We start from the raw sequence: 57,252 nt of genomic DNA, 5'->3' as shown, positions 1-57,252 counted from the left end.
CCGTGAGCCGCTCGGCGGGCACCTCGACGCCGAGGTCCTCTTCGAGCCGTTCCAGGATCGTGACCGCTGCGAAGGAGGAGAAGGCGCGCAGCCCGCGCAGGTCGGTGTCCGGGTCGAGGGTTTCGGCGTCCAGATGCAGGTGCCCGCACACCGTGGCGGTGACGAGGCGCTGCAGGTCGGCGCGGGTGGGTGGATGCATCATCGTGTCCAATCGGTGGGGGGCGCGGTCAGGGCGGCGAGGGCGGAGTCCAGCCACCGCAGCCGGCGGCGCACGTGGGGGAGCCCGGCGGCGTCGGCCGCGTCCAGGGCGGCCGACTGCTCCTCGGGCGTCTCGCCGACGAACCCGGTGGTGGCCACCTTGAACGCCAGCCGCCGCGGGTCGTCGCCCAGGTGGTGACCGCCCAGCACGGCGATGCCGAACCGGTCGAGCAACTGCTGGGCCAGCGACGCCGAGTCCACGACCCCGTGCCGGGCCAGGTCGCGGCGCCGCGCCTCGAAGTCGGCGTAGACGTAGAAGCCCGCCGTGGGCCGCCGCGCCGCCGCGCCGTGCGAGCGGCAGATCGTGTGGCAGGCGCGCGAGACGCTGCCGTGCATGCGCGCGCTGCGGCGCAGCCGCTCGGTGATCGCCGGCGGCTCGGCGAAGGCGTAGGCGGCCACCGCCTGCATCGGCGCGGCCAGCGCCGACCAGACCTCGCTGGCGACCGCGAGCGTCCGGTCGCGCAGGCCCGCGCCGGACGCCCCGGCCGGGAACCGCGCGCCGCCGATCCGCCAGCCGCCGATGGCCAGGCTCTTCGACAGGCCCGTGCACACGACCGTGCGCTCGGGGGCCAGCTCGGCCGGGCTGGCGAACCGGTCGCCGCCCTCGTGGTGCAGGTCCCGGTAGATCTCGTCGGAGACCAGCGTGAGACCGGCGTCCCGGGCCACCCGGCACAACTCCCGCATCGCCTCGCGCGGCACGCTGGTGCCGGTCGGGTTGTCGGGGGAGTTGACGACGACCGCGGCGGGCCGGACCCCGCGCCGCAGGTCCTCCCCGATGCGCCGCTCCAGCAGCGCGGGGTCGGGCAGCCCGCCGTAGGTCCCGCCGATCGGCACCGGCACCGGGGCGCGGCCGCTCAGCGCGACCTGCGGCGCGTAGCTGTTCCAGCAGGGCGCGGGAAGGTAGACGTCACCGCCGAGCGCCGTGAAGACCGCGAACAGCAGCGGCTTGCTGCCGGGCGCCAGCACGACCTGCGCGGGGTGGGTGGGCAGCCGCCGGCGACGGAAGTAGCCCGCCACCGCCTCGCGGGCGGCGGGCGTGCCCGCCACGGGGGCGTAGGCGGTGTCGGCGGCGGCGCCGGCCAGCACCTCCTCCAGCTCGGGGACCAGCGGGAGGCGGGCCTCCCCGAACCCCAGGTGGAGGGTGTCCAGGCCGTGCCGCCTGCGGTCGGTCACGATCTCGTTCAGCCGCAGGTTGGGCGACATGCCCGTGCCGGGGCACGGCGGGGACCACAGCAGATCCGTCGTCATAGGGCGGCCCCGCCGACAGGGCACGCACCTGGACGTCCGGGACGCCCGGCGCGTGCGGGCGGCCCTTCCAGCGCGCCGTCTGCCATCAGGATTCCTCCTCGGGGATCGCACTTCACGACTGCCTTCCACCACGAGGCAAACACGCGTCCCCAGCGCAATTCAATGGACCGTGGCGGTCCGTCCGATAAGGAAACCTCATTTCCCCATAGAGGATCCTTATCGTCGCTGAACAGCGGGGAACCCCAGTTTTGGATCTTGTTGCGGAGCGGGTCGGACCACTGGACAGAAACGGTCATGCCGCAGGCCAGAGCACAATTTGCACGGCAGTGTGTACGCGTGGACGATGGGGGTACTGGCACGTGGTCCGTTCTCCGGCAACCGCCCCAGCGCTCCCTCGGAATTGCTGAATTCCGCCCGCGTGACAGCCATCCGTAGCGACCCGAGCCTACAAAGCACCCCCGAAAAGGAGCAGCGCATGGACGTGGCCCGGCTGGAAGCTTTCGTGACAGTCGTGGAAATCGAGAGCTTCACCCGCGCCGCCGCACGGCTCAACCTCTCCCAGCCCACCGTCACCGCCCGGATCAAGTCGCTGGAGACCCAGCTCGGCACCCCCCTGCTGGAACGCCTGCCCAAGGGGATCAGGCCGACCAGCGCCGGCGCCGAACTGCTCCCGCTGGCGCGCAACATCATCCGCCTGACCAGGCAGGCCAAGGGCGTGGCGCGCGCCGGCCGGCACCAGCCCAGCGGACGGCTGTCGGTCGGCTCGACCGAATGCCTGACCGCCTCCCGCCTGCTCCCGCTCATCGAGTACGTCTACCTGCGCTACCCGGCCCTGGAGATCGACCTGTACCGCACCGGCGCCGACGACTCGATCGCCGGCGTCCAGCAGGGCGACCTCGACTGCGCCCTGTTCATCGACGTCCTGCGCGACGTCGGCGATCTCCAGCGCCGCGTATTGTGCCCCGAACCGCTCAGCGTCCTGGCCTCTCCCCGGCACGCCCTTCTGGCGGAGAACACCGTCACCCCCGACGAACTCCGCCGCTCGACCTGGGTACGCTGCGACAACGGCGCCCATTACCACCAGCGGCTCATGGAAAGCCTCGGCGGGGAATGGCCCCGGACCTTCGTCCTCGATTCCATCGACGCCACGAAAAGCACGGTCGCCAACGGCGTCGGCCTGTCGATTATCCCGTCGGCGGCCGTCGAGACGGAACTCGCCGAAGGAACGCTGGCCGAAGTCCCCTGGCGACCCAGGACCAAGACCTACACCCAGATGGTGTGGCGCCGCGACAGCGCCGAAACCGGAGCGGTCGCCGCCCTCATCGACGACATCACGCGCATCGTCGAAGAGGACGCCCGGCCCGGCCGCTGACCCCACTCACAGGAGCACAACATGGCGAGCACGCTGAGAACACGCCGGCAACACTGGTACGAGCACTGGGCGGACCAGCGGAACCCGCAACACGCCAAGGAGACCGAGGACGCCTACCAGGACCTCGCCGGCGAACTCCGCAACCTGTTCGCCGCCCACCGCGCCGACCGCGTCCTTGAGATCGGCTGCGGGGACGGAGCCCTGTTCGACCTGCTGGGATTCAACCAGGCGTCCCGCTACCTGGGCGTCGACTTCTCCCAAGCCATGCTGGACCAGTTCCGCGCCCGCTTCCCCCGCACCGACCTGCGCACCGCGGACGCCTCCCGGTTCCGCACCGACGAACGCTTCGACCTGATCTTCTCCAGCCACGTCGCCCAGTACTGGGACCGCGGCCAGATGGCCCGCCACCTCGACCACGCCGCCGCCATGCTCGCCCCCGACGGCCTGATCGTCATCGCCGGCATCCCCTGGTCGCGCATGCGCCTGGCCTACGGCCGAGGCGACCTGACCGGAGGCGACCTCACCGGCGGCCGACGCCGCAGCCTGCCGGGCGCGCTGGCGTCCGCCGTCCGGGAACTGGTCGCCCCCGACATCGGCCACTGGTACGACCTGCCCGAAGTCACCAGACTCGCGGCGGCCCGGGGGATGCGGGCGAACTTCCGCGGCAGCGGCCACTACCCGTACCGCTTCCACGCCCTCTTCCAGCGGACCCGCTGACCCCAGGCCGGATCAGTCCGTGCCGAACTCCATCGCGGCGTGGTCGAGCAGCTCGTCGTCGGCGACCTCACCACGAGAGGCGATCACCTCGGCCCCACCCTCGGGCATCGCGCCGATCAACCCCGTCAGAGCGGTCTGCGCGACACCGTCCGCCGCCGGACGCGGACCACCGACCAGGCCGAGCCCGGCGTACTGCTCAAGCCTGGCACGGGAGTCGGCGATGTCGAGATTGCGCATGGTCAGCTGACCGATACGGTCGACCGGCCCGAAAGCGGAGTCCTCGGTGCGCTCCATGGACAACTTGTCCGGGTGGTAGCTGAACGCGGGCCCGTTGGTCTCCAGGATCGAGTAGTCCTCACCGCGCCGCAGCCGCAACGTCACCTCACCGGTGACCGCCGACCCGACCCAGCGCTGCAACGACTCGCGCAACATCAACGCCTGCGGGTCCAGCCAGCGCCCCTCGTACATGAGCCGGCCGAGCCGCCGCCCGTCGTTGTGGTAACCGGCGAGCGTGTCCTCGTTGTGGATCGCGTTGACCAGCCGCTCGTACGCCACGTGCAGCAACGCCATCCCCGGCGCCTCGTAGACGCCGCGGCTCTTCGCCTCGATGATCCGGTTCTCGATCTGGTCGGACATGCCCATGCCGTGCCGCCCGCCGACGGCGTTGGCCTCCAGCACCAGGTCCACGGCGGAGGGGAACTCCTTACCGTTGATCGTCACCGGCCGGCCCCGGACGAACCCGATCGTGACGTCCTCGGCGGGAATCTCGACACCGGCGTCCCAGAACCGCACCCCCATGATCGGGTCCACGGTCTCGACACCCGCGTCCAGGTGCTCCAGCGCCTTGGCCTCGTGGGTGGCCCCCCAGATGTTGGCGTCGGTGGAGTACGCCTTCTCCGCGCTGTCCCGATAGGGCAGGCCGCGCTCCAGCAACCACTCCGACATCTCCTTGCGGCCGCCGAGCTCGGAGACGAAGTCGGCGTCCAGCCACGGCTTGTAGATCCGCAGAGACGGGTTGGCGAGCAGGCCGTAGCGGTAGAACCGCTCGATGTCGTTGCCCTTGAAGGTCGAGCCGTCGCCCCAGATCTGCACGTCGTCCTCAAGCATCGCGCGCACCAGCAGGGTGCCGGTGACGGCGCGGCCGAGCGGCGTGGTGTTGAAGTAGACGCGCCCGCCGGACCGGATGTGGAACGCCCCGCAGGCCAGGGCCGCCAGCCCTTCCTCCACCAGGGCCGCCCGGCAGTCGACCAGCCGGGCGACCTCCGCGCCGTACGCGGCGGCACGCCCAGGCACCGAGCCGATGTCGGGCTCGTCGTACTGGCCGAGGTCGGCGGTGTAGGTGCAGGGCACCGCGCCCTTCTCGCGCATCCATGCGACGGCCACGGAGGTGTCGAGACCACCGGAGAAAGCGATGCCGACACGTTCGCCGGCGGGCAGGGAGGAGAGGACTTTCGACATGGGCAAGAGCATGCACTGCACTGCATGAATATGCAACACGATTGCGGGATGCGATGCCACATTCCTGGCTTCCGCGACCGAGAAGCACCGCAGAACCAGGGCAAACAGGTATGTATCGGGCAGCATGCCGAATCCCTCACCGGCGCAGTGCGGACCCTGGACCCGGTCCAAGAAGGCGCCGGGGCCGGAGACGCGGGCATGCGACTTGCACAGGGCGTTGACATCCAGCGGCGGCGTGCTCGGCGCGCGTCGCCGGACCGAGGAGGACACGCATCCCCCCAGGCGCTGACGCGGGCCCGGCAGGACGGTGATCCGCTCGGGACCGCCGACACAGCCGCGCCCGCGTCACCGGCGGGGGAGCGGCTTACTTCAAGGTCGCACTGGAGATGACGTGGCGCGCCATCGGGTAGGAGCACCGGTCGATGACCAGCAGCACGTTGGCGCCGACGGTGGCGCGGGTGCCGCGCCGCCAGGTTCCCTCGAAGGGCTTGCCGGGCTTGGCGGTGACGGTGGTGGTGTGGGGAGCGCCGTCGCAGACCGGCTTGGCCGAGCCCGCGCCGATCCGCGTGGCCTTGGCGCCGCTGCCGGGAGGCTGGGCGGCGACCACCGCCAGGCTGGTGCCCTTGCGGCACACGTAGGTGACCTTCACCGCCAGGTCACGGCCGCCCGGCCGAACGGTCGCGCTGTGGACCTTGACCGAGGCGCGGGGGTCCTTGGCGATGGGCTTGCAGGGCTGGGGCGCGGTGGCGGGTCCGGCGGTCACCAGCGTCATCAGTGCGGTGGCGATCCCGCCCATGACAGTGACGATCATGCTTGTCTCCCTCGCTGTTGCTCGATGCGAACACCGGCGGGCGCGCGTCGCCGACCCTGCCGGGGCCGGTGCGCCGGTCCGGGCGATCCCGCCATCCGGCCACCCTTCTTCGGAGAAGCGGCGGGACGGTCAGGAGATCACCCGTTTCGACACCCCGGCGCAGGACGAGCGAACACACCCGCGGATGCGGAGCGGCCGGATCTCGTGCCACTCCGCTCACTCAAAGTAGTTGATCCGCTTCTCCAGGTCAGCGGAACGGACCGCGCGACACACGATCTGTTCGGCGACTCCGCCGACACCGCCGGTTCCCGGGCGCCGTCCATGGGGCGGGTTCGACCGGTAAGCGGGGGCGGCTCTGGCGACGGCCGGTGGTTCTGGTTTCGACGCATGGATGCCTCGCAGGACGAAAACCCTCTTGATCGCGGCCTGGCTCGGAAGCTGAGAACATCGGCGATATACCGGACAGAATTCAGCTTCTGTACGGTTTGTGGTGTTGTCGGCCGCATCAACGCGCTGCGCCTCGGTGCGTTCGGAGTGGTCTCCTGACACCGCGTCCGTCCATGCCACGCGATCTTGCCGGTCGCGACGCCGGGGCACGCGCCCACTCCCCCCGGCCCGGGACGTCGGCCTGGCCGGCACCGACGAGTGGCACGCACCGTTCTGCGGGCTCGGGCAAGGGGCTACGTCCTCGGCCGGTGCGCGTGGAGCAGGTCGGCCATGGCTTCGGCCACGTGGTCGGCGCCCGCGAAGAAGGTGAAGGCGGGGGCCGGGTTGGCCTCGAAGCAGAACCAGTCGCCTTCCGGGGTCATCCGCAGGTCGATGCCCGCGACCACCAGTCCCAGGGCGCGGGCGAGGGCCACGCAGCGTTCGGGGAGGTCGCCGGGCAGTTCGGTGGTGCTCTGCTCCAGGGCGGCGTCGCGGACGCGGTAGTCGATGGCGTCGGAGGTGAGCCGGACCGCGAAGGTCCGGTCGCCGACGACGTGGACGCGCACGTCCTCGCCCGGGATGTGGCGCTGGAACAACGTGGGGCAGGTGGCCAGGCGGGCCATCCGCTCGGGGTCGTCGAGGTCGGCGAGCGCGACGCGGGCCCGGACGCCGCTGCCGGGCTTCGCGACGACCGCCCCGTGCTCGGCGGCGAACTCGGCCAGCGCCTGCGCGTCGTCGGTGACCAGGCTGGGCGGCACCGCGAACCCGGCCGCCTCGATCGACAGGCCCTGGGATGCCTTGGCGGCGTTGGTCGCCGTCGCCGATGGGCGGTTGACCACCAGGGCGGGCGCGTGGTCCGCCCAGGCGCACAGGGCGGGTGCGGCGCTGCGGGCGTGCCGGGTCAGGGCCGTGCGCGCCGGGGACGCGGTGACGGCGCGCAGCCGGGTCGCGTCGTACGGGCGCAGGTAGGCCGCCGTCACGTCCGCGAGGTCCCAGCGGCCGCCCGCGGTGTGCACGGCGGTGCCGCCGGCCGCCACCGCCAGCGGGCGGCGCTGGTCCAGGATCAGGGGCTCGGCGCCGCGTGCGCGCAGGGCTTGGAGCACCCGGGCGAAGGGGCGTTCGTCCGGGTGTCCCCACAGCAGGATCATCGTGCTCCTTCCGCGATCAGTGCGCCGAGGGCGGTGGTGGCCTCGTGGTCGGCGGCCTGCCACCAGGGCTCCACCCCCTGGACGCACCATCCGCGTTCGGGTTCTCGTGCCAGGCGTGCGCACAGGACCGTGGCGTCCAGGGTTTTGGCGAGGGTGCGGACCAGTTCGGCCGCGGTCGGGTCGGCGGTGGCGGGCAGGATCCGGTCGCCGACCAGGGTGAGCCGGGCCCCGGTCCTGGTGGGGGCCGCGACGGGGAGGCCCGCTTGCATCGCGGCGCACCGGGCGTCGTCGCCGTCCAGGCCCCGGCCGCACAACGCGCCGGGCACCGGGCGGTTGACGACCAGTGCCGGGGCCTGGAGCCAGAGTGCCAGCAGCGCTGTCAGTTCGGCCGCGACGAAGCCGCGTTCGGGTCCGGCGATGTGCGGCAGGTCCCGCGGGGTGACGGCGGGCAGGCACGCCAGCACGGCGGTGACGTCGCCGGCCGCCAGCGGTCCCCGGCGGGTGCCGAGGGTGGCGGCGGTCAGGTCGGCGGGGTCGCAGCGGGTGCCGGGGCCGGTGAGGGCGCGGGGGGTGACGAGCCGTGCCCCGCCCAGCCCCCGCAGCAGGGGCCGGGCCGGGCGGTGGCCGTTTCCGGAGACGATGACGATCATTCGCTCGCGGGTTCGTCGTCGTAGAGGTGGCCGCCGACGTCGGGGCGGTCGGCCGCGCGGATCCACGGGACGGCGCCGGTCCCGTCGTCGGGGGCCGCGTCGCCGGGGTCGCTCAGCGGCGGCTGGTCGTGGTCCTTCTCCTTGAAGGCGATCTTGTCCGAGTCGGGCTTCTCCAGGTCCTTGGGCTCGGTGACGTGGACCTGCCTGGTGATCACCTGGGTCGCGCAGAGCACGGTGATGGTGTGCCGGCCCGCCGGGAGGTCCAGCGCGACCGCCGGGGAGGCGGTGGAGCCCTGGGGCACGGTGACCGTTTCCAGCGGGGTGTCGCCCAGCCGGACGGTCACCTGCACCGGGCGCGGCGCCGGGGCGTTCAGCACGGTCCGGATGGAGGCCGCGTGCCCCTCGGTCCAGCCGGTCGGGAAGGCCGTGCCGTTCCCCTGCGTCACGTTGGTCATGCCGACGACGACCACCGGGTAGGCGGGCGAGAGGGCGCCGAAGGGCGCCGACTGCGCCATCTGCGTCCGGAGCTGGTGGGTCCCCGGGACGTCGGGGTGGAGCTGGGCTCCGGCGCGCACGGTCTGTCCCGGACGCACCGGGCTGGTGCTGAGGGCCATGTCGGTCGGGCCCAGGGGGTCGCCCGACGGCCCGTGCAGGTTGATCATCCGGTGGTTCATCTCCCGGTACCAGGTGGCGGTGCCGGTGTTCTGGACGGTGAACCACACGTACGGGGTGTCCCCCGCGACGATCGCGCCGGGCGGCGTGGCCGCCGAGAGGGTGGCCGACAGCTGGGCGCCGGTGACCTGCGCGACCGTGATCGTCCGGTCCGGGGTCGGCTGGCCCCAGGTCTCGATGACACCGCCGGCCCCGTTCACCCTGCCCATCCGGAACGAACCGGTGAGCGTGGCCGGGGTGGTCCCGCCCGCGGCCGGGAAGGTCATCGTCACCTCCTGGCCGGGCTGCACCGTCGACGGGACGGGGACGGCCGACAGGCGCTGGGTGTTGCTGCCCGCCTTGACGTAGACGAGCTGGGTGAATCCGCCGGCGGGCAGCAGCGCGTGCCCGGACTCGGGCCGCCACGCGCTGTTGCCGGTGTTGCGGACCCGCACCGTCAGGGTCTCCACCTGCGAGGTGTACAGGGTCTGCGGCACGCTGAGCGACAGGGCGGTGGCGTCGGGGGTCGGGGCGTCGATGTCGACCGGGCGGATCTTCCACTGCTGGTTGGGCAGTCCCTGGTACTCGCTGACCACCGCGCGCAGGCCGCTGTGCGTCCATTCGGGTCCGCCCTCGACGCCCAGGCACCGGGTGGTGCCCTTGAGGTAGATGACCAGGTGGCCGTCGCCGGTGGAGACCGGCTGCCAGAGTTGCGTGGCGGCGGGCGCGCCGGGTTGTGGCGGCGGGGCCTGGAACACCGCGGCCAGGTCGGGTTTCTCCAGCGCGCCGACGGTCATCAGCAGCCCGCTGCTCCAGGCGGCGATGGTGAAGTGGGCGCGGTCGTGCCACCGGAACGCCCACTGCTGGTTGGTGCCGCCGTGCAGCGGCCAGGTGATGATCTCGACGTAGGGGTCGACGACGTGCGCGCCGCCGGTGACGTCGAGGTGGTTGCCGTTGTGCCGGGCGGCCAGGGTGTGGCGGCGGTACCCGTCCTTGGGGTCGTGGGCGGCCGGGTTGGCCGGGTCGAAGATCTTGATCTCCGGGACGCCCGTCTCGGGGAGGGTGAGCAGCGGGTCGTCGGGGTCGCCCGCGGTGGTGGTGGTGAGGGCGGGACGGCCCTGGGCGTCGGTCACCACGCGGATCCGCCGGGCGTCGCCCTGCGGGAGCCCGCCCGGGTGGCCGTTGACCCGCGGCTGCATCCAGAAGTCGAACCGGCCGCTGCGGATCAGCTCCATGGCGTGCTGCGCGCTCAGCGACCAGGACCGGCCGCCGCCGGAGCCGCCGATCCGCCTGATCGGGCTGCCGGGCACGGCCCGGGGCACCTGGCTGACCGCCTCGACGTCCACCCGGACGGCGTACTGCTCCCAGCTCGCGTCCACCAGGCCCAGCCGCAGCCAGCCCTCCTCGACGCGGGGCGCGCGGACCGGCGGGCTGCCCTCGGCGGCGCCCGCGCCGCCGGGCGGCAGCACCGTCACCTCGTCGGCGGCCCAGGTGTGGGGGTCGGCGCGGTGCAGCCACGTCCAGGTGCCGTGCACGTCGGCGGGCAGTGGCAGCCGGCGGTGCTCGGCGTCGGCCAGGACCGGGCCGTGCCGGAAGGTGGGCGTCATCTTGGCCAGCGGCTCGGCCATCCAGGAGCGGCGCATGCCGACGGCCTTGGCCGGCAGCAGCCCGGTCCGCACGTGGACCTGGCAGTTGGGCGCCACCAGCAGCGTCAGCGGCACCGGGACGCCGGGCCGCACGATCAGCGGGTCGCCGGTGACGTACCGGTCGGCCAGCGGGTCGCCGGAGTCGCGGGCGGCCGCCAGCACGGCGGGGTCGACGACGCGCAGGACGCCGGGGTCGGCGTCGGCCAGGTAGCCGACCAGGCCGTCCTCGAAGCGGTCCAGGGCGCCCAGCGCCACCTCGACCGGGACCCCGCCCAGGGCGGGGTCGGCGGCCGGGTCGTCGACCTCGACCAGCAGCTCGGCGCGCAGGACCGCGACGGGGTGGCCCAGCAGCATGGCCAGGTGCTCCTCGCCCGCCTCGCCGGTGAAGTCGATCGTCCACCAGGTCGTGTCGACGACCTTGAGCAGCGATGACAGCGCCGTCGGGTCGTGGGGGCCGCCGCGGCGGTCGGCCGCGACGACGCCGGTGGCCAGGCCCGCCAGGGCCGGGTGCGGGATGGCGTCGGCCGGGTCGGCGCCCAGCCTGCCGGGGCGGCCGGGCCGGGCGGGGTCGTCCTCCCAGACGGTCGTGCCGGTGCCGCCGGCGCGCAGCCGGCCGAGGCCGCCGCCCGCCGGGTCGAAGAACTCCGCCGAGCCGTCCACGAAGTCGGGCACCAGGAACCCGGCGACGGGGCTGGTGGTGTCGTCGGCCTCGACGGTGGCGCCGGTGGCGTCGGCGCGGCCGTCGGCGGCGACGTAGCGCAGGGTCACCCGGGCCGGGGCGGTGAAGCGGGGGGCCAGGGTGAGGGCGCCCGGGTCGTCGCCCGCGACGGCGGACGGCGGGACCAGTGTCGGCGGACCGGCGGAGCGGGCGCCGGAGGCCATCTCGACGACCTGGCCGTAGGTGTCCACCAGGCGCAGCCGGGTCAGCCTGGCGCGGCCCGCGCGCAGCGGCGGGGGCGGGGTCAGCAGCGGCGGCCTGGCGCCGTCGCCGACCAGGTCGCCCTGCCGCTCGCCGCGCAGCATGCTCATCAGCCCGTCCAGACGGCCGCCGAGCAGGTCGAGCAGCTCGACCCGCTCGGCGGGCAGCGCGGGCAGCGCGGGTGCGGCGGCCGGGCCGGTGGCGGCGGCTCTGCGCTGGGCGCGCAGGGTCGCGCCGGCCAGCACGGACGCGGGGCCCGCGGCCAGCGGCGCGCGGCCCCGGAACGTCCTGGCGGGCTCGGCCACCGGGGGCCGGGGCGCCCCTTCCAGGTCGGTGTCGCCGAGCCGCCAGCCGGTCGCGGCGAGCGGCTCGTAGCGCAGCTCCCAGTCGGCGTGCAGCGGGTTCCAGGGGCGCGCGGGCGGGGTCACCGCGACCGGCGAGGGCAGCGCGCCGCCGTTGGCGGCCGGGGGCGTCGAGGGGTCCCAGGTCGCCCACCAGTCGGTGCGGGCCAGCGCCGGGGCCCGCCCGTTCCCCACGGGCGGCGGGGCGGAGCCGGGGTCCAGCGCGGCCAGCTCGACCAGCAGGTCCTGGCACAGCGCCGGGACGCCGGTGCGCAGCAGGCTCCCGTCCAGCCGCCCGGCGGGCGGGCCGCCGGTGCCGTCGGCGGCGGCGCCGAGGCTGGCGACCGTCATGCCGCCGAGCCGGACGGTGAGCCGGGCGTCGCCCTCGAATCGGCCGTCGCCGCCGTGCTTGAAGCTGCGGCCGCCGCCCTGGACGACCAGCACCGGGTCGGCGGCCTCGAACAGCCGGGGCCGGGCCCGCTCGACGCCGACGAACTGCCCGGCCACCGCGCCGCCGGGGGCGGCCGGGGCGGCCGGGTCGGTGGAGGGCCGCGGGTCGGCGGCCTGCCAGATGGTCTCCTGGTGCGGCACGTCCGGAGCCGCGCCGAACCGCATCGCGTGCAGCGCGGCGGTCAGGCGGGCCCGCCCGTCGGGGCCGGTCCCGCCACCGGCGTCGGCCTCGCCGTCGGCCTGGGCGAGGAACGCGCGGACGGCGGTCAGCCGGCCGGCCGCGTCGCCGTCCTCGGCCGCCAGCGCGGCCAGGGCGTCCACCAGGGACTCGGCCAGCGCCAGCCGGACCGCCGCCGGGTCGGGCCGGTGGTCGGTCTCGGCGGACAGCACACCGCCGAGGTCGCCGTTCCAGCCGGTCCCGGGCCAGCCGATCGACACCGCGCCGCCGTGCAGGAGGAGGCCGCCGGGCGTGGGGGCCAGCCCGTTGTACTGGTCGCCGGGCAGCCGCCAGCGCTGGTCGGCGAGGTGGTCGGTGAGCGCCTTCCAGCCCACGGGGCCGGCGCGGCGCAGCGGGTCCAGCTCCGGGTGGGCGTACCAGCCGCACACCAGGTAGGCGACGGGTCCTTCGGCGTCGGTGAGGGGGTCGTGGAAACCGAGCCGGCCCTCGACGTTGTCGTAGTAGGCCGCCCAGCCGAGGTCGCCGTGGCCGAGCGCGGTGAGGGGCTTGGCGGGCACCGCGCCGGGCGCGGGCGCGGTCCACTGCTCCAGCGGGGTGACCGTGGGAGGGGCGCCGGGCGCGGCCCCGGCGGCGTCCAGGAGCCAGGCGCGGACGGCGCGGGGCTTGGGGCCCGCCTTCGCCGACAGCCTGGCCACCAGCCACCGCTCGGGCAGGGCGGGGAAGGCCACCGGCCCCGGCTCGCCGCCGGCGGGCGGCGCCTGCTCGGCGTGGGTGAGCGCGTCGGGGACCGCCCAGTGCAGGTACGCGCCGGTGGCCCGGGGCGCCGCCCGGTCGCCGAACGGGTCGGCCTGGAGCGTCTGCACCGGGCCGCCGCCCGGGTCGGGCGCGCGCATGGCGGTGTCGGCCCACGGCGCGGGGTCGTCACCGGCGCGCAGGGTCAGCACGTCGAGGGCGACCGGCACGAGCAGCCATGAGGCGGCGTCGGGCGCGGCGGCCGTGGTCTGTCGCGGTTCCGGCGTTGCCTGTGATCCGTGCACGTTCTCCCCCGAGGTGGGTCGTCCTCCGTTGCCGCTCATTCGAAGACCTGCCGGTACTGGCGGCTCAGCAGCGCGGCGGCGAGCGGCCCGGAACCCGCCCTGCCGCCCCGGCCCGGCTGCGCGGCCACCCGCGCGGCCAGCTCGACGACGTCGACGGTCCGGGGCGCGCGCGTGGGAACGGGGATGCTCGCCGGGCTGTTCGGCGCGGGCGGGACGACCAGGCCACCGGTCCGGGGATCGACGTGGAAGCCGTGGCCCAGTTCGCGGTGCGGTTCCTCGATCCAGACCGCGGCCGGCACCCGCGGCCACAACACCAGCAGCAGCGTGGGCGCCAGGGCCTCGAACCGCAGCGGCGGGATCGGAGACAGCCCCGCGGGCTTGGCGTCGCGCGGCGGCACCGGATCGGCGAACGCCAGGACCTGCGTCGTCGGCCACCGCGCCACCAGGGCGGAGCGCAGCAGCATGCCCGCCACCGGCCCCGAGGCGGCTGCGGCGCGCATCCTGCTCCGGTACAGCTCGGTGTGCCGGGCGGCGAGGGCGCTCGCCCGGCTGCCGGTGCCGCCGACGCTCAGCACGCCCTCGGTCAGCGCATCCAGCCACGCGCCGTCCACGAGGAAGAAGCGGACCGACTCCTCGGGCAGCAGCGCCGGGTCGGGGACGATGTGGTCGAAGGGGATGCCCATCAGCCGGTGGTAGCGGTCGATGGCCTCGGTGACGGCCTGCGGCGGCTCGCCGGCGGCCGGCCCCTGGGCCGCCGCCATGCGCCGCCGGAGTGCCGCGCGCCCTGTCTCGCTCATGACCGTCCCTTCGTGCCGGATTCGGTGTCCTGCGGGGTCGTGCCGGGCGGCCCGCCGTTCGGGGGCCCGCCGCCGTTCGGGCCGCGCGCCTCCGCCGGGGCGGGCGCGGTCCCGCCCTCGCCGTGCGGGCGGCGGACGCCGCCGGGGACGCCCCACGGGTCGGCGGTCGCGCCCGCCAGGCGCGCCACCGTCTCGGCCGCGACGTCGCCCGGTGTGAAGTCGCCCGGTGCGAGTCCGGCCGCGAACGCGGGCGGGCCCAGGCCCGACATCAGATCGCGGCGGCACCACTCGCTCAGCTCCCGGACCAGGGAGCGGTCGGCGGCGGCCAGCAGCCGGCCGAGCGTGCGGGCGGTGGACAGGCTCACGTCGGTCTCCCCCTCGGCGGCCACGGCCGGCCCGCCGGGGACGCCCACGATCGGGCCGCGGTACAGGGCGACGCCCGGCGTCCCGTCCCGCCGGGTATGGGCGAGGCGGGCGGGGCGCCCGGCGGACAGGCCGAACGCGGCCGCGTCCTGCGCGACCCGCGCCGCCACGTTCTGGAAGGTGCCGGACTCCCCGGAGGTGAACGTCCAGTCGTGGAGCACCGGCAGGGTGACGGTCGCGGGGACCCCGGCGCGGTCCAGGACGGCCCCGTGGTCGGCCAGCGAGACCAGGCACATGGTGTAGGTCCGTCCCTGGGCCGGGAGGCGGCCGGTCATCACCACCGCGACCCATCCGTCGTCGTCGCGCGCGGTGTCCGGGCCGCCGGGGGCGACCTGGCGGGCGTGGCACAGCAGCGGCACCTCGGCCCGCAGCGGCAGCGCGGCGCGCGCCGCCTCCGCGCCCATCGACACCGTGGTGCAGCGGGTGCCGTCCGGCGCGGCCGCGTTGCGGTTGACGGTCGCCTCGTTCACGTCGAGCAGCAGCAGCGCCAGCCACGGGGTGCTCGTGGAGGGGGCCACCGCCTTCTCCCAGGGCAGGGTGCGGCGGCGCAGCACCACGTGCCCCAGCGTGGTGGTGTACGGCCCCGCCGAGTCGGGCGGCGGGTACACCGACAGGATCTCGCCCGGGTCCAGCCGGTACTTCGCCCCGGCCACCCTGACCCACCGGTCCTCGGTGAACACCTCCAGGGGCTGCGCCCCGGCGTGGTCGGCGGTGGCGCTGTGCTCGACGGTGGTGGTCACCCGCACCCGGTAGGTGTCGTCGCGCAGTCCGGGGGCGACGCCGTCGTAGAAGTCGATCCGCCCCGGTTCCAGTTCGGTCATTTCCGCCCCTCGTCGTCGTGGGCCGCAGCGGTCCAACGCACCACCGCCGGCCGCGTCCCGGCCGCGGCGGGCGCCGGGCCGTCCCCGTTCTCCGCGCCGTCCCCGTTCTCCGTGCCGGTCCCGTCCTCGCGCCGCGCGACCGCGTGCACCGCCACCGCCGACCAGCCGTCCGGCGGTTCGAGATCCACCTGCACCGGCCGGTCCGCGCCCGCCGCGCCGTCCTCGCGGGGCGGCACCGGGAGCAGCAGCCCCATCCCCGAGGCGGTGCGCAGGGCCTCGCCGCGGGCGGGGCGGCCGTCGATGGTGACGGCGCCGTCCAGGTCGGCGGCCGTCCCGGCGGCGCCGTCGGCGCGCTCCAGCAGGACCTGCACCACCGTGGTGGCGGGCGGCAGCAGCGTCCGGCAGCCGCCCCGGTCCCGCAGCAGGTCCCCGGCGCTGAGCAGGACGACCTGGTCGGCCAGGGCGGGCATCGGCACCGGGCCGTCGGGCAGCAGCGTCGCCCGTCCGGCCAGCGCCACGCCCGGCAGCACCTGGACGACGGGCGTCCCGACGTGCCAGCCCGGCGCTCCGGCGGGCGGGCCCGCCACGTCGCCGACCATGACGTGCGAGGTGCCCTCCGGCGGGGTGAACGCCTGCGCCGCGGCGTCCACGACACGGTCAGCGAGCACGTGCCCGGACCCGGACACGCACACCACCCGCGCCCGGCCGTGCTCGACGGCCAGCCCCGCGCGCTCCCCCGGAGGGACGCGCCACACGTGACCGGTCCCCGGGGCGAGCGTGACCGCCTCGCCGGTTGTGGCGAGCGCGGGCGCGGCGGCCGGTGCGGGCCTGGTCACCCGGCGTCCGCCGGGGTGCACCACCCCGATCAGCCTCGGCCCCGCGGAGGCCGCCGCGCGGCGGCCCCGGGCGGGCCGCGCCGGTGCGGCGGCCGGTGCGGCGGCCGGGCTGTCAGCCGGGGTGTCAGCCGGGGTGTCAGCCGCCCGGCCGCGTGCGGCCGGCGCCCCGAACGGCAACGGGACGGCGGCGGCGGTGATGTCGGGCCGGACCGTCACCGGCGCGCCGGAGGCGGTGGTGACGAAGTCCAGGTCGAGGCCGCCGAGCGCGGGCAGGCCGGCCACGTCCTGCGGATGGTCGCCGGGCGCGGGGGCGGGCTGCCACAGCGCCGCCTGGAAGCCGCCCTGCCGTGGCGTCACCACCATCGAAGCCGGCGCGGCCCCGCTGGAGCCGGTGACCGTGACCTGGTGGGTGACGCGGAAGTAGGGATGGACCTTGTTCCCACACGGCGTCGGGTGCAGCGGCGCGGGCCCGCCGACGGTGACGCCGGTCAGCGGGATGACGCCGTCGCCGACCTTGGCGCGCGTCGCCGGGATGCGGCTCTCGGTGCGCAGCCGCGCCGACGCCTGGACCGGCCATGGGTTGGCCTGCGACCCGTCGGGCGGGTTCGTCCCGGTCGCGGCCGGGCCGGTGTCGGCGGCCGCGCCCGCCGACACCGCCACCACGGCCGGGCCGGTGGGCCCGGCCAGGTAGCGGCGGCTGAACGCCAGCCACGTCAGGTAGGCGGGCGGCGGCGGCGCCGGGTCGCCGATGTGCACGGTCACCGAGGCGACCGCCAGGTCCACCCGGGCGCGGCCGTGCAGCGGCGGCCCCTCCAGCCGGAGCGCCACGCCCAGGCTGACGCTGACGCGGATGGTGACGCAGGCGATGAAGCACACCCGCAGGCGGAACGTCGCGCCGACCTCCACGCCCATGTCGACGCGGTAGTGGAACGGGTCCCAGCCGAGCAGGACGTCCAGCCACGCGGTGAACCACAACCGGACGACGTCGGTGTCGTAGGCGGCCTCGATCCGGCCGCCGAACATCATGAACCCGGGCACCACGGCGAAGTACGCCTCGCCCTTCACCGAGACCTGCTTGGAGACCGCCCAGCGGATGCCGACGCGCGGCACCGCCGGGAAGCCCTCGGCGTCGAACCAGGGCGAGTAGCCGCCGATGGTCAGCACGAACCGGCGTTCCCGGAACCAGACGACGAACGCGAACCCGCCGGTGAGCTGGCAGTCGCGCGACAGCAGCCAGGAGTTGTCGGTGAGCTGGGCGCGGACCGACAGCAGGCTCTCGGCGGAGTCGAACCGGGCGTTGACCGCCAGCTCGACGTTGGCGATGGCCGGGCCGGCCATCGGCAGCACCATGCGCGAGACGCCGAGCAGCCCGACCTGGAAGCCGCGGTCCAGGGCGGCGTAGGCGACGGCGCTGGTGTGCACCAGCTCGAAGCTGGAGAACCGCACGCCCGCCGCGACCCAGTGGCTGCCCCGGCGGGCCGGGGCGACCTCGCGCAGCGCGGCGAGCTGGGAGGCGGGGTCGCGGGGCCGCCCGACCCCGCCCTCCTGGACCGCCTGGACCAGCGGGAAGGACGCGGCGGCGACCGGGTCGGTGGGGACCACCAGCGCCCGGTTGTAGCCGACGCCGCCCGCCAGGCCCTCGACGAACAGGTAGGGCGGGCCGCCCAGCGCGAACGGCAGCGCGACGAAGACGAACAGCGAGGTGACGCCGTCGGTCCCCCGGGAGTACCCGCCGAGCGCGGTGAAGCCGCGGCCGGCCACCTCGACCGACAGCTCGCCGGTGTACTCGGCGACGCCGTTGGCGACCGTCCGGGCGAGGCCCCCGGCGACCCGCACCGAGGGCAGGTCCAGCGCGATCGCCAGGCCGTCCAGGCCGATCTCCCACTCGCCGGGGTCGGCCAGGTCGTCCAGCGGGACCAGCAGCCGCAGCCCGTCCGGTGTGATCGACATGCCCGCCAGGGCGAGGCGGCCGTCGAAGAACAGGGCGACGGCGTCGGGGCGGGCGGCGTGCTCGGGGCCGGTGAGCTTGCGGTGCGCCAGGCCGATCTGGTCCAGGTGGAGCGGGCCGAACGACTTCTGCACCGGCAGCCAGCGCGGCTCGGCGGCGTCGGTGCCGTTCAGCACGACCTGCGGCCCGTTCGGGCCGGAGGCGACCACCACGTCGATCGGCGGGTTGGCCGGGGTGCCGTCGCCGGTGCCGGGCGCCAGGATTCCGCCCGCGACGGGGTCGCCCGCCGGGCCCGGCGCGGTCAGCAGCGGCAGCCCCAGGCCGCCGAGCACGGCCGCCGCCCCGAGCGAGCCCGCGGTGGTGGTCCGGCGCGGGGCCCCGCCGACCGGCAGCGCGACCTCCGCGCGGACGAAGCCGGACGCGTGGCCGAGCCGGACGCCGCCCGCGTCGATGACGGGGGCGCCGTCGCGGCGTCGCACGGTCGCGCCGACCCCGCCGAACCTCAGCGCGGGGGCCAGCGCCGGTTCCGTGCCGCCGGTGTCCAGCAGCAGCAGCGTCACGCCGTTCTCCGCGGCGGGCCAGGCGATGCCGGTCCCGGCGGGCAGGCCCGCGTGCAGTTCCACCGCGTGCTCGCCGGCGGTGATCTCGGCGTGGCCGGTGAGGCGCAGGCCCAGCAGGGCGCCGGACCTGGCCAGGCCCAGGCCCAGGCCGCCCGGCAGCGGGACGGCGACCCCGTCCAGCACGCCGAGCAGGTCCCGCAGCGCCGCCGCCGGGCCGGGCAGCGGCAGCAGCCGGTCCCGGTCGTCCACGATCTTCGCCGCGCGCAGCAGGTCCCGGGTGTTGCGGCCGGTGGGGCCGTCCCACAGGGGGCGCGACAGCCAGGTGTCGGCCGCCCGCATCATCAGCCGGGCCGCCAGCGGGACGACCCACGCCCGCGCGAGCCGGGCCGCGTCGGCGGCGGAGATCGCCGCCGGGACGGGGGCGAGCGCGACGACGACCTGGTCGTCGCCCAGCGGGCGCAGGGCGACGGCCAGCCGCCCGTCCGAGCCCGCCGACGCCTCCAGCCGGGGTGTCAGCACGACCCCGGCGCCGGTGTCCAGCCGGGCCGCGAGCCGGACGGCGGCGGTGCGGGCCGTGCCGGAGCGGCCGACCGTCACGTCGGCGGTGACCCCGGCGGTGACCTGCCCGCCGGCCGGCGCCTGGAGGCTCAGGCCGGTCAGTGCGACGAGCAGGGCGGGCTGGGCCGAGCCGGGGACGGCGACGGCGTCCAGGACGAGGGTCCCGCCCGGGACGGGGGCCGACACCCGGACCGCGCCGGGCGCGGGCGAGGCGACCGCGGTGGTGCCGAGCAGCCCGCGCAGCAGGGTGGCGGCGGCGCTCACCCCGGCGGCGGTGATCCCGTCCGGGCCGCCCGGCGCGGCCCTGGCCAGCCGGGCGAGGCGGTCGCCCTTGGCGGCGAAGCCGTGCCCGGGTCCGGCGGCGGGGTCGTAGACGCCCAGCGCCGCCGCGACGGCGAGGGCGTCCGACAGCAGCGAGGAGGGCGCGGGGGACGCGGCCGCGGCGGTCAGACCGTCCAGGACCTCCGGCAGCAGCCGCGCGGACTGCGCCGCGACCAGCTCGGCGACGCCCTTGACGGCGGGCAGCAGGTGGACCGTGGTCTGCGCCCCCGCCAGGGTGAAGGCCAGCACCGGGCCGTCGGGGCCGTGCCCGGCGACGACGCGGACGCTCCCCCAGGCGCCCGGCAGCGGCAGGTCCACCTCCAGCGTGCCGCCGACGGTGGCGTGCCGGCCGGCGACGGTGACCGCCGCCGACAGCGCCAGCGTGCTCCCGTTGACCGCGACCGGCGCGCCGGTGGCGAGGGAGAGCCTGGTCCCGCCGGTCGCGACGGCGTCGGCCCGCACGGTCACGCCGCCGGGCAGCACCAGCGGCCGGGCCGCGTCGCGGGCCAGCCCGGCGGCGTCGGCGAGCTCGGCCAGCACCCGGTTCAGCGCGCCGGGATCGGGCGTTCCCGACCCGCCGCCGCCCAGCAGCTCGTCCAGCAGCCAGCCCGCCGGGTCGTGCAGCAGCCGCGACAGCGCGGCGGCCGGGCCGAACCCGCCGACGGCCCGTTCGAGCAGGCCGGTCAGGCAGACGTCGGCGACCAGGCGCGGCACCAGCGGGGCCAGCGCGGCGCGCAGCTCGGCGGGTCCGGCGTCCAGCGGCAGCGGCCCGTCCAGCCACGGCGCGTGTAGCCGGGGCGCGCCGCCGCCCGCCCGGTCCAGCCCCAGCCCGGCCAGGGACAGGGCGCAGTCCACGGTCGCCGCGCCGCCGAGCACGATCTCCCCGTCGCCGCGGAACCGGCCACCGGCCGCGGTGGGCAGCCCGGCGCCGGTGGTGCGGACCGCGACCCGCCACGGGCCCGGGGTGACGACCAGCTCGACCGGCAGGTCCGGGGAGCGCCAGCGCCACGGCCCCGTCCCGGCGTCCGCGCCGGGCGCGCGGACCAGGCCGTACAGGCCGGTGCCGCGATCCAGCAGCGTGACCAGCCGGGGCCCGAGGTAGGCCCCGGGGTCGGTGGCCAGCGCGGTGAACGCGTCGGCGATCCAGACCGTGCCCGTGCCCGTCGGGCCCGTGCCGGTCAGGCCCAGGTCGGCGAGCAGGGCCAGGAACGCGGCCAGCTCGCCGCCGGCCGGGGTCTCCCGGCCGAGCGCCCCGATGAGCCGGGCCAGCAGCGGCGCGGCGCGCGGGTCGTCCAGGCCCGCGGCGTGCGACCAGCGCCCGTCCAGCGCGGCGTCCCGGAGCACGACCTCCAGCACCGGCGCGCCGGAGCCGCCGGGCACCGTGACGGTGGCCTCCAGGGTCCCGATCCGCGCCCCCCGCTCGGGGACGGCCCCGGTCTCGGTGTCCAGCAGCGGCCCGCCGCGCCGCGCCAGCCGGACCCGGACCACCAGGCCGGCCGGCGGCGTCGGCGGCTCGGGCGCGCCGACCACGACCGGGACGCGGCCCAGGTCAAGCCGCAGGTCGGTCTCGACGGTGACCGCTTCGGCCGTCCCGGCGGGCTTGGGCAGCCCGATCCGCACCCCGTGGGCGAGGTGGGTGACCTCGCCGCCGGTCGCGGTCGCCGACCGGGCGATCCCACCGGCGAGCATCGTCGCCAGCGTGCCGCCGGGCAGCTCGCCGCCGATGGCCAGCAGGGGTGTGCCGCCGACGTCGGGCGGTGTCCCCGGCACCCCGGCGAACCGGGCGGCGGGCAGCAGTCCGGGCCCCTCCACCGCGACGGTCGCCGCGGGCCGTCCCCGCCCGTGCGGGTCCAGGTCGTCCTGCGTGGGGGCCAGGAACGCGAGCATGTCGTCCGCGGCCTCTTCCCCCAGGCCGCCCGGCAAGGCACCGCGAACGAGTCGCGCGGCGTTGCGCACGTCCGGGCCGGTCAGCGCGGTGATGTCCACCGGTTTGACCGGCGTGCCGAGCGTGACCAGCCCGAGCACGGGGCCGGCGGCCTGGTTGGCCTGGTTGGCCTGATTGGCCTGGGCGGCCAGGTCGGCGACGAGCGTGCGGGCGGCGACGCCCGCGACCGAATGGGCGACCAGCACCGTGCGCCCGCCGGGCCGGGCGACGGCGATCCGGTCCAGGACGCGGCGCAGCTGCGCGGCCTGGTGGGCGGCGGTGTGCTCCGGCCTCTCCCCCAGCCGCACGACGTACACCGGCGCGGATCCCACCGCGCCCAGGTCCGCGTGCAGCGGGTCGGGGATGTCGCGCAGGTCGACGGTCGCGATCCCGGCGGACGCGGGCAGCGGCCCGCCGGGCCCGGTCGCCGCGGCGACCAGGCCGGACCAGCAGTCGTCCCCGGCGAAGGCGGGGGCGACCAGCACGATCGACCACGGCACGGCGCCCAGGCCCGCGGTCAGCGAGCGCACGGTGCCGAGCACGGCCGCGATGGCGTCGTGGGACCGGGGCAACATGTGGTGCGCCGCCGGGACGGCCCACGCCTGCCCGGCGGCGTCGGCCGGGACGACCCCGTCGCCCGCGCTGAACAGCTCGCGCAGCAGCCGCAGGGCCCCGCCCGCCTCGACGCCGGAGCCGAGCGCGGCGGTGCCCTCGCCGACGAACGCGCCCAGGTCGGCGGCGAGGTCGGTCACGTAGTCCACGTCGCCCTTGTCGAGGGTCTCGTCCGCCAGGCGCGCGGTCACCGCCTCGGCCCACTCCTGGGGCGGGCCGTCGGGCAGCGTCCAGGTGAGGAGTTCGGCGGCGGGCCGGTCGTGCGGCTGGAGCGGCACGGTCCAGGGCTCGTCGGCGGTGCCGTGGCCCGCCGGGGCGGGCCCCGCCTGGCCGATGTGCTCGAACAGGCCCACCCGGCCGGTGAGGAACGCCTGCAACGGCCACCGCGCCTCCGACAGGTAGGGCAGGCCCGCCGCGGCGACGCCCGCCTGCGCGGAGACCATGGCCGCCGCCCAAGCGCGCAGCGCCTCCAGCGGCCGGTCCAGCAGGGAACCCGCGTCGTCGGGGTCGGGAGGCTCGACGGCGGGCGCGCCCTCGGGCAGCCCCGCCGACCGGCCCATGCCCAGGATCGACGGCAGGAGCCCGCCGCCCGGACCGGCCCAGGACGCGGCCGCACGGGCGACGACGGCGCGCAGCACGTGGACCGCCTGGGCGGGGCTGACCGCCAGGCCGAACGTCGCGCCGGAGGCGTCGGCGCGGGACGGCAGCCGCAGGGTGCCGAGGTCGAGCCGCTCGCCCGCGGCCGTCAGCCGCACGTCCTCCAGCGTCGCCTCCGCCGTGAGGGCCCGGCCGGGGGCCCATGCGGCGAAGGCGCGCAGGTCGCCGGTGGTCAGGCCGAGGTCGTCGTCCAGCTCCTCGTCGGGCGGGGTGACGGCCAGGTCGGCGCGGACGCCGCCCAGCCAGCGGACGCCGCCGCCCTCCGGCGCCAGGTCGGCCGCCAGCAGCGCGGCCTGGACCGACACCGCCCAGGCGGTGGCGGCCTGCGCCGCCGACGCGGCGCGCAGGCGCAGCCCCAGGTGCAGGCGGGGCGACCCGGCGGTCCCCTCGTCCCACAGGGCGAGGGCGAAACCGCCGGTCGCGGCGGTGTTGCCGGGCCACCAGCGGAGCGGCAGGACCCAGGGGTCGGCCGCGGTGCCGGCACCGGTCACCGGCGTCAGGTCGTCGGGGCGGCCGGAGCCGAGCAGCCCGCCGACCGCGGCGAGCAGGCGGGGCCAGCCGTCGGTGGTCTGCCGCAGCCGCCGGTAGTGGGCGGCCAGCGCGCGGGTCGGCGCGGTGGCCAGGTCGCCGATGTCGACGCCGGGGGCCGTGGCCAGGCCCAGCAGCGTCCGGGCCGCCGTGGCGAACGGCCCGGCGGCCCCCAAGCCCTCCTCCAGGGCGTCTTCCAGCGCGGTGGCCGCGGCGGTGCCGAGCGCGGTCGCGTCGGTCAGGTCCAGGCGGGGGAACGCGTGGTCGGGGGTGACGACGTCGCGCAGCTCCACGACGGGGGCGAGCCCGGACGCGTCGTAGCGCAGCCCGGCCCGCACCGAGCCCACCCCGAACCCGTGGGTCGCCGGGCCGGCGGGGACGAGCGGGCCGGACGCCGCCGCCCGGCGGACCGTCAGCTCCGCGCGCTCGGCGAGCACGGCGGGGCGGTCGCCGTGCAGCGGCAGCGCCAGCAGGATCCCCTCACCGGCGACGACCGCGCCGGCCGAGGCGACGGCGAACTCGGCGGTCAGCGCGACGACCAGCACGGGGGTGCCGCTGTCGGGCGCGGGCCGCAACCACACCCGGGCCGACACGGCCGGGCCGGTGCCCGGCGCGGTCAGCCGCAGGACCGCGGGCCGGTCCTCGGTGGGCGCGCCCGTGGCGGGCGCGGCCATCGGCAGGTCGCCCAGCAGCCCGGCGACGTGCCGCAGCCAGGCCACCAGCGCCGACCGGCCGTCGGGCAGGGTCGAGCCGGCCAGCCCGGCCAGCCAGCCGCGCATCGCGGCCGGGTCGTGGACCAGGCCCGCCAGCGGCAGCGCCGGCAGCCCGCCGGACAGGCCGAGCAGCCCGGTCAGGTGCCCGGCCAGGGCGCGCACCTGCGCCGGCTGGTCGGCCGCCGACAGCAGCGCGTCGACCAGGGCGGCGGCGAGCTGCGCCAGGCCCTCCGGCACGGCGACCGGGTCCAGGTCCAGCGGCGGCAGCGCCGACCCGGGCCCGGGACGGAACCGGACCCGGAACCGGGCCGCGCCGCCGCCGGGACCGGTCCCGGCCACCGACAACGCGGCGGTCAGCCGGGCGCCGTCGCCGGGCAGCAGGACGGTGGCCGCCAGCTCGACCGGATGGGCCGCGTCGCCGGTCACGACCGCGAGCGCGCCGTCGCGGACGGCCACCAGGGGCACGGTCGCGGTGACGCGGGGCGCGGTCGGGCCGGGCTGGGCGACGGCCCGCAGGTCCAGCACGACCCGCGCGGCGGCGCCGGCGCCGGTGCGGGTCACGCCGAGGTAGAGGCCGCCGACGTCGGTGGGCTCCACCAGCGGGTGCAGCCGGGTCTCGTCCTCCAGCGCCGCGTGCGGCAGCAGCAGGTCGAGGGCCTCCAGCGCGGCGTCGCGCTGCCCGGGGTCGGCCAGGACGCGCGCGACGTGCTCGGCGGGCGCGGCGAAGAACGCGGTGTTGAGGGACAGGTCGCCGGAGGGGCCGCCGAACAGGCCGATGGCCCGGCCGAGGGCGGCGACCTCGGCCGCCATGGTGTCGGAGATCATGCGTCGGGCCATCCGTGGAAGGTGCCGGGGGTGGCGCTCAGGCCGGGGTCGACGGCCGGGTCGTTCCCGGTCGCCGGGATGACGGGCTTGTCGTGCAGGAGGATCAGGTTGTGGTTGCGCGTGTCCTTGTTCCCGCCGTACACGCGCCGGACGGCGAGGTGGTTGACGGCCATCCGGTTGAGGAAGTGGACGTCGACGTCGTTGGCGGTGGGCGTGTACGGCTTGCGCGCGTGGGTGCGGCGGAAGGCGGTGTCGAGGTCGGCGGCCACGTTCTTCGGGGCGTTGATGTGCTGGTCGATCACATTCGCCGCGAAGAACTCCGACGACACCAGTTGCTGGATGGGGTAGGTGGGGCCACCGGAGGGATTGGTGATCGGATACCGCTTGCCCCGGCCCGCGTCGTCCCACAGGCGCTGGAACCGGAACACGCCGATCTGGAGCTGCACGGTGCACAGGTCCCGGGACGCCTGGGCCGCCAGCCGGGACAGCCCGCCCCACAGCGGGCCGAACCTCACCACCCCCCGCTCGCTGACGCCGCCGAACAGCGGCCACCGGTGGCTCGCGCCCTTCTTGATCACCTGCGGGGTCTCCACCGGGCCGCCGGGGGCGCTGTGCTTCAGCCACACCAGCTTGACCATGCTCGGGACGCCGTCGTCGGCGGGCCGGTTCCCGGCGTCCCCCCAGCCGGTGACCGGCGGCGACGCGTACCGGCTGCGCCAGGCCGTCTCGGGCTGGTCCGGCCTGGTCCGCGGGCGCAGGTAGGGGTTGGCCGCGTCGATCTCCGCATCGACGGGTTCGGTGTCCGCCTTCCCCCAGACCCGCAACTGCATCCCGCGGATGCCGAAGAAGAGGTCGAAGTGGTCCGGCGCCATGCGCTGGAACTGGTACAGCACGACGGTCAGCTCGTCGTCGTTGTAGATCGTCCACTGCTGGATGCCGATCGACAGGACGCCCTCGTCGGCCATCCGCAGGCCGTCCAGCTTGCCCTCGTTGGGCTCGATCTTCTTGACCAGGTCCCAGCACTGCAGGCGCTTGGCGTCCGGAGCGGGGCCGAGGAACGCCGGCACGGCCCCCACGAACCCGACCAGGTCCAGGTCCCCCGCCTCCGCGGGGCCCACGTACTTCTGGCCGACGGTCGTGTCATGGACACCGGCCGCGATGAGCCGGCCGTAGACCATCGCCAGGTGGACGTCCTTGCCCTTCTTGTTCTTGTAGGTCCGCTGGGCGGCCGCAAGGAACACCTCCACCGGCGGGATCGACGGGCCGCGCTCGGTCGGCGCGTACCAGCCGGCCGTCCCGTCGGCCGCCAGGCCGAGCGCGCGGGCCAGCAGCCCGCGCGCCGCGGCCACCGCGGGCCGGTCCGCCGCCGGGACCCCGTCGCCCCTGCGGCGCAGCGCGTCCCAGAGGCGGCGGAACAGCGCGTTGCCGCCCATCGTCCAGCCGGTCACCGCGGCCTGGTGCTCGGAGAGGCCGGACAGGACCGCCAGGGTGACGGGCAGCTCCAGTTCGGCCCGGTCGCGGCGGAGCTGCCGCATCAGCTCGATCTCGTAGAAGATCCCCTCGAACGGGTTGGCCAGCACGCTCGCGCGGACCTCGGCGCCGAGCGCGGCGATCTCCTCGGGCCTGGCGGCCGGCCTGGTCAGCGCGCCCAGCCGGGCCGCCACCCGTTCGGCGACCTCCAGCGGGGTGTGACCCGCGTCGGTCGGCACGGGCAGCGGCTCCGCCGGCACGCGCACCAGATGCTGGAGCGCGGCGTCGTCGCCGGGACCGGGCACCCTGGCCCACTCCCGCATCTGCGCGCGCCCGACCTTCCAGCGCGGGGCCGTCGCGGGCGGGACCACCTCCACCTCGATCGGCAGGATGATCCGGCGGCCGACCCGCCAGTCGGCCACCCGCATCGGCGGGACGTGCAGGCCGAGGTAGACCACCAGGGCCCTCTCCAGCTCGTTCTGGGTGAGCTTGAGGTCGGTGGCGCCCTGGGGCGCGTCCTTGGGGTCCAGCGCGCCCTTGTTGACGATCGGCTCGATCGCCGCGGCGAGCCCGCGCAGGTCGGCGCCCAGGCCGAGGAAGGCCGACACCCGCCGGGGCCCGATCCCCTCGGTCACCGGGTCGGCGGTGAGCGCCGCCAGGGGGCCGTCGACCACCGCGGGCCACTTCGCCGGGTCCGGCCTGGTGCCGTCGGGCAGGGTGAAGTTCCAGAGCGTGACGTTGGCCTCCACCTCGCTGGGTGGGGGCGGCGGCGCCGGCGGGGCCGGCGGCTTGGCCGCCACGGCCGCCCTGACGCTGCTCAACACCGGTTTCGCGGCCGCCGGGGCAGTCACGCCGCCTCCCGCGGGGACTCGGGCACGAAACGATTCCGGGCAGGCTGACGCAGAGAATTTCCGACCATGTGTTTCCCCCATGCGACTGGCGAAAGGCTCCCATGATTCCCGCCGGGGAGCCGAGGGGGTTGATCAAAACACAGCTTTCCGATTGATGCAACCAATTCCTGATGTCCCGTTTCGGGGACATTCCGGGACGGGCGCCGAAAGTGGCCGTGACCCGCATTGATACGTGAAACGCAGGCCGGTTGTGCCCCCTCCGGTGACAATTTACCCGGGACTCCAGGACGCCGGTCCTAGGACGCCCGGGACATCTGACCTGGGACGCCCAGCAGGCCCAGCGGGGCCGCATCACCGGCTCAAAGGGGTTTCGCCTCTCCCTTTTTCCGGTCGTTCCCGCCTCGGAGAACTTATGGAAAACAATGGCTCTGGAGCGGCTCATGCGTTCGCCCCGTCCAGCCCGCTTACCGGCCCGAACGCCCGGCTGACCTGATTTGCGAAACAACAACCATCCGGATGCTCTCCGACGGTCGACCGCTCATCGGCGGGGTTTCGGTGATCGCGGGAATTTCCCGGCATCCGCGCCAACGATCGGGTGGAAACGGCCCCGCGAAGCCCTGGACGGCCTTGACGCCCAGGCGGCAGGACATCGTGCGGGCTGCCATCAACAACCTGAACTGCGAAAACGACGTTCAGGGAAGCGGATCCGGCTTCATCCTCGCGAAGCCGGTCGCGACCAGGCCTGGCGCTACAGAAGTCGCGCTTCGTGGCAAGCCCTGCGCCCGCGCCGAGTGGCTCCTCCAGTCCGCCGCCTGACCTCGTCCCACTGGGGCCCGCTTTGTCCGTGCAGGTCGCACAGATCCCTGGGGTGTCGGGCGGGAGCGCTAGGGAACTCTGGCCCCCACAACAGGCGAGCGGACTGTATCCGATCTATCACTTAGGGTTATATGAAGGGGTTCGTATGCTCCATCCCCCCAGGAGGCGACCATGCCGCACCCCCGCCCGACCACCCGACCGCCCGCTCGGTCGGCACCACCGCGCACCGTCCTGCTGCTGGGGGCCGCGGCCCTGACGGCGGCCGTTCCCGTCACCGTCTCCGCCGCGCCCGCCCACGCCGCCGTCACCTCCACCAGCGCCGCCGCCCAAGCGCCCGCCACCGTGTTCCTGCCGCCCGGCGCTCGTGCGCTGCGTCCGGGCGAGCAGTGCCCGCGCTTCGCGCTGTGCCTGTGGCGCGACTACGGCCGCAGCGGCCCGGGTTATGCCCTGCGCACGCTCCCCCTCCTCCGACCGCGCCTGTACCGGCTCTCCGATCTCCCCATGGCCTCCCCCCTCGGCAACGCCCGCAACAACGTCTCCTCCTGGCTCAACAACAGCTGCTCCCCGGTCCGGCTGCACGACCGCGACGCCGGCCACTGGACCCGGACGCTCCGGCCCGGCCAGGCCCTGGAGGAGCCGTACGCCTTCAACGACACCGTCGATGAGGTCCGGATCCTGCTGCCGACCACCAGGCACTGCTGACAACGGCCCGCCGGATCTCTGCTCCCGAACCAGATCCTGCGCAGCCGCGGTGGGGCGGCCACAACGAAGCCGCCCCACCAGCCCTTCAGCGCCGAGTTACTCCCCCAGCCCGCCATAACGCCCGCGAGAATCTGTTGCCGGGAAGTGGCCCCGGTTCTCTGCGGGCGCGAGGTTCCGGGGCCGACCGGCGACGCCTTGACCGCATCGACCTGCGCTCACGTGGCCCGTCTCCGCTCTATCGGTCCAGGGGGAGCCGCGGTAAGGGTCGTGATCGGTGACGGTTACGGTGGGGCTCGTGCGCATGGAGGCAGCTGAGGTGACGGTCGAAGGAGCGGGTCTGGAGCCGGGGCGGGTCGGTGCGGCGGTGGACCGGCTGCTCGACGCGCTCGAAGAGGTCGATCGGGACGGGTGGTACGCCGCGCTGGAGGTTGTCCGCCCCTGGTCGAAGCACAATCCGCGGCTGGTCGGCGAGTTCGCCCACCCGGGTGCCATCCGGTGGTACCTGCGGCGTGAGCTCCGCACCCTGCTCTCCCAGGGCGCGGACGTCACGGTGCGGGCGTCGCGCCGCCGCCTCTCCTTCGACGACCCGGACTTCTTCGCGGCGCTGGACGAGGAACGGTTCGACCTGCGGGCCAAGAAGTTGTTCCTGTTCGGCCCGGAGCGGATGGCGCTCTCCCTCGACCGGCTCTCCCACTACTGCGGCACCCCGGTGGAGTCGTTCCAGCGCTACGTGCTGTTCACCAACTACGCGATGCACATCGAGGCGTTCCGGGAGCGGTTCCCCGACGCCGTGGGCCCGGTCCGGGAGAACGTCCAGATGCCCGCCTGGCACCACCAGGCCGAGGACGGCGGTGGCGTCAGCATCGTCAACATCGGGGTGGGTCCGGCCAACGCCAAGACCGCCACCGACCACCTGGCGGTGCTGCGGCCCGACACCATGCTGATGATCGGCCACTGCGGCGGGCTGCGCAACCACCAGCAGATCGGCGACTTCGTGCTGGCGACGGCCTACCTGCGCGCCGACCACGTGCTCGACGACGTGCTGCCGACCACGGTCCCCGTGATCCCCACGCCGCGGCTCAACATGTTCCTCCTCGACGAGCTCGACGACCGCCGGGTCCCCTACCGGCTGGGCACCGTCTACACCACCGACAACCGCAACTGGGAGCTCAACCAGCAGCGGCCGCTGGCGACGATGCGGGCCGCGCGCTGCGTGGCGGTCGACATGGAGTCCGCCACGATCGCCGCCAACGGCTTCCGCTACCGCATCCCCAACGCCACCCTGCTGTGCGTCTCCGACCGGCCCCTGCACGCCGAGCCCAAACTGGCCGGTGAGGCGGCGGTGTTCTACAACAACAGCAAGCGCCAGCACCTGGAGATCGCGTTGAGCTGCCTGGACCGGGTCCGGCGCGAGCACCCCGGCGGACTGCCCAGCCAGGACCTCCGCGCCTCCGACGAACCCCTGCTCAGCGGCGAATGACCGTCACCCGGACCGGAGGGCGCTGCCGCGCTGCCACTGGTCCCACGTCTTCACCCAGTAGGACCAGCCGTTCGTCCACGGCAGGGGGCGCGTCGTGCCGGTGACGTCGACGACGTCGCCGCGCTGGGCGATGCCGAAGAACCACTGCGCGTCCTGCGGGGTCGCCCGGACGCAGCCGTGGCTCATGTTGGCGACGCCGAGGAACCGCTGGGCGGACGCCGCCCCCTGGTGGACGTACTCACCGCTGCTGGTGATCCGCACCGCCCACGGGATGTCCTCGGAGTAGCCGCCGTTCGCGGTGTCCTTGGGGTCGACGCCCATCCAGCGGGAGTCCATGTGCTCGACCCTCTTCTTGCCCATGACCAGGTGCGGGCCGCTCGCGGTGATGAAGTTGGGCCGCTCGCTGGAACCGGTGCTGATCCGCATGGTGCGCTTCACGACGCCGTCGATCCGCACCTTCATGATGTGCCGCCGGGAGTCCACCGTGGCGACGTGGGAGGGCCCGACGGCGAACGTCCTGGCGTAGTCGCGCGAACCGTAGATCCCCTTGCCCGCCGCGACGCCCGTCAGCCTGGCGGTGAAGCGGACCTTCTGGTGCGGCGCCCAGTACCTCTTCGTCCGGTAGACGGCCTGCTTCGGCGACGTCCAGTACCAGGAGCCCTCGACGGGCTTGTCCGACCGGACCTTCAGCGCCCGCTCCACCGCCGCCCTGTCGGTCACGTTCCGGTTGAAGTCCACGATGATCGGGAAACCGACGCCGACCTTCTCGGCGCTCGCGCCCTGCGGGGTGATGTCGGCGATGCGCAGGCTCCCGGTGGCCCCGACCGTCGTGAAGGCCGTCGTCACCCTGGTCTGCCTGCCTCCCTTCCCGACCGCGATCGCCTCGACGGTGTAGTCGGTGGACGGCTTCAACCCGACGTTCGCACGCCAGCTCGCGCGATCGTTCGTGAAGGCTCCCGAGACCTCACGATCGGCTCCGCGCACCTCGACGCCGGTCAGCGTCCCGTTCCCGACCGACACCGACACGCGCTGGTCGGGCCGCACCTTCTGCGTGCCGTCACCGGGCGTGACGGTCACCCTGGGGCCGGGCTCCTGGCGCGCGGTCGCGCCGGCCTTGTCGCCGTTCCCGCTGAACGAGCATCCGGCCGACGCGGCGACCGCCATCGCGGAGGCGGCCAGGGCCATTCTGATCTTCAATGCATGCTCCGGAGGGTGGAGGGATCCAAGAGGTATCCGCCGAAGATCGACTTTGCGTTCCATCGGGAGGACCGGCAGGCGAGGTCGAAGACGGCGAGCGCCTCGCGGACGCGCGGGCCTGCCGACGTGCGCGGTGCGGGCCCGCGCGTGCCGGACGAGCGCCTCGCCGACGCGCGGACCGGTTGTGCCGGGTCGGCGTCGCGGACGGGCGCGGCTTCCGCCAGGAGAGGCGGCGCGCTGTGGTCCCCCGATGCCATCCGTTCCCCGTTCCTCCTGCTCTGTACCTGTGAGATGTCCGGCAGGCAGGAGAAAGCGACAGAAGATGATCTCGAAACGATCACGATGGCCGGCCGCTGGAACCAGAACGGCGGAGCCTCATGGCGCGGTGTACGGCGACGCTCCCGGCCCTGGGCCGTCTAGCCTGGCGGGGACCCAGGACGCTCGAAGGGACGCGCATGTCATTCACCGATGAAGAGATCGCTTTCCTGCGGTCACAGCCGCTCGCCCGCCTCGCCACCGTCGGTGCGGAAGACCAGCCGGACGTGGTCCCGGTCGCCTTCGAGTTCGACGGGAGCCACTTCTGGGTGGGGGGTTCGGGCGATTCGGTCCTGCTTACCCGCAAGTTCCGCAACGTTGGCCAGGGCCGTTCGAAGGCCGCCCTCGTCGTGGACGACATGGTCTCCTTCGATCCGTTCGTCGTCCGTGGCGTTCGGGTGTACGGGGAAGCGGACGGACCTGTGGAGCGGGCGGGCATGGTCGGGCCCGGCCACTACCTGCGCATCACCCCGACGATCTCCTGGAGCTGGAACATGGCGGGCGAACCGGTCGGCGAGACTTGGTACGAGTCCCGGCGGGCGGTCCACAAGCGGCCTGGGACGAGCGCGGGCTGATCGGGCAGGCCCGAGTCATCGGATTCCCCGCGTCAGAGCCACGTAGTCGTCGATGCGGTGGCCCGTCCGCCAGGGACGTGCCACACCCGAGGTCCACCAGCGCCACCACAGCGACGGACGTGCGAGGACCTGCGGCAGCACCGGCAGCGGATCGTAGTAGGTCATCCGCCGGAACTCCCGTTCCACGGCCGCGACACCCCGCATCGGCGGGGCCAACGGCTGGGTCAGCACGACGTCCGGATGCAGGATCTCCGAGATCCGTTGTGGAGACGGGGCGTTCCAGAAGTCGATGAAGTTCGCGACGAACTGCTCGGCGTCCTGCATGCGCGTGGTTCCTTCCGGCGCTGACGGCGACGGCCTCGGGTGGGCTGGGCAAGTTCCTCGGGCGTCGGGGATCTATTGTTGATCGCATGGCGGTGTCGGTACTTCCACAAACGTGCGCCCCCGTACGGGTGTGGCTCCGGCTCGGGCATGCCGTCTACCTCGGCCCCGCACTCAACCTCGGCCCCCACTCCACGGCGATCGCCTGCCTGGGCGTCGGCCTCGACGCGCCCTTCACCGTCCGAAGCGACGGAGGACCGGACCTCACCGTCCGCAGCTTCCTGTTCCGCGCCCGGGTCCGGCACCAGATCCGCGACAGCACAGGCCGGATGTTGTACTGCTACTTCGACCCGACCTCGACGCGGATGTCCCGGTGCCTCGGCGGCATGCAGCGCGTGGTCGGCGGATTCGGCACCGACCACGGCCACGAGGCGCGGCTGATCGACCTGGCCACCCGGGACGAGGTGGACGTCGAGCGGTTGCTGGCGGCGGCCAGCATCCCCGTGCCGGACCTCGCCGACGCGCGGATCGCCCACGCGGCCGCCCGCATCCGGGCCGACCCCGCACGCCCGCAGCGCGCCGAGGCCGCCGCGCGCCAGGTGGGCCTGTCCAGATCACAGTTCCTGCGGAAGTTCTCCGACCAGACCGGCACCAGTTTCCGCCGCTACGTGCAATGGGTGCGGATGTTGCGCGTCGCCGAGGCCCTCGCTCACGGTCACGACTTCACCCGCGCCGCCGCCGATGCGGGATTCGCCTCGCCGTCGCATCTCACGGGCACCTTCCGCAGCATGTTCGGACTCACCCCCACCGCCCTGACCGCCCTCAACCCCCGGATCGTCCTCGACGAAGCCGGTCACGACCGCTGAAGCGAACGTGTTTCCGGGTGTACCCGGGCCGGTTCAGGACGCCGCGGCTCTCAGCTCGTTGCACTCGATGTGGAGATCGCGGCATGGGCCGCGCTCAGGCGCTGCGCCTCAGTGCGGTGGGAGTGGTCTCCCGACGCCTGGTCCGCCCATGCGAGCAGTCGGCGCAGGTGCGCGTCGGCGGTGTTCGTCACGATGGGCGGGGTGCCGAGGGCGACCTCGCCGCTGGTCCCGTCGATGGTGATGAGCGTGCCTTCGCCGAAGGTGCGGCCACCGGCCCGCACCGAGGCGTCGGCGGCGTCGATGGTCAGATCGGTGACGCCGACGACGGCGGGTTTCCCCATCGCCCGCGCGACGACCGCGGCGTGGCTGGCCGGTCCGCCGCGCGTGGTGAGGACGCCCGTGGCGGCGGCCAGCCCGCGCAGGTCGTGCGGGGACGTCTCGGGACGGGCGAGGATGACCGGGCCGTCGGCGGCCATGCGCACCGCCGCGTCGGTCGTGGTCGCGATCCTGCCGGTCGCGACGCCGGGGCAGGCGCCCACTCCCCCGCCCAGGACGTCGGCCTCCGCCGCGGCCATGCGAGGGGTGCGAACGTGCCGGAGGTGGTGCGGCGAGACCCTGAGCAGCGCTTCGTCGCGGGTGATGAGCCGCTCGTCGGCGAGGTCGGTCGCGAGGCGCACGGCGGCGGCTCCGACGAACCGGCCGGGCCGGGCCTGGAGGAGCCACAGCTCGCCTGCCTGGAAGGTGAACTCGACGTAGCAGGCGTCGCGGTGGTGCGCCTCGATTCGGTTGAGGGCGCTGGTCAGGGCGTCCCAGATGGGTGGCTCCCGGTCGGCGAGCTCGCGCAGGGGGTGCGTCAGTGATCGGCCCGAGACGACGTCCTCGCCCTGGTGGCCGAACAGGACGTCGCCGAACGGGGCCTTCTCCCCGGTGTTGGGGTCACGGCTGAAGGCGACGCCGGTGCCGCTGCGGTCGTCGCGGTTGCCGAACACCATCGCCTGCACGATCACGGCGGTGCCGAGGTCGTGCGGGATGTCGTGGAGTTTGCGGTAGGTCCGCGCGCGGGGTGTGTTCCAGGAGGAGAAGACGGCTTCGACGGCCAGTTCCAGCTGCCGGGCCGCGTCGTCCGGGACCGTCCGGCCGGATCGTTGCCGTAGGAGGTCCTCGGCTGCTTCGATCGTGTCGGCCTCTGGGACGGTGTTGGTGAGCGCGGAGGCGAAGGTCGTCAGGAACCGCAGTCGCGAGTTCAGCGCGAAGCGCGCGTCGCCGGTCTCGGCCGTCAGCCCCGCCGTGGCCTGGGTGGTGAGGCCGAGGTTGAGGATCGTGTTCATCATGCCGGGCATCGACACGCCCGCTCCGGAGCGGACCGAGACGGCCAACGGCCTCTGTGTTCCGCCGAACCGGCGTCCCGTGGCGGTCTCCAGCCCGCGCATCGCGGCCGTGAGTTCAGCGTCGAGGCCGGTGGGGAGACGTCCTTCGCGCAGGAAGGCGCGGCACGCTTCGGTGGTGACGACGAACCCCGCGGGCACCGGCAGGCCCAGACGGTGCAGCGCCACGAGGCCGTGCGCTTTGGCGCCTATCGTCTCGGCGGTTTCCCCGACCTGCGCCGAGAGCGGGCGAATCCACCTCACCGGGCGATCCCGAGCGTCGCGAGCAGGTCTTCGTGCAGCTCGGCCCACACGGTGTGATACGCCGAGATGTCGTCGACCAGGTACTCCAGCCGTCCCGCTTCGGCGCGTTCGAGGGCGAGCGCGAGGCGGTCCCGGTAGCGGCCGAAACGCGGCAGGGCCGCCGCCAGGTCGGCGCAGACGATCTCGGCCCGCCGGTGGAAGGCGGTGAACTGGCCGAGCACGCGGGCGTCGTAGGCGGGATCGGTGTGGTCGTTGGCGGTGACGACACCGTCGAGGGGGCGCATCTGCCAGGCCGTGCACAGGTCGAGCAGTTCCGGGTTGAGCGCCATGAAGGCCCGGTACGCCGCCGTCACGGCCGGGCGGGCACCGGCCGAGTCGAGCTCGCCGGTGATCCGCTCGGCGTCCGCGACGCGGCCTGCGTCCGTCAGCCCCCAGGCGCCGAACCGGCCGCCCTGGTAGGTGACCAGGCCGGCGACCGCGAGGTCGATCAGCTCGGACTCGGCCTCGGACTCGTCCATGCACGTGGCGGCGGCCACACGCGCGACGCCCGAGTGGCCGCCGCAGCGCAGGGCGTGCAGCACCAGCAGTAGGGGGTCAAGCGCGTTCATGTCCCCGCCTTTCGTGGGCGGCCGCGTGGGCGGCGCCTCGTCCGTGCGCTCGGGCGACGACCGCGCCGCCCTCGATCCGGACGGCGGCCTCGGTGCCGTCGTCAACAGGGGCCAGGCCGGCGGCCGACGCCGCCACGGCCGCGTCATCGATGACCAGCCGCAGGTGCCGCCAGGTCCCGGGGGGGAACACGCGGCGCAGGCAGGAGGCGAGGTCGGCGATCCTGAGCCGGACGAGGTTGCCGGTCTCGGCTGGGTCGCCGGTGACGACGACCACCGTGACCTGCTCGCCGGCCCGAGCCGAACGGACGGCCTCCTCGGCCGCGTCCAGGCGGCGCGCGCCCAGCACCGCCACCAGACCGTCGACGCTGAGGTCCACCTGCTCGCCGGTGATGAGATCCGGCAACCCGGTCGGCGGCGTCCAGGCGTCCTGGCACCGTTCGGCGGGCTTGACGAAGGGGAGGTGGGGCGGCGCCCAGGTGTCGGCCAGGTGCAGGTCCGCCAGGTGTTCGCAGGCGCGGACCCGGTCGAAGGAATCGCCGAAGCCCGGTGCCAGCTCGGCGAGCAGGGCGGAACCGCCCAGCAACGTCAGCGCCAGCTCGGCGAGCCTGACCCGCCGTGGCGCGGGGTCGTCCGGCCCGCAGGTCTCCAGCGCGACGGCGAGCAGGAGCGCCTCCAGCCGGACGGTCTGCGCCAGCACGGTGCGGCTCTGCTCGTCATCGACGACGTCGACCAGCGAACGCAGTTGCAGGCGGCCCCCCGGCGCGGGATCGTCGACCAGCGGCAGGCGCTCCAGCCACGTCCGGGCGAACGAGCCGAGCGCGTCGGCGAGGGAACCGGGCCGTTCGGCGGCCTCGTCGACGCGGGCGTTCTCGACCATCTCGACGAGCACCGCCAGGTACAGCGCCCGCTTGCCGGGGAAGTTGGAGTACACCGCCCCCCGGGTCAGTTCCGCCCGCTCGGCGATCCGGTCGACCTTCGCCGGGGCGTAGCCGTGCTCGACGAACTCCTGCCTGGCCGCCGCCAGAACCGATGCGCGTGTGCGCGCCTGCTGCTGGACACGCGTCAGCCGGGCCATCGCCGCTCCCTCACCACACCAATAAGATACTCAAGACATCGGAATGTTATCACCATCTCAATTCTGATCGCTCGCCCGGCGTCGCAGAACCGGAATCCGAGCGCCCAGATAATTGACCGAACGCCATTATCTGAATAATGATGCTCTCCACATAACGCCAAAATCTGGAGTGGCGATGCTGAGCGTCTCACTGTCGAAGAGCGCCCGCCGCGGGCTCGGGTCGGCACTGGCCTGCGTGCTCTCGCTGGCCCTCCTCCAGGGACCGGCGGCGGCCGCGCCGGGCGTGCCGCCGCCTCCGGCCAAGGACCCCTTCTACAAGCCGCCGTCGCCGCTGCCCGCAGGCCGACCCGGGGACGTGATCAGGGCGCGTCCCTCGGTCTTCACGCTCGACCCCGGACGCAGGTCCCCGTACGGCGGCGTCAAGGCATGGCAGCTGCTCTACCGATCGGAATCGGCCACGGGCGGCCCCATCGCGGTGTCGGGCACGGTGCTGGTGCCCGCCAAGCCATGGGCCAGGAAGGGCAAGCGCCCGCTGGTGTCCTACGCCGTGGGGACGCGGGGCCTGGGCGACAAGTGCGCCCCCTCGTACTCGCTCAGCCGGGGCCTGGACTACGAGGAGCTGTTCATCGCCGACGCCCTCGCGCGAGGGTGGGCGGTCGCGGTGACCGACATGCAGGGGCTGGGCACCCCCGGGCGGCACACCTACGTGGTCGGACGCTCCCAGGGCAAGGCCGTGCTGAACATGGCGCGGGCCGCGCAACGCCTGCCGGGAACGGGGCTGGACACCGGCGGACCGGTCGGCATCTGGGGCTACTCCGAAGGCGGCGGCTCGGCCGGCTGGGCGGCGCAGCTCGCCGCCTCCTACGCGCCGGAGCTGGCGGTGAAGGGGACCGTCGCCGGGGGCATCCCGGGCAAGATGCGGAAACTGCTCGCCCACAACGGCGGCCCGTTCACGCTGCTGCTGCTCATGGCCGCCGTCGGCTACGACGCCGCCTACCCCGAACTCGATCTCGACCGCTACCTGAACGACCGCGGCCGCCGCATGCTGGCCAAGTACCAGGACGCGTGCGTCGCGCACGTGGACGTGCTGCCGCTGTTCCTCGACACCGCGTTCCGCCGCATCAGCGACTTCACCGTCCGCGACCCGCTCGACGACCCGCGATGGCGCGCGCGGCTGGACGAGAACGATCTGGGGCTGATCGCGCCGAGCGCCCCGGTGTTCGACGCGCAGGCGCTGCTGGACGAGGTGATCCCGTACGGGCAGGCCGAGCAGGTCCGCAGGGACTGGTGCGCCCGGGGCGCGAACGTCACCTGGCAGGTCTACCCGGTCGCCGAGCACCTCCTGGGCGCGGTCTTCGCCGAGCCCGCGTCGGTGGCCTTCCTCGACGACCGCTTCCACGGCCGCCCGACCCGGGGCAACTGCGCCTGACCCGGGCGCGCGAGCGTGCACGGCGTCCCGCGACGCCGTGCACGCCTTCTTTCACGCGGCGGGCTCGGGAGGGACGAACATGGCCTCCACCAGCTCCCGGAGCGGCTGGACGGTGACCGACGGGTCGATGACGCGCCGGACGGCCACCCCGATGGCGAGGTTGAGCACGGCCTCGGCGCACCCTTCGGCCGTCATCCCCGCGGGCAGGAGCGGAGCCAGGTCGTCCAGGATCCCGGCGAGCCAGGCGATGGTGGAGCGGTGCCGCTGGGACTCGGCGGCGACCAGCTCGGGGGCCGAGGTGGCGTCGAGGGCGAACTCCAGCTCCAGGCGCGGCCAGCCCGAACCGAGGGCGTCCTCCGCCCACCGCCACAGGCCGTCCACGGCGTCCGGCGCCGGGAAGCCGGCCAGCAGCGGGCCGAGACGGCCCATGTGCTCGTCCTGCAACCGCCGGACGACCAGCAGCGCGACCTCCTGCTTGCCGGCGAAGTTGGAGTAGACGGCCCCGGTGGACAGCTCCGCCTCGTCGGCGATCTTGCTGATCGACGCCGACTGGTAGCCCTCGCGCAGGAACAGCCGCTCCGCCGCGGCGAGGAGCTGGTCGCGGTTGCGCGCCTGGGACTCGGTGCGGGTGAGGCGGGCCATGCCGACGATCCTACCCATTGACAGACCGCCCTTATCCGGATAATGCTGATACTCAAATATCATCATTATTTGGAGTGTCGATGCGGCGAGACGTGCTCGACCTGCTGCTGAACCCGTCGTGGACGGTGCGGGAGCGGGACCTGGAACAGGCGGTGCGGGGCAGGACCGTGCTGGTCACCGGCGCCTCCCACGGGCTGGGCGCGGCGGTCGCCGAGAGCCTCGGCCGGGCGGGGGCGCGGGTGCTGCTGGTGGCCCGGTCGGCGGACCGGCTGGAGGAGGTCGCCGGCCGCATCCGGGAGGCGGGCGGGCAGGCGCACGCGCACCCCGCCGACCTCTGCGATCCGGCGGCGGTCGAGAAACTGGCCGCGGAGCTGCTGGCGGCCCACGGGCGGATCGACGTGCTGGTGAGCAACGCGGGCAAGTCGCTGCGCCGGTCGGTGGCGTTGCAGACCGACCGCTTCCACGACTTCACGCGCACCATCGGCGTCAACTACCTGGGACCGGTGCGCCTGGTGCTGGCGCTGCTGCCGTCGATGCGCGAGCACGGCGGCCACATCGTGAACGTCTCCACCATCGGGGTGCGGATCTTCCCCGGCCCCCGCTGGGGCGCCTACCAGGCGTCCAAGGGGGCCTTCGACGTCTGGCTGCGCAGCGTCGCCCCCGAGATCCGCCGCGACGGCGTGCGCGTCACCACGCTGTACATGGCGCTGATCTACACGCGGATGAGCGCGCCGACACCGATCATGCGCCGCCTCCCGGGGCTGGCCCCCGACCAGGCCGCGGGCATCGTGCACCGGGCGATCATCGACCGGCCGCGGTCGATCGGCCCCTGGTGGGTCGGCCCGGCGGAACTGCTCTCGCTGGTGACGCGCGCCGTCCAGGAGCCGGTGCTGACCGCCTTCCACCGCTGGACCAGGGACACCCCGAGCGCGCTGGGACGCCAGGACGGGGCGCGGCCGCGAGGGCAGCACCGCCCGCAGCGCCGCACCAGAGCGTCCGGCGCGCTGCGGACGGGACGGGCCGCCGTCCCGGCGCTGCGCCGCGCCGGGGTGCTCGGGGCCGTCCCGCCGGGACGGCTGCTCGGCATGGTGGGGGCGGTGCGCGCCAACGGCATGACGCTGGCGTCGCTGGCCGCCGTCGCGGCGGCCCGCTGGCCGGACCGCACCGCGGTCGCCGACGAGCGCGGCCGGCTGACCTACCGGCAGTTGCAGGACCGGGTCGGCAAGCTGGCCGGAGCGCTGCGCGACGGCTACGGGATCGGCGTCGGCAGCACCGTCGCGGTGCTCTGCCGCAACCACCGGGGATTCGTCGAGGCCGCGCTGGCCGCCGCCCGGCTGGGCGCCGACCTGCTGCCGCTCAACACCGAGTTCGCCGCGCCGCAACTCGCGCGGACCCTGGCCGGGCACCCGGCCGACGTGGTCATCGCCGACGCCGAGTTCGCGCCGGTGCTCGACCAGGCCGGCGCCGGGCGGCGCGTGACCGCCTGGACGGACGAGGCCGTGCGCGGCGACACCCTGGACACCTTGGTGGCCCGGAACCGCCCCGCCCCACCCGCGCCCGCCCGCCCGGGACGGATCGTGGTGCTCAGCTCGGGCACCACCGGCGCGCCCAAGGGCACCTCGCGCACGCCGTCGCCGCTCGGCCTGCTCGGCCCCGCCGCCACCGCGATCGACCGGCTCGGCCTGCGGTCGGGCGAGCCGATCCTCATCGCGCCGCCGCTCTTCCACGGATTCGGCCTGATCTACCTCGCCCTGGCGCTCGCGCTCGGCTCGCCCGCGCTGCTGCGCCGCCGCTTCGACGCCGCCGGGTCCCTGCAGGTCATCGCGGACGAGCGGGCGGGAGCGCTGGCCGCCGTCCCGGTCATGCTCCAGCGCATCATGGAGCTGCCCGAGGCCGAGCGCGCCCGGCACGACACCTCGTGCCTGCGGGCGGTGCTGACCGGGGGCGCACCGGTGCGCCCCGCCACCGTCACCGCATTCATGGACGCGTTCGGCGACGTGCTGGGCAACGGGTACGGCTCCTCCGAGGTCGGCATCGCCACCATCGCGAGCCCCGCCGACCTGCGCGCCGCCCCCGGCACCGTCGGCCGGCCCGTGCACGGCGTGCCGGTCCGCGTCCTGGACGGCTCGGGCCGGCCCGTCCCCGCCGGGACCACCGGCCGGATCCTGGTCGGCGGCCCGATGGTCGCCGACGGGCAGGGCGGGACCGGCGGGCTCGTCGACACCGGCGACCTCGGCCACCTGGACGGCGCGGGGCGGCTGTTCCTCGACGGCCGCTCCGACGACATGATCGTCTCCGGCGGGGAGAACGTCTTCCCGCAGGAGGTCGAGGACCTCCTGGCCGCCCACCCCGCCGTCGCCGACGCCGCAGTGGTGGGAGCCCCCGACCCCGACTTCGGCCAGCGCCTGGTCGCCTACGTGGTCCCGGCCGCCCCCGGCGACGGCGACGGGCTGCCCGGCCTGCTGAAGGACCACGTCAAGCAGCAGCTCGCCCGCTACAAGACGCCCCGCGAGATCCACCTGGTCGACGGCATCCCCCGCACCCCCACCGGCAAGACCCTCCGCCGCCTCCTCCAGACCGACCACACCTGACCGGCCCCGCCCCAAGGCGGGGGGCGACGATGACGCGTCCCCCGCCGCCCCGCACAGCGCGGCGACGAACACCGGACCGCCCTGTCGGGAGACGGCGACCCGACACTGTGGCGGGTGCCCCGTCTGGCCGCCGACGGCCACCGCACGACCCGGGAGAAATCCGCCACCCAGGCGATACCTCTGCTCGACCTGCGAAGCCACCGCCCGGCATACATACGCCGTGCACGTTCTCCTATCCTCGTGCAGAAGCAGAAGGAGAACGCGAGTGGCAACCAACACCAACGCGCGCCGTGCCCAGGACCGGGCCGAGCCGTGAGCGACGATCCGGACCTGCCCGACGACGTCCCGTGGTACCAGACCGAGGTCGGTCGCAGGCAGCGGGACCAGCGCCGCCAGCTCGACGAGCTGGAACAGCTCATGGCCGAGGACGACGACCCCGTCCGGAGCGCCCTCATCCGCGCCCGCGCCATCGCCCGCGCCCGCCGCGGCCGTGACGGCCAGGACTGACGCGGCCGTCAGTTCCAGCCCAGCGGGATCGGCTCGGCGGCCGAGGGCTCGCCGCCCGCCTCGGTGAACGCCCGCAGCGCCGTCACCAGGATGCCGCGCTGCTCGGCGGGCATCCGGGCGATGACCTGCGCGAGTTCGGTGCGGCGGCGTGCGGTCACGTTGTCCACCACCTCCCGGCCCGCCCCGGTGAGCTGGATGAGGATCTCCCGGCCGCTGTGCGGGCTGGCCTGCCGGTCGACCAGCCCGGTCGCGGCCAGCCGGTCGACCATGCGCATCGCGGTGGAGGGGTTGACCGCCAGCCGTTCGGCGAGCGTGACCAGCTTGGACGGCCCGTGCGAGGAGAGCACCACCAGCAGCCGGAACTGGGGCAGGGTGACGGTGTCCTCCACCGCCGCCAGCGACCGCGCGGAGATCGCCACCAGCAGCCGGGACGCCGTCAGCACCGCGGTGGTGACCTCGTCGATGTCGTCGGACTCCGGCGGCTCGTTGTCGGTCATGAGGAAGTTCTACTCCGCGGCCTCGGCCCGCGCCAATGGGCCGGAGACCGGCGGCGCGGCCGCCGTCGCGCCCCGGGCCGTCAGTCCCGGCGCGGGACGGCCTGCGAGGACAGCAGCTCGACGGCGGCCTCGGCGGTCAGCAGGGAGTCGGCGCCGAACATCTCGCGCAGCCGCGGCGGCACCCCGGCCACCACGATGTAGCCGCCGGCCTCGATGACGGTGACGACCATCGCCCGGACGGCGGCGGTGCCGACGGCGTCGCAGTCGTCGAGTCCGGTCAGGTCGACGACCAGGCGCACCGGGCCGCTGAGCCCGGCGATCCGGTTGGCCCAGCGGCGCAGCCGAGGCGTCTCCCGGTGGTCGAGCGCACCGGCCAGCCGCAGGACCACGCACTCGCGCTCGAAGGCGACGGTGACCGTCAGAGGTGGCCGGTCGTTCATGGGGAACCTCGCCGAGCGGCCGGGGCACCGGACCGGTCGGCACTGCGCGAGGACGGGCGTGGGGCGACGACGGCCATCTTTGCACAGTGCAATCAAAGATGACCAGGCGACCATGACGTGCCGACCGGACGCGCGCGTGATGGAAGCGGAGGTCAGGGGCCGGTGATGGTCCAGGTGTCGGTGCCGCTGATCTGCGTGAGTCCGGCGGGGGTGGAGCAGGCGGACAGGTCGAGGTTGACGAAGGTGATGCTCTGGGTGACCTGCGCTCCGGCCAGGGTTCCGGCGGAGAGGGGGCCGGTGGAGGTGCCGACCTTGGTGCCGTTGACGTTGGCGAAGCTGTTGGTGTAGTTCCAGGTGCTGGTGGTGCCGTTGTTCCAGTGCAGGGTCTCGGTGCCCGAGCCGTTGCCGAACAGGGTCGTGCAGGACTGGGTGGCGGTGCCGGAGAACGGGCCGACGAAGTCCGTCAGGTGCGGGTGGGTGAGGCTGAGGCAGGTGTCGGCGACGTCCTGACCGCTCACCGCGACGCTTCGCGGGGTGTTGGTCACCCCCGGGGAGAAGTTGACCGTCGTCGTCCCCGTGCAGGTGACCAACGTGAGCGCCGCCGCCGGGGCCGCCGTCGCCACCAGCGCACCGCCTGCCAGCAACAACGCGCACCCGGCCGCCGAGATTCTCCTCATGCTCCCTCACCTTCCGGCCCGTCCTGATCGCAGACCTCAAGGTCTCTTTGCAACGGGGGCGCGTCAAGAACCGCCGGGCGCGGGATCCGGCCGGGACCTCTACACTACGGAAGGTGACCACCTACGATGATCTTGACGGGTTCGAGGGTCTGGACACCTCGGCCCTGCCCCCGCGCCAGCAGCGGATCCTGGTCACGATCCGGGACTGGGTGGTCAGGTACGGCTACCCCCCGAGCACCCGCCAGATCGGCGACGCCGTCGGGCTGCGGTCGACGTCGTCGGTGTCCCGGCACCTGGCCAGCCTGGAGGAGAAGGGCTTCCTGCGCCGGGGGGCCGCCATGGCGCGGCCGATCGACGTGCGGATGTTCCTGCCCGACCAGCGGCCGCCGCAGGACGCCGACGGCTCGGTGACCGTGCCCGTGGTCGGCGACATCGCCGCCGGTGTCCCCATCTCCGCCGAGGAGCACGTCGACGGCAGCCTGTCGCTGCCCCGCGAGCTCACCGGGCGCGGCAACGTGTTCGGCCTGCGCGTGCGCGGCGACTCGATGATCGACGCCGCGATCTGCGACGGCGACCTGGTCGTGGTCCGGCAGCAGCCCGAGGCCCACTCGGGCCAGATCGTCGCCGCGATGATCGACGGCGAGGCCACCGTCAAGGTGTACCGGCGCCGCAACGGCCACGTCCATCTGGAACCCCGCAATCCGGCCTACGACGTCATCGACGGCGACGGCGCGGTCATCCTCGGCATCGTCGTCTCGGTGCTGCGCAACGTCTGACGTCGCGCCGTCACGCCAGGCAGGACCCGGCCGTGACGATGTCGGCGTGCATGTTCTTCTCCATCATCCGCAGGGCGGCCCTGGCCAGCTCGCGGTCGATTCCGGCGACGGCGTCCTCGGGCACCTGGATCTCGAAGTGCCGGACGTAGGCGTCCAGGGCGGTGTAGAGGACGCACTGCTCGGTGACCTGGCCGGTGAGGATCACCCGTTCGACGCCGGACCGCTGCAGGAGGTACTCCAGCGAGGTCCCGTAGAAGGCGCTGTGGCGGACCTTGGGCAGGAACGCGCAGTCGGGCGAGGGCACGACGGGCTCCACCAGGTCGGGACGTTTCCCGTCCAGGGCCGCGGCCACCATGTCGTCGCGGTTGGCCGAGAAGTCACCGTGGTTGTCGTTGACGTAGACCAGCAGGACGTCCTGGTCGCCGGTGGGATCGGTGACCCGGCGGATGAGCTTGCTCAGCGGGTCGATGATCCTGGCGACATCGTCCTGGAGCGGCTCGGCGTCCTCATGGTCGTAAGAGTTCAACATATCGGTGACGATCAGAGCGGTGGAAGCCATGATGACCGCCTTCCCCCGCAGGCCACGGCCCATGCCCGGCACCAGGGAGCGGAAGGCAGGCCGACCTGCGCAAAGCACCCTGATGCGCCGCCGCCACCGTCGAGGCCGCGGATCTGGATCAAGGCTGGGTAAGGCGGACCAAAGGTCAGCCCCCTCCCCCACGGACCGCCTCCGCCTCGCCGAGCGGGCCGTAACGCCGCCGCGCCGCATCCTCCGTCCGCCCGGCGAGCCGACCTTGCAGCGTGCGCCGCCACGACTCCCCCAACGGGGTGTCCAGCAGCCTCTCCACAGCCGATCGATCGGTCTTGTCCCGGTGCATCACCCGGTTGGCCTCCGCGATGGTCGCGTGCGGATACCGGCGTTCGACGAGCCGGACCGGGCATCCGGCGCCCACCGCTCCCGCTTCGAGGACGCGCAGGTAGAAGCCCGTGAAGCCGGTCTCCTCGAACCACAGCACCATCTCCTTGGGGCCGTGCCGGGCGGCCAGGCGGAAGCAGGGGTTGCGCGGCAGGCTCACCTCGCACGTCGCCGAACCGACGGTGAGAACGTCACCGATGCACACGCCGCCCTCGGTGAGCCCCTCGGTGGTGAGGTTCTCCCCGAACGCCGGACGCTCCAGGGCCCGACCGAGACGACGCTGGTACTCGGCATAGTGCTCGGCGGGAAAGACACACAGAGCCTTGTCAGGACCGCCGTGCTTGCGGCGATCGCCCTGCTCGTCCCCCACGAGTCCCAACGGTGTGGCCAGCACGGCACCGTCGACCGGTGCCTTGACGAACGCGCTGCGCACCGAGGTGTTGCGATAGGGCAGATCGTCCACCCGTCCCACGGAGACCACCAGCACGCGTCCGGTCGCGGTGCTCATCGTCCGGGCCTGACGTGCGAGTCGAACAGCGGAGCAGCCACCGGGGCCGCCACCATGAGCAGTTCCACGTCCCAGTCGTCGGCGGACGCCAGGCAGTGGGGCGTGCGGGCGTCGAACTGCGCGGCGTCACCGGCCTCAAGCACCGCCTCGGTGTCGCCCAACGTGAGGCGCAGACGTCCTGACAGCACGTACAACCACTCCTGCCCGGCGTGCTCGTACTTCGGCCCGCGCGGCCGGTCGGCCGCTACGACCACCCGCATCGCCTCGATGCCGCCGCGCGCGTCCGCCGGGCTGAGCAGGCGGTACCGCAGACCGTTGCCGCGCTGCTCCGCCGCCGCCGCACCGCGCACCACCACTTCGCCCAGAGCCGATCTACCTGGCACTCCTTTCCCCCTCACCGCAGGTGCGGCCTGCCCATCCCTCGGAGCCGCAACGAAAGCTGAATGTCGTAGCCGTTCCCACAGCACACAGTTCTCACGATGACAGGCTGGTCATCGGCTCGTTGCGAGCTTCGCTGGGAGAATCTTTCCAGGGCTTTCTGACGACATCCGCCAGAGATGACCGGGTGATCGTCATGGGCGTCAGGCCGTTCCGAGGTCGTGGAGTTCGCCGCCGTCACGGCCGCCCGTGCGGGCAGAAAGCTCTCTCCGGACGCCAACCCTCGCTGGTCTTCCGGCGTGTGTAACGGGCGACAAGGAGGATGAATGACGCGTTATGACGGCCTGCCGGAGTTCGTGGCCGCGCGGGGGCAGGCACTGTTGAGGACGGCGTTCCTGCTGACGGGGGACGGGCACCTCGCCGAGGATCTCGTGCAGAGCGCGCTGGTCAAGGTCGCGCCGCGGTGGCGGAAGGTGACGGCGGCGGGCGATCCCGAGGCCTACGTCCGGCGGGTCCTCCACAACGAGCACATCACCTGGTGGCGGCGCCGGGGCAGGCACGGAGACCATCCGAGCGCCGACCCCCCGGAGCCGGACGGGGCTCCGGACTTCGCCGCCGGAACGCTGCACACCATGGTGTTGCGGCAGGCGCTGGGCAGGCTCACCGCCAAGCAGCGCGCCGTCATCGTGCTGCGCTTCTACGAGGACCGTTCCGAGGCCGAGACCGCGCGGTTGCTGGGCTGCTCGGTCGGCACCGTCAAGAGCCAGACCCACCGCGCGCTCGATCGGTTGCGCGCCCTGGAGCCCGGACTCGCCGGCCTGCTGGCCGACACCGAGACCACGGAGGTGACCCGATGAGCCCCCAGCTGAACCGCGTCCTGCGCGAGCTCGCCGAACAGGCCCCGGCCCCGCAGGCCGACCTCGCCGGACGCGTCATCACCCGGGCGCGCCGCCGCAGGCGCACCCGGCTCATCGCGACGCCGGTCGCCGCCGCGGGCGCGGCCGCCGCGGTCGTCGCCGGCGTCATGCTGATCCCCGGGGAGAGGACCGAGTCCGCGCCGCCCGCCAGCCCGCTGATCACGCGGTCCGGCGAGACCCTGAACGCCGGGCGACTGCCCGGACCGATGCCGGCCAGGAACGTCGCGCCGATCCGGTTCGCCTTCCTCGACTGGTGCGGGCAGAAGGGCGGTCCGAACGTCGCGCCGCCCAAGGGCGACTGCGGGCAGTGGCGGCTGGTCGACAGCTCCTGGAAACAGTGGCGTCTGGCCGACGGCGTCGGGACCTACCGGACCGGCACCGGCAACACGATGAACGGCAGCGCACCGCTGGAGATCAGTCCCGACGGGCGGCGCGTCGCCTACTACCAGGCGAGCCGGGAGCGGTTCGTGGTCCGCGAGCTGGCCTCGGGACGGGTCATCCCGGTCGCCCTGCCGATGCCGCTCGCCGAGTTGCACAAGACCTACCACTTCCTGGTCTTCTCCGGGGACGGGCTGCGGCTCGTCCTGACCTCCGGTGAACCGGGCGCCGAGAAGAGCGTGCTCGCCGACACGACGACGGGAGCCGTGACCGCGTTGCCCGACGCGCCGGTGGCGGGTCTCGGCCACGACGCCTCCACGATCGTGCTGGCCGAGGGAGGGTACAACCCGACCGGTCTGGCGCTGGCCGGGCCGGACGGCAAGGTGCGCAGCCGCGTGCGGCTCGATCCGCGCGTCGACCTGTCCGGCGCCGGCGGCACCAACCTGCTGTCGCCGGACGGCCGGACGCTCTTCACCACCAACAAGCGCCACGACCGGATCATGCTCCTGGACGCGCGCACCGGAAAGGTCACCAGAACACTCCCGGCCCGCCTGTCCGGCGGGGCGGTGTACGGCATCCGCGGCTGGGCGGGGCCGTCGAAGGTCTTCACCCTCAAGGAGGTGTCCGGCCGGAACGGCCCGCCCGGCTCCGCCACCGCGCCGGCGCGCCAGCAGGTCCCCGTCACGGCGAGCCGGGCCGTCATCGTCGATCTGAACACCGGCAAGTTCGAGAGCTTGGGGACGTTCAAGCTGCGGACCTACCGGGCCGCCCAGATGACCGGAGGCTACGTCTCCTAGTGGCCGAGGAGATGGCGGGCCCGACCGCCGTCGTGTCCGCCCGGAGCCGGAACAGGCGGCACCTGTGCTTCGATCCTGAAGGGGTCCTGCTGAGCTGGCCGGACGGGCTGCCGGGCATGGGGAGGCGGTGCGCCTCACTCGTTCCCGGCCGCCCGTTCGTCCGGTTCAATGAGTCCCAGGGAGGGACCCGGACCGTCCCGCAGCGCGAGATCCCCCAGTGCCGTCGCCGGGTCGCCGTCACATGTAGTGCTCGATGGAGCCGATGTGCCGGCGGACCTCAGCGGTAGCCGGCCAAGCCGTCCGCCAGCTCTTCGTCGTCGCCGTCACGGAGGGCGTCAAGGGCTTGCTGCAAGGCGAACGTGCCGCGGATCGCGGCAATGCGGGTGCTGAGGCCGTCGCCGGACCAGTCGCCCAGGGCGATGACCCGTTCCAGGAGGTCGCGGCCGTAGCTGGCACCGATGGCGGCGAGGTCCTCGGCCGGGTCGCCGATCGTGACGCCGTCCCAGTCGATCACTCCAGCGAGGTGCGGCCGCCCGTGCGTCCACTCCCACAGCACGTTTTCGGCACCGAGGTCGCCGTGCACCACCGCTCGGGTGAGGTGGGGCAAGCCGTCGAGCGCTGCGAGTTCTCGATCGGCCCGCAGACGCCCCTGGTCGGACATGAGCTGGAACAGCTCCGCGCGCACACCGGCCGCGAAGTGCCGCCACTGGTCTTCGGATGCCTGCGGGAGGACCGCTCGGACCGTCTCGTCGGTGCCGGCGCGGGCCAGGCCGGTCAGCAACGTGACGTACTGCGCCGCCACGGCGTCGGCCACCCGGGCATCGTTGAGCGCGTCGGCTTGCAGCGGTTCGCCGGGGATGCGGCTCAGCACCAGGAACGGCGGCTCGTCGGCGCCGTGCGCTTCGCCCTGGAGCAGCGGCTCAGGTGTGCGGAAGCCGAGGTCGAGCCCGGCAAGTGCGCGGAGTGCGGCCAGGCGCTGGGGCAGCCGCACCGCCGCTGCCTGGGTACGAGGCAGGCACACGACACGGTCCGAGCCGATGACGACGTTGTGGAATTGCCCCTGGCGCTCGGCGAGGTCGTCCAGCCGGTCGTCGGGCAACAAACGACTCAGCAGAGCACGATGTGTTCGCCGGATGCTCACGGGACGACCTCGACGAACGGCAAACCATGGGGACGGCGCGGTGGCGGATTTGCGATGGGGGCCGTGCGCGTGGTCCGGTGTTCAGTCTCCGGCACTGAGTTCGGGAAGGTTCTTCGCCAGCGGCACGAACTCGGTCACCGACAGCAGGCCGTCCTGATCAGTGTCGTACTCGGCGAACAGGGCCTTGACGATCCCGGAGAGATCGCCCAACTCGGCGGCCGGGAACATCCCGGAGATCGCCGCGGTCACCTCGTCCACGGTGAGCTGCCCGTCCCCGTCGGTGTCGTGCTGAGCGAACACCGCCTCGTACTGATCAGACATGTCTTTCCCTCCGTGCGGCGACCGTGGCCCTTGATCGTAACCGTTCCTGGAGAGCCGCAAGGAAGCGCTTACGTCCAAGGGCGGGCATCTACCGAGCCGCCCTCCCGGCCCATCTCAAGGCTTCATGAGACGGGTGTGGTGCTGTGAGCGAGTCGGTAGTCCTGCGGCCTCTCGTTGAGCTGGGCGGATAGTCCCTTGAGGGTGCGCTTCGCTCGTCTCCGCCGGATTTTGAAGATCTTTTCAGGGGGTGGGCGGGGGCGCGACTGCATCCCTGGAACGGGTCGTGAGGCCCTGTGGGGTGGGGCTCGTGGGGGTTCTTGACTCGAGTGTGGCGCAAGGGATGGTGGTCTTGACCTGGGATTGATCTGGGGGAGGGGGAAATATACCCCGGGTTGACCTGGTTGAGATGGGTGTGACCGACGGGGAAGACCCCCTGGTCACGGCGCCGTTCGACCTGCCCGGCCAGCCAGCCCGGCCCCGCCAGGACCCGCCAGCACCTGCTCGGTCCTGCAGTGAAGGCGCCCCATTCTGTTCACCGCACACCCTCCCTTGTCTGAGGGCATCCGTGCACCGCCGAACCCGCACCTGCGCGTGCGGGACCGGGGACCCACCGTTACCCGGGGTGAATCCGTCTTTCTCGCGCCGCCCACAGCGACGCCCGAAGAGAGCCGGTAGGGCCACTTCCGCGCCCGAACCCGACAGCTAACCCGGTAGGCGCACTGGAAGATCAGGAGCACCCCACCGCATGACCACCACCCACACCACCACCCCCGCTGCTACCGCTGTTGCCGCTGAGCATCGCGCCGCCGAGCGCACCGGTATCAAGCACAACGCCGTGAAGCGCGCTGCGGCCGCGACCCTGCTGTCGGCCACCGCCCTAGCCGGACTCACCGGACTCACCACCCTCACCGGTGCCGCCGGGACCGCGCACGCTGAGACCCGGCCCGCCGCCCAGCCCGCCACCAACACCAACGCCGCCGGTAGTGCTGCGGGGAGTGCGGCTGCGGCCAGTGCGCAGAAGGTCGTCGACACCGCCCTGTCCCGGGTCGGTGAGGGCCAGGCCGCCGACGGCACCTCCGCCTTCGGCAAGTGGTACCAGACCACCACCCGCCAGACCGGCTACGCCACCGCCCCCTGGTGCGACATGTTCCTCAGCTGGGCCGCCACCCAGAACGGCCAGGACCACAACACCGGCCGCTTCGCCTACACCCCCTGGCACGCCACCTGGTTCAAAAACCACCACCGCTTCGACCGCACCCCCCGCGTCGGCGACTTCGTCTTCTTCGACTGGAACGGCGGCCACACCATCGCCGGCATCGACCACGTCGGCATGGTCACCAAAACCACCCCCCACGGCACCATCCACACTGTCGAAGGCAACATCGGCGACAAAGTCATCACCCGCACCCACCACAACCTCAAAAACATCGTCGGCTTCGGCCACCCCAACTACGGCGCCTAAACACCACCCAGTCCCGCCTCCCAACCAGCGCTGACCCCCCACCGGCCGCCACGCCCCCGCGCGGCGGCCGGTCCGCTTAAGAGCAGATTCGAGCCAGCGTCCTAGCACCCGAGCGGAGATAGACCGTCACGCCCAGCGCCATCCCGGGACAGGTGCGAAAACCCACTGGGAGCTGACACCGTCTCCGGCGGCGTGACAGGATCGGAAGATCATCGAGCCTGGAGGGCGTCGTGGGGCTGGGGACGGTAGTGATCACCGGTGCGGCGGGGACCATCGGCTCTGCGGCCCGGACTGCGCTGAGGGACGACGCGGATCGGCTGGTCCTGCTCGACCGTGTTCCGATCCAAGCGGAGACGGCCGCCGAAGAGGTCCACAACGTCGATCTCCGGGACGCGGCAGCGGTGGAGTCGGCGCTGTCCGGTGCGGACGTCGTGCTTCACCTGGGCGGAGTTCCCGACGAAGCGCCTCTCGGTGATCTGCTGGATGCGAACGTGCTGGGCACCCACCACGTACTGGAGGCCGCACGGCGCGCGGGCAGCCGACGCGTGGTGCTGGCCAGCAGCAACCGCGTCGCCGGTTTCTACCCCGTCGCCCATCGCACGGACCCGCAGGAACCGGTGCGGCCTGACGGCCTCTACGGCGTGAGCAAGGCCGCCGTCGAGGCCCTGGGGCGGCTGTATGCGGACAAGTTCGGCCTCCCGATCATCTGCCTGCGCATCGGCAGCTACGAGGAAGTGCCCACCGAGCCTCGCCACCTGGCGACCTGGCTCAGCCCGCGCGACGCCGTCGGATACATCCGGGCGGCGCTCACCGCTCCCGCTTCCCTCCGCTTCGCCACGGCGTATGCGGTCTCCGCCAACACCCGCCGCTTCTGGGAACTCCCCGACGAATCGGTACTGGCCTACACACCCGTCGACAACGCCGAGACCTACGCGCCGCACATCGCCGACGCCGAACTTCCCGCCGACTCTTCAGCACCTCAGGCCGGTCCGTATGCGCTGCCCGAATTCACGCTGAAGCACGTCTGTTCGTGAGACCGCCCACCGCCAAGCCTGCACCTCCGGCAACGAGACGACGACTTCGAAAATGGCGTTGAGCAGGCGTGGAAGGGGCACCTGGATGTCCAGGCGGTCCGCCCACGCTGCTGAGACTGAGCGGCAGCCGCTGTCAGCCGATCCACCGACGGCGAGACGCTTCCGGTCGGCCGAGTCAGTGATCGCAGGCCGCTGCCCGCACGTCCAGACGTGATGTGGTCAGCGGCGCGTGCCCGGCAGTCGGCGCTCCGGCGGCTGGTCGGTCCAGCCGACGGTCTGCTGCACGGTCAGGTGCTACCCGCCGCAAGGACCTTTCGGGACGATGCGCTCAGTAGCGCCTCGATGCCACGCTGCCCACGACGATGGCTCCGACGCCGCTCACCGCCAGTCCCCCGCCGATGCGCAGCAGCCAGGTCGACGCCGCCTGGGCGTTCGACGCCCGCTCGTCGTAGCTCTGCGGGCCCGACTTCGACGAGTAGCAGGTGTCATCACCGCCCATCGCCTTGCCGCCGCACCTCGGATCCTCGGCGTCCTTGCCCGCCACGAAGCTCACCCCGATGAGGAGCAGCCCGACGACCAGCCCGGTGATCCCCAGGCCACGCAACGTGTCGCCCCAGTATTGAGTACCGGCCACACCCAACCTCCGCCCCGCGCGAGCATGATCGGCCACGCTACTCTCGAAAAGACGAGGGCGTCTATATGTGCCGAACCCTTGCCGCCCAAGGCTTGGCGGGGACGCGCCTCAGCACCGCTTGAGGGCCGCGTCCATGACGCGGTCCTCGCGCCGGTCGATCACCAGCCACTCGCCGCGAGCGGGCAGCTCCACGCCCTGCCTGCTCAGGCATGTCTGGAACGAACTGCCCTGCACCACCGGAACCCGGACCCGATCTCCTGGAGCGAGCAACGACGCGCAGGACTCGATGCCCGTACGCATGAGCTCCTCGTTCCCCCGCCTGCGCTCGTCCTCGGGTAACCGGATGCCCTTGCCCAGCAGGCACGCCTTGAAGGGATCGGCGGGTGGCCGGTCCGGCTGCGACGGCAGTGCGACCGGAGGCGTTGCACGGGACGGCGGGGCGGCGGAATCGGTGTCGCATCCGGCCAGCAGGCCCGCGACGAGTCCCAGAACCGCATAGGCGCCAGCACGCATGCCCACCAGCCGACCACGCTGCCGATCTTGCCGGAAGCTCCGTGGCCGATGGCGGTCAAAACGGCTCGACGTCGTCTTCGCGGGCATCCGGCGTCCCGTCGTGAGGGGGCTCCCGACGGGACGCGCTCCCAGGTCGTGGCCGGTCACCCCGCCTGCGGCCGAAGCCCGCCCGATCGTGTCGGCGGCCGGGAGATCTGCGCGGATTTATGCACCTCACTCCCCCCGTTCGGCCGACGACACAGCCAGAGAACAAGACGCGGGCGGCCGTCGCCCGCAAGACTCGGGCCATGGCTTCTTCCGCTGGCCTTCCGGAACGACGGACGGCTCCCCGATGATCCCTAACGCCCATCGCAGGAAGGGCGGCGGCGCGGTGCTCGGCGCCGCTCGTCCCGGCCTGTCCGGCCCCTACGGCCCGTCCGCCCTGCATGGCAACGACGCCGACGGCGGCCAGGAGGCCGGAGAGTCGGAGTTCGAGCAGCACTCGGACTCGATGGACGAGATGCCGCCGCCGTAGCGCGACCGCCGACCGGCACGTTCGGCGGCCGGGGACGGGCAGGACGAAGGCGGTCAGAGCCACACGTCGGCTGGCCGCCGGTAACGCTGCTCGGCGCGAGCCCGACCGGCGCGGCGCTGAGCGGAAGGATTACCTATGATCTTCTTACGTAGAGTAATCATCCTGCTTCAAATGGTTACGTAAGGGAGTGATCAGTCAAATCATCCTGGAGGACATGTGAAGACCCCGATCCGCTGGACGACGCTGACCCTGGCCGCCGCCGCCATCAGCGCCGGTCTGGCGCTGCCCGCCGATGCCGCCACCGTCGCGCAGAAGACCGCGCCCAACACGGCCGGGCAGACGCCGACCGACCCCGTCGCCGCCTACGCCTTTGACGACGACGACCGCGACGAGGATGACGACGAGAACGACGACGAAGGCGAAGAGGACGAGGACGACGGGGAAGACGACGAGGACGACGGCGAGGAAGACGAAGACGACGACTAGAACGGCAGCCGCGCTTCGTCAGCTCCGGACTCCTGGGCAGATCGCACCGACCTCTGCCCGGCGGCCTGCCCATCCGGCTCCGGGGTCGCCGTCCACCACCGACGATTCCGTACGGCCTCGCAAGTCGCGAAGTCCGCAGAAGCACCGCCGGCGTCACACCCGAGCCCCGGTTCCACGCAACACGATGCGGCGAACCGGGGCTCGGTGTGCCAGGGGTCCGGCTCGCCCCGAACGTGCCACTCAGACCGCTCGATCCATCGTGGTCGCTTGGAACGATCACGGGTGCTGGAGCTTGGACGACCGGCCGGTATCGCCTTTGCCGGAACGTTCGCCGCTCGCTCGCCCGAATCGGGGAAGCGCCCCCGACGTCACGTGCTGGCCATCCCCAGGAACCGCCCATGATCGGGAAGGGGAACGTCGAGGGGCCGTCCATGCGGTGGTTGGCGCCGTTCATGATGAACCCCACGCCCTCTCCCAGCGCGCAGAAGCGTCCGATGACCAGCTTCTCCGGGCCGTAGTGGTAGAGCACGTTGCGGGTCTCGAACGCCGTCGGGTCGTCCGGGTCGTCGTAGTAGGTGAACTCCCGACCTCGATCAGCGGTGAGGTGACCAGCGGTTTCAGCAGCACCACGCGCGGCTGGTCGGGCATGGGGTGCACGACGGTCGGGTCGGCGGGAATGGGCGGCGTCGTCAAGGGGTCTCCTAGGGAGAGGGCGAGGGGCGCGAGAGGGCATCGGCGGGGTCGTGGCCGTGGCGCAGCGTCCTATGGGCCCGGGGTGCGACAGGTGGCGGACGCCCGCAAGGTGGTGCTCGTTTGCCTGTAGCCGCCTGATCGGACCCGCCGTCACGGTGATCAGAACGGCGTCCACCGCTCCCTCAAGTAAACGGCGCGTGCCGTGCCGTCAGGAGCGATGCCCGGCGTGGGAGCCCGATGTCAAGTACGGCACGTGCCGTGCCGATATGATGGTCCGCATGACCGACAGGGGCAACCGGCGCGGTGCCGACCGGACCGAGGACATCATGCGGACCGCGCTGGCACTGGGCCAGGAGATCGGCTACGCCCGGCTCAGCATCGAGGCGATCGCGACCCGCGCCGGAGCGGGCAAGCACACCATCTACCGCCGCTGGCCGTCCAAGGGCGCCCTGCTGCTCGACGCGCTGCTGTCGCTGCACGGGCCGGACCTGGACTACCCCGACACCGGCGACGTCGCCGCCGACCTGCGCCAACAGATCCACGCGGCCATCGACCTGCTGAGCAGGCCACCCTTCGGCCCGGTGTTCCAGGCGCTGATCGGCGAGGCCCAGCACGATCCCCAGGTCGCCGCCACCCTCAACGAGCGCTTCATCCGGCCGCAGACCGAGAAGACCTTCGCCCGCCTGAAGACGGCCCAGCAGCAGGGACAACTGGCACCCGACTTCGACCTGGACCTGGGGATGGCGCTGCTGTCCGGCCCGCTGTACTACCGCTTCCTGGTCACCCAGGAACCCCTGACCCCCGACTACGTCGATCGCGTCCTCAATGCCCTCTTCACCGGCATGGGACCACGCCCTGAAACTGCGACGCCGGGTCACGGGGCTTGAGACCGGCAGGAGCCTGACGGACCGCGAACGGCTCCGCCAGCTCCTGCACGCCTTGCCCCCATCCGGTGCCCCCGAATCAGACGACCCGCTCGGTAGCCTCGGCGGCATGGTGTTCGACTCCGCCCACTTCGACCTCCAGCCGTACGCCGGTTTCGATATGGCCCGTTACGTTCGGCGGACGTATTGCAGCTGGGAGGACGCGGGCTGGCAGTCCCTGCTCGTCCAGCGGTTCGAGCACGTTCCCGTCGTCGAGGACATGGAGCTGCCCGGCGCGGCCGATCTGCACCTGGTGCTGCCGGTCGCCGGACGGGCGGTGATGGAGACGCGCAGCGGCGGCCGTGGGAGCCGCGACGCCTGGCAGCCGGGACGGCTTGAGCTGCGCGTCCCGGACCAGCCCGTCCTCCGCAGCTATCGCGGGGACGGGCCGATGCGGAGCGTGCAGGTCCACGTCCCGCGCGGCACCGTCGACGCGGTCGCGGCGCAGCTGGGCGGCCGCGCGGTGGACTACGAGGCCATGGCCGCGTCCCTGGCCTCCGGCGACCCGCTGATCGAGGAGATCGTCCGGACGGCCGGAGCCCCAGGCGCGGCCGACGATCTGTACGCCGAGTCCGCCGCCGCCTTCCTCACCACGCACCTGCTCACCCGCCACGCGCGGCGGCCGGTCCCCCGAACGCCGACACGGGAGGACGCACGCGTCCGCGCGGCCGTCGCGATGATGCGCGAGCGGCTCGCCGATCCGATCACCTTGGCCGACATCGCCGACGAGGTGCACCTCAGCGTCTACCACCTGGTCCGGGTCTTCAAGGAAGCGACCGGGACGACCCCGTACCGGCACCTCACCCGGCTGCGCATCGAGGAGGCGAAGCGGCTGCTGCGCGACACCGGCCTGCCGATCGCCCAGATAGCGCTGCGGTGCGGCTTCGCCAGCCCCGGTGCCCTGTCCACCGCCTTCCTGCGGGACACCGGAGTGCGGCCCTCGGTGTACCGCAATTCCTGATCGTCGCCCCGCAATCTCGCGCATGGGATCGGTGACGGCCTGTCCCTAGGTTTTTGGCCATGACCGACATCCCCTCGGACGAGATGGCGGCGGTGCCGGAGATCCAGCCCTTCGCCGTTCACGTCCCCGATCACGACCTGGCCGATCTGCGCGCCCGTCTGGAGCGGGTCCGGCTTCCCGAGCCCGAGACGGTGCCGGACGCCACGCAAGGGATCGGGTTGCGCCACCTGACGACGCTGCTGGACGCGTGGCGGCAGCACGACTGGCGCGCCCGGGAAGCCCGCTGGAACGCGATCCCGCACTACCGAGCACGTCTCGACGGACTCCGCATCGCGTTCTGGCACGTCCGCTCACCGGAACCGACGGCGCTGCCCCTGCTG

General features: G+C 73.8%; 47 protein-coding genes and 1 riboswitch (2 of these 48 running past the window's edge). Of the genes, 20 read left to right on the top strand and 27 right to left on the bottom strand.

Annotated elements, in window-relative coordinates:
• Positions 1–202, bottom strand: partial view of an acyl carrier protein gene (locus tag AH6_RS05070; protein ID WP_083982236.1) — the 5' portion only. It extends 83 nt beyond the left edge of the window; 202 of the gene's 285 nt are visible here — the first part of the coding sequence; the start codon lies at positions 200–202; the stop codon falls past the left edge of the window.
• On the bottom strand, positions 199–1,506 hold the full coding sequence (locus tag AH6_RS05065; protein ID WP_067474275.1) for a pyridoxal phosphate-dependent aminotransferase: 1,308 nt from the start codon (positions 1,504–1,506) through the stop codon (positions 199–201). The genes AH6_RS05070 and AH6_RS05065 overlap by 4 nt, the downstream gene beginning before the upstream one ends.
• Positions 1,507–1,849: 343 nt before the next feature.
• Here AH6_RS05065 and AH6_RS05060 point away from each other — a divergent pair, with 343 nt between their 5' ends.
• Both AH6_RS05060 and AH6_RS05055 read left to right on the top strand, forming a co-directional pair.
• Positions 1,850–2,878, top strand: coding sequence for a LysR family transcriptional regulator (locus AH6_RS05060; RefSeq protein ID WP_083982234.1), 1,029 nt, complete (start codon positions 1,850–1,852; stop codon positions 2,876–2,878).
• Between the two features lie 21 nt (positions 2,879–2,899).
• Positions 2,900–3,595: a class I SAM-dependent methyltransferase gene (locus tag AH6_RS05055; RefSeq protein ID WP_067474269.1), complete on the top strand. Its 696-nt coding sequence runs from the start codon at positions 2,900–2,902 to the stop codon at positions 3,593–3,595.
• Positions 3,596–3,607: 12 nt separating this feature from the next.
• On the opposite strand, the gene argG is transcribed toward AH6_RS05055, so the two are convergent.
• From argG to AH6_RS05010, 9 genes are all read right to left on the bottom strand, one after another.
• Complete coding sequence (gene argG / locus AH6_RS05050) at positions 3,608–5,053, bottom strand: argininosuccinate synthase (protein WP_067474266.1); 1,446 nt, start codon at positions 5,051–5,053, stop codon at positions 3,608–3,610.
• A 364-nt stretch (positions 5,054–5,417) separates the two neighbouring features.
• The gene (locus AH6_RS05045) at positions 5,418–5,864 is read right to left on the bottom strand and encodes a hypothetical protein (protein WP_067474263.1); all 447 of its coding nucleotides are present in this window, start codon (positions 5,862–5,864) and stop codon (positions 5,418–5,420) included.
• Between the two features lie 680 nt (positions 5,865–6,544).
• Positions 6,545–7,438 (bottom strand): ATP-grasp domain-containing protein, encoded by an 894-nt coding sequence (locus AH6_RS05040; protein WP_067474260.1) that lies wholly within the window; start codon positions 7,436–7,438, stop codon positions 6,545–6,547.
• The gene (locus tag AH6_RS43435) at positions 7,435–8,088 is read right to left on the bottom strand and encodes a hypothetical protein (protein ID WP_067474257.1); all 654 of its coding nucleotides are present in this window, start codon (positions 8,086–8,088) and stop codon (positions 7,435–7,437) included. Before AH6_RS43435 ends, AH6_RS05040 begins: the two co-directional genes overlap by 4 nt.
• Entirely contained in the window at positions 8,085–13,349 is a 5,265-nt protein-coding gene (locus tag AH6_RS05030) for an RICIN domain-containing protein (RefSeq protein WP_157431276.1), read from the bottom strand. Before AH6_RS05030 ends, AH6_RS43435 begins: the two co-directional genes overlap by 4 nt.
• Positions 13,346–14,107: a hypothetical protein gene (locus AH6_RS05025; RefSeq protein ID WP_157431275.1), complete on the bottom strand. Its 762-nt coding sequence runs from the start codon at positions 14,105–14,107 to the stop codon at positions 13,346–13,348. Before AH6_RS05025 ends, AH6_RS05030 begins: the two co-directional genes overlap by 4 nt.
• A complete protein-coding gene (locus AH6_RS05020) occupies positions 14,104–15,351 on the bottom strand; it encodes a hypothetical protein (RefSeq protein WP_067474248.1) in 1,248 nt (415 codons plus the stop codon). Before AH6_RS05020 ends, AH6_RS05025 begins: the two co-directional genes overlap by 4 nt.
• Positions 15,348–24,845, bottom strand: a complete 9,498-nt coding sequence (locus AH6_RS05015; protein ID WP_157431274.1) for a DUF6603 domain-containing protein — start codon at positions 24,843–24,845, stop codon at positions 15,348–15,350. The genes AH6_RS05020 and AH6_RS05015 overlap by 4 nt, the downstream gene beginning before the upstream one ends.
• The gene (locus AH6_RS05010; RefSeq protein ID WP_157431273.1) at positions 24,830–27,154 is read right to left on the bottom strand and encodes a hypothetical protein; all 2,325 of its coding nucleotides are present in this window, start codon (positions 27,152–27,154) and stop codon (positions 24,830–24,832) included. The genes AH6_RS05015 and AH6_RS05010 overlap by 16 nt, the downstream gene beginning before the upstream one ends.
• A 516-nt stretch (positions 27,155–27,670) precedes the next feature.
• Between AH6_RS05010 and AH6_RS43430 the strand changes: the two genes are divergently transcribed.
• The 3 genes from AH6_RS43430 to AH6_RS05000 all read left to right on the top strand — a co-directional run bounded on the left by AH6_RS43430 (position 27,671) and on the right by AH6_RS05000 (position 30,152).
• Positions 27,671–27,970: a hypothetical protein gene (locus AH6_RS43430; RefSeq protein ID WP_157431272.1), complete on the top strand. Its 300-nt coding sequence runs from the start codon at positions 27,671–27,673 to the stop codon at positions 27,968–27,970.
• Between the two features lie 171 nt (positions 27,971–28,141).
• A complete protein-coding gene (locus AH6_RS05005) occupies positions 28,142–28,672 on the top strand; it encodes a hypothetical protein (protein ID WP_067474239.1) in 531 nt (176 codons plus the stop codon).
• 301 nt (positions 28,673–28,973) lie between these two features.
• Positions 28,974–30,152 carry a phosphorylase family protein gene (locus tag AH6_RS05000; protein ID WP_067474940.1) on the top strand — a complete coding sequence of 393 codons (1,179 nt, stop codon included), beginning with the start codon at positions 28,974–28,976 and terminating at the stop codon, positions 30,150–30,152.
• A gap of 3 nt (positions 30,153–30,155) precedes the next feature.
• Here AH6_RS05000 and AH6_RS04995 read toward each other — a convergent pair whose 3' ends face one another.
• The gene (locus AH6_RS04995) at positions 30,156–31,349 is read right to left on the bottom strand and encodes a L,D-transpeptidase (protein WP_169807797.1); all 1,194 of its coding nucleotides are present in this window, start codon (positions 31,347–31,349) and stop codon (positions 30,156–30,158) included.
• 455 nt (positions 31,350–31,804) lie between these two features.
• Between AH6_RS04995 and AH6_RS04985 the strand changes: the two genes are divergently transcribed.
• Positions 31,805–32,239, top strand: a complete 435-nt coding sequence (locus AH6_RS04985) for a PPOX class F420-dependent oxidoreductase (protein ID WP_067474233.1) — start codon at positions 31,805–31,807, stop codon at positions 32,237–32,239.
• 15 nt (positions 32,240–32,254) lie between these two features.
• Here AH6_RS04985 and AH6_RS04980 read toward each other — a convergent pair whose 3' ends face one another.
• The gene (locus AH6_RS04980) at positions 32,255–32,563 is read right to left on the bottom strand and encodes a nuclear transport factor 2 family protein (protein ID WP_067474231.1); all 309 of its coding nucleotides are present in this window, start codon (positions 32,561–32,563) and stop codon (positions 32,255–32,257) included.
• An 86-nt stretch (positions 32,564–32,649) separates the two neighbouring features.
• Here AH6_RS04980 and AH6_RS04975 point away from each other — a divergent pair, with 86 nt between their 5' ends.
• Entirely contained in the window at positions 32,650–33,426 is a 777-nt protein-coding gene (locus AH6_RS04975; protein ID WP_067474228.1) for a helix-turn-helix transcriptional regulator, read from the top strand.
• Positions 33,427–33,476: 50 nt separating this feature from the next.
• On the opposite strand, the gene AH6_RS04970 is transcribed toward AH6_RS04975, so the two are convergent.
• The 3 genes from AH6_RS04970 to AH6_RS04960 are packed head-to-tail and all read right to left on the bottom strand — an operon-like array spanning position 33,477 to position 36,737.
• Positions 33,477–35,054, bottom strand: a complete 1,578-nt coding sequence (locus AH6_RS04970) for a pyruvate, phosphate dikinase (RefSeq protein ID WP_067474226.1) — start codon at positions 35,052–35,054, stop codon at positions 33,477–33,479.
• A complete protein-coding gene (locus AH6_RS04965; RefSeq protein WP_067474223.1) occupies positions 35,051–35,662 on the bottom strand; it encodes a transcriptional regulator in 612 nt (203 codons plus the stop codon). The genes AH6_RS04970 and AH6_RS04965 overlap by 4 nt, the downstream gene beginning before the upstream one ends.
• Positions 35,649–36,737 (bottom strand): TetR/AcrR family transcriptional regulator, encoded by a 1,089-nt coding sequence (locus AH6_RS04960; protein ID WP_067474220.1) that lies wholly within the window; start codon positions 36,735–36,737, stop codon positions 35,649–35,651. Before AH6_RS04960 ends, AH6_RS04965 begins: the two co-directional genes overlap by 14 nt.
• A 175-nt stretch (positions 36,738–36,912) precedes the next feature.
• On the opposite strand from AH6_RS04960, the gene AH6_RS04955 reads away from it, so the two are divergent.
• Positions 36,913–38,166 (top strand): lipase family protein, encoded by a 1,254-nt coding sequence (locus AH6_RS04955; RefSeq protein WP_083982231.1) that lies wholly within the window; start codon positions 36,913–36,915, stop codon positions 38,164–38,166.
• 51 nt (positions 38,167–38,217) lie between these two features.
• Here the strand turns inward: AH6_RS04955 and AH6_RS04950 are convergent, their stop codons facing one another.
• A complete protein-coding gene (locus tag AH6_RS04950) occupies positions 38,218–38,808 on the bottom strand; it encodes a TetR/AcrR family transcriptional regulator (protein WP_067474217.1) in 591 nt (196 codons plus the stop codon).
• 80 nt (positions 38,809–38,888) lie between these two features.
• On the opposite strand from AH6_RS04950, the gene AH6_RS45225 reads away from it, so the two are divergent.
• Together AH6_RS45225 and AH6_RS04940 are read left to right on the top strand one after the other, a co-directional pair.
• On the top strand, positions 38,889–41,399 hold the full coding sequence (locus tag AH6_RS45225; RefSeq protein ID WP_083982229.1) for an SDR family NAD(P)-dependent oxidoreductase: 2,511 nt from the start codon (positions 38,889–38,891) through the stop codon (positions 41,397–41,399).
• 312 nt (positions 41,400–41,711) lie between these two features.
• A complete protein-coding gene (locus AH6_RS04940) occupies positions 41,712–41,906 on the top strand; it encodes a hypothetical protein (protein ID WP_067474214.1) in 195 nt (64 codons plus the stop codon).
• A gap of 8 nt (positions 41,907–41,914) precedes the next feature.
• Here AH6_RS04940 and AH6_RS04935 read toward each other — a convergent pair whose 3' ends face one another.
• From AH6_RS04935 to AH6_RS04925, 3 genes are all read right to left on the bottom strand, one after another.
• On the bottom strand, positions 41,915–42,403 hold the full coding sequence (locus AH6_RS04935; protein ID WP_067474211.1) for a MarR family winged helix-turn-helix transcriptional regulator: 489 nt from the start codon (positions 42,401–42,403) through the stop codon (positions 41,915–41,917).
• 80 nt (positions 42,404–42,483) lie between these two features.
• Complete coding sequence (locus AH6_RS04930) at positions 42,484–42,843, bottom strand: STAS domain-containing protein (RefSeq protein WP_067474208.1); 360 nt, start codon at positions 42,841–42,843, stop codon at positions 42,484–42,486.
• 152 nt (positions 42,844–42,995) lie between these two features.
• On the bottom strand, positions 42,996–43,520 hold the full coding sequence (locus AH6_RS04925; protein WP_157431271.1) for a hypothetical protein: 525 nt from the start codon (positions 43,518–43,520) through the stop codon (positions 42,996–42,998).
• A 113-nt stretch (positions 43,521–43,633) separates the two neighbouring features.
• Here AH6_RS04925 and lexA point away from each other — a divergent pair, with 113 nt between their 5' ends.
• Positions 43,634–44,296: a transcriptional repressor LexA gene (gene lexA / locus AH6_RS04920; RefSeq protein ID WP_067474203.1), complete on the top strand. Its 663-nt coding sequence runs from the start codon at positions 43,634–43,636 to the stop codon at positions 44,294–44,296.
• A gap of 10 nt (positions 44,297–44,306) precedes the next feature.
• Here lexA and AH6_RS04915 read toward each other — a convergent pair whose 3' ends face one another.
• The 3 genes from AH6_RS04915 to AH6_RS04905 all read right to left on the bottom strand — a co-directional run bounded on the left by AH6_RS04915 (position 44,307) and on the right by AH6_RS04905 (position 46,103).
• Complete coding sequence (locus AH6_RS04915; RefSeq protein ID WP_067474929.1) at positions 44,307–44,855, bottom strand: cysteine hydrolase family protein; 549 nt, start codon at positions 44,853–44,855, stop codon at positions 44,307–44,309.
• A gap of 145 nt (positions 44,856–45,000) precedes the next feature.
• Positions 45,001–45,720 (bottom strand): MOSC domain-containing protein, encoded by a 720-nt coding sequence (locus AH6_RS04910; RefSeq protein ID WP_067474200.1) that lies wholly within the window; start codon positions 45,718–45,720, stop codon positions 45,001–45,003.
• Positions 45,717–46,103, bottom strand: a complete 387-nt coding sequence (locus AH6_RS04905; protein ID WP_245679184.1) for a cupin domain-containing protein — start codon at positions 46,101–46,103, stop codon at positions 45,717–45,719. Before AH6_RS04905 ends, AH6_RS04910 begins: the two co-directional genes overlap by 4 nt.
• Before the next feature lie 321 nt (positions 46,104–46,424).
• Here AH6_RS04905 and AH6_RS04900 point away from each other — a divergent pair, with 321 nt between their 5' ends.
• Positions 46,425–46,955, top strand: a complete 531-nt coding sequence (locus tag AH6_RS04900; RefSeq protein WP_067474193.1) for a SigE family RNA polymerase sigma factor — start codon at positions 46,425–46,427, stop codon at positions 46,953–46,955.
• On the top strand, positions 46,952–48,190 hold the full coding sequence (locus tag AH6_RS04895; protein WP_067474189.1) for a WD40 repeat domain-containing protein: 1,239 nt from the start codon (positions 46,952–46,954) through the stop codon (positions 48,188–48,190). The genes AH6_RS04900 and AH6_RS04895 overlap by 4 nt, the downstream gene beginning before the upstream one ends.
• A 277-nt stretch (positions 48,191–48,467) precedes the next feature.
• Here AH6_RS04895 and vph read toward each other — a convergent pair whose 3' ends face one another.
• Entirely contained in the window at positions 48,468–49,331 is an 864-nt protein-coding gene (gene vph, locus AH6_RS04890; RefSeq protein ID WP_067474186.1) for a viomycin phosphotransferase, read from the bottom strand.
• Positions 49,332–49,412: 81 nt separating this feature from the next.
• Complete coding sequence (locus AH6_RS04885; protein ID WP_067474183.1) at positions 49,413–49,652, bottom strand: EF-hand domain-containing protein; 240 nt, start codon at positions 49,650–49,652, stop codon at positions 49,413–49,415.
• Positions 49,653–50,213: 561 nt separating this feature from the next.
• A riboswitch (cyclic di-AMP (ydaO/yuaA leader) is annotated at positions 50,214–50,383 on the top strand.
• 14 nt (positions 50,384–50,397) lie between these two features.
• Here AH6_RS04885 and AH6_RS46510 point away from each other — a divergent pair.
• Positions 50,398–51,114 (top strand): CHAP domain-containing protein, encoded by a 717-nt coding sequence (locus AH6_RS46510; RefSeq protein WP_067474180.1) that lies wholly within the window; start codon positions 50,398–50,400, stop codon positions 51,112–51,114.
• 230 nt (positions 51,115–51,344) lie between these two features.
• Positions 51,345–52,148, top strand: coding sequence for an NAD-dependent epimerase/dehydratase family protein (locus AH6_RS04875; RefSeq protein ID WP_067474177.1), 804 nt, complete (start codon positions 51,345–51,347; stop codon positions 52,146–52,148).
• 328 nt (positions 52,149–52,476) lie between these two features.
• On the opposite strand, the gene AH6_RS04870 is transcribed toward AH6_RS04875, so the two are convergent.
• Entirely contained in the window at positions 52,477–52,782 is a 306-nt protein-coding gene (locus tag AH6_RS04870) for a hypothetical protein (RefSeq protein ID WP_067474174.1), read from the bottom strand.
• A gap of 108 nt (positions 52,783–52,890) precedes the next feature.
• On the bottom strand, positions 52,891–53,295 hold the full coding sequence (locus AH6_RS04865) for a hypothetical protein (RefSeq protein ID WP_157431270.1): 405 nt from the start codon (positions 53,293–53,295) through the stop codon (positions 52,891–52,893).
• Positions 53,296–53,626: 331 nt separating this feature from the next.
• Between AH6_RS04865 and AH6_RS43425 the strand changes: the two genes are divergently transcribed.
• From AH6_RS43425 to AH6_RS04845, 5 genes are all read left to right on the top strand, one after another.
• Positions 53,627–53,809 (top strand): hypothetical protein, encoded by a 183-nt coding sequence (locus tag AH6_RS43425; RefSeq protein ID WP_157431269.1) that lies wholly within the window; start codon positions 53,627–53,629, stop codon positions 53,807–53,809.
• A gap of 216 nt (positions 53,810–54,025) precedes the next feature.
• Positions 54,026–54,295 carry a hypothetical protein gene (locus AH6_RS04860; protein WP_067474168.1) on the top strand — a complete coding sequence of 90 codons (270 nt, stop codon included), beginning with the start codon at positions 54,026–54,028 and terminating at the stop codon, positions 54,293–54,295.
• A gap of 971 nt (positions 54,296–55,266) precedes the next feature.
• A complete protein-coding gene (locus AH6_RS04855; RefSeq protein ID WP_067474926.1) occupies positions 55,267–55,875 on the top strand; it encodes a TetR/AcrR family transcriptional regulator in 609 nt (202 codons plus the stop codon).
• A 106-nt stretch (positions 55,876–55,981) separates the two neighbouring features.
• Positions 55,982–56,872: a helix-turn-helix domain-containing protein gene (locus tag AH6_RS04850; RefSeq protein ID WP_067474166.1), complete on the top strand. Its 891-nt coding sequence runs from the start codon at positions 55,982–55,984 to the stop codon at positions 56,870–56,872.
• Between the two features lie 59 nt (positions 56,873–56,931).
• A protein-coding gene (locus AH6_RS04845; RefSeq protein WP_245679183.1) for an epoxide hydrolase family protein crosses the window boundary here: on the top strand, positions 56,932–57,252 show its 5' end (the start). It continues 786 nt past the right edge of the window; only the first 321 of its 1,107 coding nucleotides appear in the window; the start codon lies at positions 56,932–56,934; the stop codon falls past the right edge of the window.

Source organism: Actinomadura hibisca NBRC 15177, from assembly GCF_001552635.1.
GTDB lineage: Bacteria > Actinomycetota > Actinomycetes > Streptosporangiales > Streptosporangiaceae > Spirillospora > Spirillospora hibisca.
This window is presented reverse-complemented; position numbering and strand designations above follow the sequence as displayed.

Coding starts and splice junctions, on each gene's coding strand:
- AH6_RS05065 (WP_067474275.1), bottom strand. CDS start 1,506: ATGACGACGGATCTGCTGTGGTCCCCGCCGTGCCCCGGCACGGGCATG.
- AH6_RS05060 (WP_083982234.1), top strand. CDS start 1,850: ATGGGGGTACTGGCACGTGGTCCGTTCTCCGGCAACCGCCCCAGCGCT.
- AH6_RS05055 (WP_067474269.1), top strand. CDS start 2,900: ATGGCGAGCACGCTGAGAACACGCCGGCAACACTGGTACGAGCACTGG.
- argG (WP_067474266.1), bottom strand. CDS start 5,053: ATGTCGAAAGTCCTCTCCTCCCTGCCCGCCGGCGAACGTGTCGGCATC.
- AH6_RS05045 (WP_067474263.1), bottom strand. CDS start 5,864: ATGATCGTCACTGTCATGGGCGGGATCGCCACCGCACTGATGACGCTG.
- AH6_RS05040 (WP_067474260.1), bottom strand. CDS start 7,438: ATGATCCTGCTGTGGGGACACCCGGACGAACGCCCCTTCGCCCGGGTG.
- AH6_RS43435 (WP_067474257.1), bottom strand. CDS start 8,088: ATGATCGTCATCGTCTCCGGAAACGGCCACCGCCCGGCCCGGCCCCTG.
- AH6_RS05030 (WP_157431276.1), bottom strand. CDS start 13,349: ATGAGCGGCAACGGAGGACGACCCACCTCGGGGGAGAACGTGCACGGA.
- AH6_RS05025 (WP_157431275.1), bottom strand. CDS start 14,107: ATGAGCGAGACAGGGCGCGCGGCACTCCGGCGGCGCATGGCGGCGGCC.
- AH6_RS05020 (WP_067474248.1), bottom strand. CDS start 15,351: ATGACCGAACTGGAACCGGGGCGGATCGACTTCTACGACGGCGTCGCC.
- AH6_RS05015 (WP_157431274.1), bottom strand. CDS start 24,845: ATGGCCCGACGCATGATCTCCGACACCATGGCGGCCGAGGTCGCCGCC.
- AH6_RS43430 (WP_157431272.1), top strand. CDS start 27,671: ATGCTCTCCGACGGTCGACCGCTCATCGGCGGGGTTTCGGTGATCGCG.
- AH6_RS05005 (WP_067474239.1), top strand. CDS start 28,142: ATGCCGCACCCCCGCCCGACCACCCGACCGCCCGCTCGGTCGGCACCA.
- AH6_RS05000 (WP_067474940.1), top strand. CDS start 28,974: ATGGAGGCAGCTGAGGTGACGGTCGAAGGAGCGGGTCTGGAGCCGGGG.
- AH6_RS04985 (WP_067474233.1), top strand. CDS start 31,805: ATGTCATTCACCGATGAAGAGATCGCTTTCCTGCGGTCACAGCCGCTC.
- AH6_RS04980 (WP_067474231.1), bottom strand. CDS start 32,563: ATGCAGGACGCCGAGCAGTTCGTCGCGAACTTCATCGACTTCTGGAAC.
- AH6_RS04975 (WP_067474228.1), top strand. CDS start 32,650: ATGGCGGTGTCGGTACTTCCACAAACGTGCGCCCCCGTACGGGTGTGG.
- AH6_RS04965 (WP_067474223.1), bottom strand. CDS start 35,662: ATGAACGCGCTTGACCCCCTACTGCTGGTGCTGCACGCCCTGCGCTGC.
- AH6_RS04960 (WP_067474220.1), bottom strand. CDS start 36,737: ATGGCCCGGCTGACGCGTGTCCAGCAGCAGGCGCGCACACGCGCATCG.
- AH6_RS04955 (WP_083982231.1), top strand. CDS start 36,913: ATGCTGAGCGTCTCACTGTCGAAGAGCGCCCGCCGCGGGCTCGGGTCG.
- AH6_RS04950 (WP_067474217.1), bottom strand. CDS start 38,808: ATGGCCCGCCTCACCCGCACCGAGTCCCAGGCGCGCAACCGCGACCAG.
- AH6_RS45225 (WP_083982229.1), top strand. CDS start 38,889: ATGCGGCGAGACGTGCTCGACCTGCTGCTGAACCCGTCGTGGACGGTG.
- AH6_RS04935 (WP_067474211.1), bottom strand. CDS start 42,403: ATGACCGACAACGAGCCGCCGGAGTCCGACGACATCGACGAGGTCACC.
- AH6_RS04930 (WP_067474208.1), bottom strand. CDS start 42,843: ATGAACGACCGGCCACCTCTGACGGTCACCGTCGCCTTCGAGCGCGAG.
- AH6_RS04925 (WP_157431271.1), bottom strand. CDS start 43,520: ATGAGGAGAATCTCGGCGGCCGGGTGCGCGTTGTTGCTGGCAGGCGGT.
- AH6_RS04915 (WP_067474929.1), bottom strand. CDS start 44,855: ATGGCTTCCACCGCTCTGATCGTCACCGATATGTTGAACTCTTACGAC.
- AH6_RS04910 (WP_067474200.1), bottom strand. CDS start 45,720: ATGAGCACCGCGACCGGACGCGTGCTGGTGGTCTCCGTGGGACGGGTG.
- AH6_RS04900 (WP_067474193.1), top strand. CDS start 46,425: ATGACGCGTTATGACGGCCTGCCGGAGTTCGTGGCCGCGCGGGGGCAG.
- AH6_RS04895 (WP_067474189.1), top strand. CDS start 46,952: ATGAGCCCCCAGCTGAACCGCGTCCTGCGCGAGCTCGCCGAACAGGCC.
- AH6_RS04885 (WP_067474183.1), bottom strand. CDS start 49,652: ATGTCTGATCAGTACGAGGCGGTGTTCGCTCAGCACGACACCGACGGG.
- AH6_RS46510 (WP_067474180.1), top strand. CDS start 50,398: ATGACCACCACCCACACCACCACCCCCGCTGCTACCGCTGTTGCCGCT.
- AH6_RS04865 (WP_157431270.1), bottom strand. CDS start 53,295: ATGCGTGCTGGCGCCTATGCGGTTCTGGGACTCGTCGCGGGCCTGCTG.
- AH6_RS43425 (WP_157431269.1), top strand. CDS start 53,627: ATGATCCCTAACGCCCATCGCAGGAAGGGCGGCGGCGCGGTGCTCGGC.
- AH6_RS04855 (WP_067474926.1), top strand. CDS start 55,267: ATGACCGACAGGGGCAACCGGCGCGGTGCCGACCGGACCGAGGACATC.
- AH6_RS04850 (WP_067474166.1), top strand. CDS start 55,982: ATGGTGTTCGACTCCGCCCACTTCGACCTCCAGCCGTACGCCGGTTTC.